Source organism: Mammaliicoccus sp. P-M58, from assembly GCF_022386165.1.
In the GTDB taxonomy this organism is placed as follows: Bacteria; Bacillota; Bacilli; order Staphylococcales; family Staphylococcaceae; genus Mammaliicoccus; species Mammaliicoccus sciuri.
The window spans coordinates 173015-230685 of sequence record NZ_JAJNJI010000005.1 but is presented as its reverse complement, the minus strand read 5'-3'; the positions used below and the strand labels follow the sequence as shown (position 1 = coordinate 230685).

The window sequence follows — 57671 nt, the reverse complement described above, 5'->3', positions numbered from 1 at the left end:
TATATAATTTGATGGGTTTCTCATATTCATCAAATTGTTTAAAAAATACAGATTTCATTTTTTTAAACTTGCTCATTAAACCTCTTCCTTTCTAAATTATTTAGTTATAAATATTTGATTCAATACTATATTTTTCTACCATAGGCAGAAATGTTTTCCACTCATATATACTTAAATAATCCTTATACATTAAACCTAATAATTCATTATTATCAGTAACAAATACATTTACTCCATTAGATTGCAAGAAGTCTATTTTATCCATAGAATTTTTGAAATCTTCTAAAACGAACATATAGTTAGAATGTTTAGCAAACGTTAAATAGTCAAGATTGTTTTTCATTAAAGGGATTATATTTACATCCATATATATTAATTCATTAAACTCATTTATATCCTTTAATTCTAATCCATAAATTACGATTTTATAATCATCAAATAATCTTTGATTTTTAACAATGTTATAAAAACTATTTACTTCATTTTTATCAACTTGCTCAACATCAATAAAAATATATTTTTCTGTAAAATTAAAATCTTTTATAAAGATATATTTTTCTTTTAGATTATCAGATTTAATTTCTAGCATTATGTCTTTATCATTAATTTTTTTGATACTTTTGTTGTTGTTTTTATCAAATTTTATTAAATTCAGATTTATATACTCAATCAAATAATCTTTTTCATACTTTTTAGCCTCTATGTCAAATGAAATATATTGTTCAAATTTATTTATGAAAGAATTATGGTAATATCTTTTGTCTTTTTGAATTTTAGTAATTATCTTTTGATCGAACAATTGATATTTAGATCCAGTAGTTTCTGAATAGAAACCTAAAATGATTTGCCAAAATTTATTATTACTCAAGTTAAATATATTATGAATCTCTAGAGAACCTAATAGTCTCCTTAATTCATTTCTTGATAAAATATTTAATGCTTGCTCATTATTATTCACATATCCTATATCCATTGCAATCATATATTCTATCCAACTTTTTTCGCTTGTATTTAAATTACCAAATCTAAAAAAGATTTTTACATCAACTAACTTTTTAATTTGTAACTCTTCTTCAAAAGTTAAATTACTTTTAACTAATATTAGTATGTTATATTTTTGTCTATCAAAATACTCATTAATATATGCTGCTTTTTTATCAAAATTGTTATCAGTTAAATTATCGATATAAAACAATACATTTTTCTTCTCATTATTAACTTTTTTTACTTTTTCATTTTTATTATTTTTAAATACAATATCTATAACTGTCTTACTTACATTACCATTTTGCAGTGAAATGAAAGATTCATTTTTACAACCTTTTAATATATCCACATTCGCTATTAATTCTTTTAATTCTGTTTCATTTTCAGCAACATAAGTATTTAGTTCATCAAAATCTAAATAAGTTCCTCTATCTGATAAATACTCTGCTTTGTCATAAGTATATAAGATTATTGGTTTATTTTTTATATAAAAATCAAAAAACACACTTGAGTAATCAGTTATCAATAAATCTACTATACTTAGTGTCTCACTTATGTCTATAGAATCAGGTATAAATATTTTTGAAAGATCTTTATCATTCTTAAAATATTTATATAAGAGTGGATGAACTTTTAATAATAATTGATAATTAGAATCCAAATTATTTTTAATACTAACAATTATATCCTTTACTTCTTTTTTTATATCTACCTCTTTACCTACATTACCTCTCCACGTAGGTGCATATAAAGCAACTTTTTTATTTGTATCTATTTCAATATATTGTCTTAATTTATCTAAAATATCTTTAGAATTTGTTTTTGTTATTAAATCTATTCTAGGATATCCCACTTCTAAAATTTCGCCAGTATATATACCATCAAGATTATGAGAATAAACAAGTTTTTCAGTTGTAAACTCATTTGGTGACAATAAGTAATCAGTCTGAAGAAAATTTCTTTGTATATTTTTTAATTGGTCAATAGGGCCATTCATATCTATACCAAGGGTTTTTAATGGAGTTCCATGCCATGTATTCAAATATACTTGGTTTTTTCTTTTACAAAAGTAAGGTGGGAAAGAGGTATTATTAATTAAATATTTTGCCTTTGCTAAATAATATAGATACTCATCAGAATTAACTTTAACAAAAATGACGTTTTCATTATTCTTATACTTTTCAGTTTCTGAGGTAAGAGTGTTTATAACCCATATATGTCTATAATTTTTATATTCAGGATCTAAAATCAAACTTTCAAACAATGCATATGGGTTATCTGTCATACTTTTTCCGTGAAAAGTTTCATAAAGAATACAATTTTCTTTTATATCACCATTACAATACTGGTTATACTTTTCAATTATTCTTTGATTATTATTATTTTTTAAAGTAGATTCATACTTTTTTTTATAGTAGTCATATTTTTCATTTTTTGCATTACTTAATATTTCTATATTTTTCATTTTCTCCTCCTATAATTATACTGTCTTAGGATTCATATTCATTTAGACAATGATTTTAATAATTCCACCCATAATTTATCAATACTTTCTTCTGAAAACCTATTTGATACATCTAAACAGTTTTTTTGCATCATATTATATTCATTTTTATCCATATTGAGAATTTTTAATATTTTTTCCGAGGCTTCATCTTCATTTTCAACAATATAACCATCAATACCATTCCTAATAATTTCAGATGGCCCATACTTTGTATTCCATGATACAACAGGTGTTGAACAGGCTAAAGATTCGGTTATTGCTAAACCAAATCCTTCATAATTTGAGGTCATAATACTTAGCTTAGCTTCTTTTAATTTTTCATGTGGATCATTAATATGCCCTTTTAAAAAAACATTTTTTTCTAATTCTAAATCTTTTATTAATTGAGTCAATAAGCTTTTTTGAGGACCATATCCATATATGTTATAAATTATATCTGGTATTACTTTCTTAACTCTAAATATTATTTCAATAGCTCTTTTTAAATTTTTCGCGTTATGATATCTAGCAAGAGTCACAATTAATTTAGGATTCTTTTCATTTTCCTCAATATTAATTACTGGTTGGTAGTGAGGAATAACCTCCACCTTCTTATCTATGCTAAATTGACTTAAAATATCTTTTTTTTGACTATTTGTTAAAACTATTAATCTATCAGTATTCTCGCTGTTTAAAGATTTAAATAGTTCGTTAACTGAGGGTGAAATTTCTCTCTCATTTGTGTAAGGATAATCAAGATGATTACTATGTAAAATAAATACTTTCTTAATATTATTCATTTTAAAATCATCAAAATATTTAATATATTCTCGTTTATCTATGAATAGTATTGGATTTTCAATGGTTTCAATAAAGTCTTTAAAGTTATCCATAGCCATTTCCAGTTCGGTAGTATATTGATTTTGATTTGCAAAATAAAAATAATTTTTTGGCATACTATTATTATCTAGCACAGAAGAAACTACAGGTTGTGATTTATTATTAAAAGTTACAGTATATGAAGGCTTATTGTTATCATCCATAAAAACCCTTCTTCTCAAAATTCCTCTCTCATCAAAAATCTCTTTCATATATCTTTTCCAAGGTGTAGTAAAATAGTCTTTAAAATCAGGTGTCCCATTTTCCCTTAGTTTTAAATAATATTTATATTCTCCTTTTTCATCAAAAGCCCTAAAAGAATATGGATTATCTAAAACAGGAAAGTAAAAATATTCATTATTTTTCTTATATTTGCTAGGACTATATTCAATTTCACTATTTTCATCATGATAAAGATTTATAATTTCAACTCTACTATCAATGTTACCTACATTTTTATGATACTGACACAGATACTCGAAATCTTTATCAAAACTGTAAGTATAAATTACAACCCTGTTATATATCTTAGACAAGACATTCATTCTATGATAAATCGCTTTGTGTAACCCACCATTTTCTTTTTTTATATTATGAACAAATGCTATAGGAACTAATTGAGCCATTTTGTTCTTCCTCCTTCAAAATTCAGACTAGAAAAATCAAATTTTCTATATATTAAAGAACTTAATTTCGATGTTATAATTTCATAAAAATAGTATGAGGTAGCCTTAATTTTAATACCCTATAAGAATTGTTATTATTTCCATAAATACTTTTTACAGAAACTTTCTATATTTTTTTCAAAAGAAGCTTGTTCAAGAGAGAAATAAAGTTTCATTTTCGGTTCTGTTCCTGATGGTCGGACTGCTATAAATCCTTCTTCAAATATGAACTTAATGAGATCTGTTTGTGGTAAATGAATGGTTTGTGTCTTACCTGATTTAACATTAAATGATTCTTTCGTAATATAGTTTTCTATAAGTAATGGTGTTAAGTTCTCTATATCTATTGTTTCTAACTGTTTAAGGTTATTCATAATTTGTTTTATTTTATGACGTCCTTCTGCACCTTCAAATGTTGGTGAGAGGGTCTTGTCTTTATAATGACCGAGTTCTTGATATATATTATCTAATACGTCTTTGAATGTCTTATTTTCTTGTGTCAGTTGTTCTTTATATTTAATCAATAGTGCTGCTGTTTGTATGGCATCTTTATCTCTTGAGAAGTCGTCTACTAAATAGCCATGGCTTTCTTCATATGCTAATACTAGTTGCGATGCGTTATCTTCTAAATTCTTTAATTGCTCCGAGATATACTTAAAGCCTGTCAGTACATTAATCACTCTGATATCCAATGATTGTGCTAATTTTTTACTTAAAGCACCTGTTACAACTGATTTAATCATGTACATATGTGCATCATTTTCTAATTGTGAATGCCTCAGTTTAATAAGTAACAACCCTATTTCATTTCCATTGAAATATCTTGTTGATCCATCTTTATAACGTTCAACAATTCCGAGTCTGTCGGCATCTGGATCGGTTGCGATAATAAGTTGTGCTTGTTCTTGCTCAGCTAATTGTTTACTTAAATCAAACGTATCTGCTTCTTCCGGATTGGCTATACGTACTGTTGGAAAATCACCGTTAGGTGTAGATTGCTTTTCTTCAACAACATAGTTTGTATATGATAAATCTTCAAGCACATCAGACAATAAAGGCAAACTTGTCCCATGTAAACTTGTTAAAATTGATTTTGTTTGAGATGATTCAAATGAACCGACAAGATTTTTTACCGCTGCTTTATATGCTTTCGTTGTTTCTTCTTTAAATGGTAAGATCAATTCACGTTCTTGTAATACTTCAAAGTCGTCTGTTTGTATATTTAATGGGTATTCTACTATATCAATACAACGGCTTAATTCTAATGAAGGCTCTGTTAGTAACTGGCCACCATCTGAACCATATACTTTGATTCCGTTATAATTCTTAGGGTTATGACTTGCCGTAATCATAATACCCGCTGTTGTTTTCAAGTGTCGTACTGCGAATGACAGTTCTGGTGTGGATTTGTAGGTTTCTGGCAAGATTACTTCAATACCATTGGTACCTAATACTTTCGCGATTTCTTTCGCAAATTCTTGAGATAAATGACGAGTATCAAAATGAATAACGATTTTAGGCATATTTGTAATATGAGTTAAATATTTAGCTAAACCTAGTGCAAACTTTTGAATCGTGAATTTATTCAATCTACCTGGTCCTATACCGAAGGTACTTCTAATACCAGCCGTTCCAAATGATAAGACATCTGTAAATCCCGCTTCAATTTCTTCTTCTGTTTGAACATTATGAAACTGTTCAACTAAGCTTTCAGATATTCTTTCTTCCCATTGTGCTCTCAAAGTTCTACCCCCTTTACTTAAATATCTAATGTTTGAATATATCGTTTAATTTCATCACGCATTTCTTCATCTTTCAATGCATATTCTATCGTCGTCTTCACAAATCCAATTTTTTCTCCGACATCATAACGTTGTCCTTCAAAATCATACGCGTAAACTTTATCATCTTTATTTAAACGTTCTATCGCATCTGTTAATTGAATTTCTCCACCACTACCTTCGGTTTGATTCTCAAGATAATCAAAAATTTGAGGTGATAAAACATATCTACCCATAATCGCTAGATTTGATGGTGCAGTTCCTTGTTTAGGTTTCTCCACAAAACGACTTACCTCATATAAACGATCATCTTGTGAATTCGGATCAATGATACCATAACGATGTGTTTCTGATTCAGGTACCGTTTGTACCCCAATAACTGATTTACCTGTTGCATCATATTGTTCCATTAATTGTTTAATAGCTGGATTACCTGATTCAACAATGTCATCACCTAACAGTACTGCGAAAGGTTCATTTCCTATAAATTGCTTCGCAGTATAAATCGCATGTCCTAATCCTTTTTGTTCTTTTTGTCTGACATAGAAAATATTCGCTAATTCTGTTGAATACTGAACTTTATCCAGTAATTCAAGTTTGCCATTTTCATATAAAGTTGTTTCAAGTTCTTTTTGAATATCAAAATGGTCTTCGATTGCGCGTTTATGTTTACCAGTAACGATTAGAATATCTTCAATTCCAGCACGTGAGGCTTCTTCTACGATATATTGAATTGTTGGTTTATCTAATATTGGTAACATTTCTTTAGGCATTGCCTTTGTAGCAGGTAAAAATCTTGTTCCTAAACCAGCAGCAGGTATAATTGCTTTTTTTACCTTAATTTCATTTTTACTTTTAATAACTTTAATATCTTTCACTTTCATTTTCCTTTCCCGTATACAAATCAATTGTTTAATTAACTATATTTTCCATTTTGAACACAAAATATTAATCCAAAGTTCTTATTAAAATAATTACTTTGGATTAATACTTTCATTCTTAGATAACCACACGGACTCTTCATATGCATAAACAGCTTCTTGATAATTATGACTTCGTGGTAATATCCCTTTTTTGATTGCTTCATTATATGCGTTCATCTTTGTTTGCTCATCTTGTTTGCTATATATAATTTCAGCCAAATCTTCTTGAGTCTTTATATTGAACTCTTTTTCTTGTTTCTTTTGAGTTTTTTCTTTTTTCTTAGCTGCTTGTTCTGTTTTTTCCTGTTTTGTAGCTTTACTATCCTCCGAATCATTGTCAGTTGTCATCATATAAATTGCAGACAGTACTGTTAGGCAAAAAATAATCACTACAAGAATTATATTTTTCAATCTGCTACCTCTCCCCTGTATAACATCAATATTATTATTAAACTACAAATTATTACATTTGTAAATTTGATTTTTACATTTTTAATTTTAATTTTACATTTCAACATCAATATATCAATTACACTATAAATTTTAACTATATTACCAGTATATTTATTACCAATCTACTTTTACCAAATTTAATCGTACACAAAAAAGCAACCTTTCGTTTTCTTGAAAGGTTGCTTTTTTCTATACTTCTCATTTCAAATTAAACTTTCCTTCAAACTCCTCAATTACACCGTCTAAATTCTCAACGTCTAATGAGAAGTACAGTTTCATTTTAGGTTCTGTGCCTGATGGTCTGACTGCTATAAATCCTTCTTCAAATATGAACTTAATGAGATCTGTTTGTGGTAAGTGAATGGTTTGAGTCTTACCTGTTTTAACATTAAGTGATTCTTTCGTAATATAGTTTTCTATAAACAACGGTGTTAAGTTCTCTATATCGATTGTTTCTAACTGTTTAAAGTCATTCATAATTTGTTTAATTTTCTCTCGTCCTTCTGCACCGTTAAATGTTGGTGAGAGGGTCTTATCTTTATAATGACCGTATTCTTGATAAATATTATTTAATACGTCTTTGAATGTCTTGTTTTCTTGTGCCAGTTGTTCTTTATATTTAATCAATAATACTGCTGTTTGTATGGCGTCTTTATCTCTTGAGAAATCGTCTACTAAATAGCCATGGCTTTCTTCATATGCTAAGACTAGTTGCGATGCGTTATCTTCTAAATTCTTTAATTGCTCTGATATATATTTGAAACCTGTCAACACGTTAATGACGCCAATATCTAATGATTGAGCTAGTTTCTCACTTAGTGCACTTGTTACAACGGATTTAATGATGTATTTATGTTGATCATCTGACATTTGTTGATTTCTCAGTTTCATCAACAATAACCCAATTTCATTACCATTGAAATATCTTGTTGATCCGTCTTGATATCTTTCAACGACGCCTATTCTATCTGCATCTGGATCTGTCGCTAATATTAGTTGTGCTTGTTCTTTTTCAGCTAATTGTTTACCTAAGTCAAATGTATCTTCCGCTTCTGGATTCGCAATATTAACTGTTGGAAAGTCTCCATTCGGCTTTGATTGTGCTTCTTCAATTACATAGTTTGTATACGACAAATCTTCGAGTATATCTGACAATAGAGGCAAACTTGTTCCGTGTAAGCTTGTTAACACTGTTTTTGTTTGCGATGTTTCAAATGAACCAACAAGATTTTTAACCGCTGCTTTATAAGCTTCAGTCGTCTCTTCTTTAAATGGCAGAATCAATCTACGTTCCTGCAATGTTTCCAAGTCATCAGTTTGTATATTTAATGGATCTTCCACCGTATCAATATAACGACTTAATTCTAATGAAGGCTCTGTTAATAACTGTCCTCCGTCTGGACCGTATACTTTAATACCATTATAGTTCTTAGGATTATGACTTGCTGTAATCATAATACCTGCTGTTGTTTTTAAGTATCTCACTGCGAATGACAGTTCTGGTGTCGATTTAAATGTTTTTGGCAAGATAACTTCAATACCATTTGTACCGAGTACTTTTGCGATTTCATTCGCAAATTCTTGAGATAAGTGTCTTGTATCATAATGAATAACCACTTTAGGGTCATTCGTTATGTTTCTTAAATATTTAGTTAGTCCTAAAGCAAACTTTTGAATCGTGAATTTATTTAATCGACCTGGACCGATTCCGAACGTACTTCTTATACCTGCTGTTCCAAATGATAATACATCCGTAAATCCCGCTTCAATCTCTTTTTCTGTTTGAACATTATGAAACTGTTCAACTAAGCTTTCAGATATTCTTTGTTCCCATTGTGCTCTCAAAGTTCTAGCTCCTTTACCTAAATATCTAATGATTGTAGATAACGTATAATTTCATCACGCATTTCTTGGTCTTTCAATGCATATTCTATCGTCGTCTTCACAAATCCTATTTTCTCTCCGACGTCATAACGTTGACCTTCAAAGTCATATGCGTACACTTTATCATCTTTATTTAAACGTTCAATGGCATCTGTTAATTGAATCTCTCCACCGCTTCCTTCTGTTTGTGTTTCTAAATAATCAAAGATTCTTGGAGATAATACGTATCTACCCATAATTGCTAGGTTTGATGGTGCAGTACCTTGTTCTGGTTTCTCAACAAATCGATTCACTTCATATAAACGTTCATCTTGTGATTTCGGTTCGATAATACCATAGCGATGTGTTTCTGTTTCAGGCACTGTTTGAACGCCGATAACTGATTTGCCTGTTGATTCATATTGTTCCATTAATTGTTTAATAGCTGGATTATCTGATTCAACAATGTCATCACCTAAAAGTACGGCAAATGGTTCGTTTCCGATAAATTGTTTCGCTGTGTAAATCGCATGTCCTAATCCTTTTTGTTCTTTCTGTCTTACATAGAAGATATTCGCTAATTCTGTTGAATATTGAACTCTATCGAGCAATTCTAGTTTGCCTTTTTCATATAATGTTGTTTCAAGTTCTTTTTGAATATCGAAATGATCTTCAATCGCACGTTTATGTTTTCCCGTCACAATAATAATATCTTCTATGCCAGCACGTGCTGCTTCTTCCACGATATATTGAATCGTCGGTTTATCTAATATTGGTAACATTTCTTTAGGCATTGCTTTAGTAGCAGGTAAAAATCTTGTTCCTAATCCTGCTGCAGGTATAATTGCTTTTTTTATTTTATAGTTATCCATTTTAAGTTCCCTCACTAACAAGCTTTTTAAACTATCTATATTAATCGTCACTTTTTATTACATCATTACACATTATAAATTACATTTTCATAATTCGCGAGTAATGACATAAATAATAATGCTTTTAAATTCCATATTATTCAATATTATGATTAATCACTTATTCTCCTGTATCATCTTATTATGCGTCACGCGGTTATCGAAATTTTTAGCGATATTGATTTTAAAATCAGTATGTTTGTCATAATCTGTTCCATACACGCAAGCATACAAGATATCCATTAAGAAACTGATTGAATCTCGTGTTGTGAAGTTGCTGATTTTGGAATACAACTTTTCCCTTGTTGATATACGTAATGTGCTGTCGGCATATTTGGTTACTGTATTTTCACCAATACTTGTGAGTCCGATAATTGGAATATGCTTTTTCTTTAACATCGGTAATAATTTCAAGATGCTTTGATTTTCACCACTATATGAAATAAAGATCGCACATGTATGTTTCGATGACTTTTCTATTTCAAAATGGGGTTCGAGTGCACAGAGTTTAACGGTCTTGCCAATTTGATTCATTCTCATTTCAAAGTCTTCGCATATCATTAAATTATGATACAGTCCAAAGATTTTGATGGTTTCGGCTTCGTTTAAATATGCGACTGCTTTATCCAATTCTTGATGATCTATTAAATGCACGGTGTCGTCTATCGTTGTTTGATTGAGTCGTGCTAATTTATGGCTAATGGACATGTTATTATCCGTTGCATCAAATGGGAAGTTTGCGTCTATTGATTCATAATGTCGGTTTAAGTATTCTACTTCTTCTAAATAATGTTCCTTTAATTCTAACCAACCGTCGTATCCTAACTTTTTAGCTATGCGAATACCAGTTGAAGGATGCGTATATGTTTCTTTAGAAATTTGATTTAACGTCTTAGACTTAATCTTCTCTCTTTCTTCGAACAAATATTGAATAATACTTTGTTCTGCTTGTGAAAATATATCTTCTTTCATTCTTTCTGTTAAAAGCATATTGATATCTCCTTTTGTAAAAAGTCATTACAAAAATCCAGTTTATTTTTAAGAAATTTGTAAATGTCATTTGATAATGCCCGATTTGCCTTTTTAATGATTACTTCTATTTTATACTTAACGTGTATAAGAAAGAAAATATTAGGAGGTCATTATAATGGAAAAAGGGATAAAAATTGTAACTATCGGTGGCGGCAGCAGTTATACGCCTGAATTGATGGAAGGTTTTATTAAACGTTATGAATCTTTACCTTTAAGTGAAATTTGGTTGGTAGACATTCCTGAAGGTAAAGAGAAATTAGAAACTGTCGGCAAAATGGCGCAAAGAATGTGGGATGCTTCTCCATATGATGTCACAGTACATTTATCATTAGATAGACGTGAAGCTTTAAAAGATGCTGATTTCGTTACGACACAATTTAGAGTTGGTTTATTAGATGCTAGAATTAAAGATGAACGCATTCCTTTATCGCATGGCTTCTTAGGTCAAGAAACGAATGGTCCAGGTGGTATTTTCAAAGCGTTAAGAACAATTCCTGTCTTATTAGATATTGTCGAAGATATGAAAGAACTTTGTCCAAATGCATGGTTAATTAATTTTACAAACCCAAGTGGTATGGTTACAGATGCTATCGTACGATACGGCAAATGGGAAAAAGTACTTGGTCTATGTAATGTACCTGTGAATAGTTTAATTAATGAGCCGGAAATGCTGAATGTTGGTGATGGAGAACTTACACATCACTTTGCAGGGTTAAACCATTTTCACTGGCATCGAGTTAAAGACGCAAATGGTCATGACGTGACTGATCAATTAAATAAACAATTAGTTGAAGATGCATCATCCTTACCTTCTAATATCTTTGATGTACCATTTTTCGAAGAGCAATTACAACAAATGCAGCTCATTCCATGTGGTTACCATAGATATTACTACCGTGCAGAAGAAATGCTTGAACATGCACTTAAAGAATACAATGATCCAGAAATCGGTACGCGTGCTGAACAAGTTAGACAAACGGAAAAAGAATTATTTGAACTCTATAAAGATGAACATCTCGATCATAAACCAGAGCAACTAAGTCAACGTGGTGGAACACATTATTCAGATGTCGCATGTGAGACAATTGCATCTATCGCTTCAAATAAAAATACACATGTAGTTGTATCTACTGTTAATAAAGGGGCAGTACCAGATTTAGCACCTGATGATGTTGTAGAAGTGTCAGCATATATCAACTCGACAGGTGCTCAACCAATCGCATTCGGTTCCCTACATCCAGCAGAACGCGGATGGTTACAAGTAATGAAGAATATGGAATTATGTGTAGAAGAAGCAGCCGTTACAGGAGATTACGGATTACTATTACAAGCATTTATTATCAACCCATTAATTCAAAGTGGTGAATCTGCGAAACAAGTAATGAATGAATTACTCATTGCTCATAAAGCATACTTACCACAATTTGCAGAAACAATCGCTCAATTAGAAGCACAAGGTGTCACAATTAAAGATGACAAAGCAAGAGCATTGAGTGCAGAAGCATCATTGAAAGAAGTGTAAGTAAGAATATAGAAGTCGTTTACGAAGCGTGAGACAGAATGATGTCTCACGTTTTTTTGTGTATGTGTGTGAGTGTTGTGCGGTCTGCTAACGATCTTGTTTCTGTTTCTTGGACGTTAGAATTTCTAACGATCTTGTTTTGCACTCTTGATCGTTAGCGCATCCTTTTCGCTTATTTTTTAAAATTTATTACCCGCTAACGATCTTGTTTTGTAGTCTTGATTGTTAGCTCCCCCATTTTAATACAAAAAACCGATTGTGCGTGTGCACAATCGGTTTAATATGTTTCTATATAATAATATTATCTATTAATCTTGCTTGGCTAAATTTAACGGCTAGTGAAATAAATATTTGTCCTTCTATTGTATGTTGTTCTTCTAATTCTGGATAACTGTAAATTGCGACTTCTACGATATCTCCACTTACATTACTTTCTAAATAATGCGTAATGGCTTGTATTAAGACATCACTATTTCTTTCACCTTCGTCATATTTCTTCTTAGCTAATGCTAAACTTTTAGATAAATGTACGGCTTCTTTTCTTTCTTCTTCTGTTAAATAGATATTCCTTGAACTTTTTGCTAATCCGTCTGCTTCTCGCACGATATCTATTGGTACGATTTGAACTGAGTGGTTAAAGTTTTCTACCATTTTTTCTATTATAGCGAGTTGTTGTGCGTCTTTTTTACCGAAGTATGCGCGTGTTGGTTGAATAATATTAAACAGCTTGTTAACAACTGTTACAACGCCATCAAAGTGACCTGGTCTTTTCTTACCTTCCAGCACTTGTGCTAAACGACCTACTGTAATCGTCATCTCCAGTTCTCCTGGATACATTTCTTCAACTGTTGGATGAAATACATATTCTACACCAATTTGTTTAAGCTTCTCTAAATCAGATTCAAAAGGTCTTGGATAATCATCAAAGTCTTCATTAGGTCCAAATTGTAATGGATTTACAAAAATACTCACTGCAGTTACATCATTTTCTTCTATTGATTGTTTCATCATTTTTAAATGACCATCATGTAATGCACCCATCGTTGGTACGAGTCCTATTGTTTTACCTTGAGATTTAAATTGAGATACGATTGAATTCATATCTTTAATATGTTCTACTACTTGCGTCACTACTCTGTCTCCCCCATCACTTTCTTCTTATATGTGTGTGCTTCTGAAGGGAATGCACCACTTTTAACTTCTTCATGATATGCTTTTAGTGCGTCTATACCATTTGAAAAATCACCGTATTGTTTCACAAACTTAGCAATATGTTCCGAACCATAATTTAATAAATCATGATATACGAGTACTTGACCATCTGTACCTTTTCCTGCGCCTATACCGATAACTGGAATTGTCAGTTGTTCCGTAATCACTTCTGCTAAATCACTTGGAATCGCTTCTAATACGAGCATCACTGCACCTGCTTGTTCAACTGCTTTCGCATCTTCTATCAATTGTTCGGCTTCTCTTTTTGAACTTGCTTGTAATTTATAACCTGTAATGCCTACGCTTTGAGGTGTTAACCCTAAATGAGATACGACTGGCACACCAATTTGAGTACAACCTTGAATCAAGGTCGTATGCACACCTTCGATTTTTACAGCGTTTGCTTTAGTATCTTTATACAATTGAATCGCATTTTTCATATCCGTTGTATGATCAATACCGACTGCTCCAAAAGGTACATCTACAATTACATAACTTTCTGGCGCACCTCTTCTAACTGCTTTCGCATGATGTGTCATATCTTCCATTGTCACTTCGACTGTACTATCGTAGCCCAACACAACCATTCCTAAAGAATCGCCTACTAAAATAGTGTCTATACCTGCTTCTTCTGCTTGTTTAGCACTTGGATAATCATATGCTGTAATCATGGATATTTTTTCTTTTTGTTCTTTCATGGTCAACAATTGTTTAATGGTTTTCATCCCGTACCACCTTCTTATATTTGTTATTATGTATATATTAACATTGAAAGGAAAATAATAAATGAAAAAGTTTGGAATAATCGGTCCTGGTGCTGTGGGTACAGCCATTACATTTGCTTTAACGCAATCAAACCTTGATGTTACGCTGTTCGGAAGATCAAACGCTACAGTCTATTTCCAAGAATATAATCAAGATGTGCAACATTCATTTCCCGTTCAATCTTTAGAAGATGCACATGAAAAAGTAGACATTTTATTTATTGCTGTTAAAGCAACGCAACTCGATGCAATCATCCCGTACCTTCATCATATCCTACATGCTAATAGCGTTATTATTTTAACTCAAAATGGCTATGGACAGTTAGAAAAAATTGATCACCCGCACAAATTTCATGCAGTCGTTTATATAAGTGGTCAAAAAGAAGATAACGTCGTAACGCATTTTAGAGATTGGACTTTAAGATTACCTGTTCATGCACTAACATTAGACATTAAAAGTTTAACAGAAGATAGTTTACTTAATATTGAATGTCTCGAAGATTATGATCAACATGTTTGGTATAAATTAATCGTCAATTTAGGCATTAATACGGTAACTGCTCTAACGAGACAACCAGCTCGTGTACTTAAACACGATCAAATACATGCACTTTGTTACAATTTATTAGTTGAAGGTAATCGTGTTGCTAAAGCTGAAGGTATAGATTTTGGTGATGATTTCGAAGAGAGCATTATGAAAATTTATGAAGGCTATCCTGATGACATGGGTACAAGTATGTATTACGACATAATAAGTGAAAAACCTTTAGAAACGGCGTTTATACAAGGTTATATCTACAAAATTAGCCAAAAACATCATTTAGCAACACCTTATATAGATAGTACTTATGCAATTTTAAGTACATTTTAATGCATAAATTTGCAACTCCATTCGTTTCATTCTACTATTTTGGGGTAATTATATATTCAAACGTATTTTTTATAAAGAAGGGGAACTTTATAAAGAATACGTTTATTTTTTCAATTTGAATATCCATATGTATCTCCATCGCTCGATTACCCTTGTAACCCTATACATGACAGTATTTGTATAACTTAATATTATATTTAAAAAAGATTTAAGAAAAAAATTTAAAAAAACTTTTTTTCTGTAATTCTTGAAAATTTATAGCGCTAGTTTATAGCGCTAGTTTAAATATGAAGATTCTCGACATTTTTTATTTGAGTAAGCGCTTTCTTTGTATTCATTATAGGAACAATTGTTACTATTTATTTTTTAAAATTAAATGTAAAAACGTAAATTTTAATCATAAGAATTATACTCTTCACGTTAAAATATTGTGCGATATCAATTTGACTATTAAAATTTCGTATGATAGCGTTATAGAAGTCAATAAATCGATAAGGACTGGTTATTTTGAGTAATATACAAATCAAAGACGTTACTAAAGTATTCGGCAATTACAATGACCAGGTTAAGTCACTTTTACAGGATGATAAAACGAAAGAAGAAATCCTTAAAGAAACTGGTTCGACAGTAGCTGTCAAAAATGCAAATTTCACAATTGAAGATGGAGAAATATTTGTTGTAATGGGTCTTTCCGGGAGCGGTAAATCAACATTGATTCGTTTGATTAATCGTTTAATCGACCCAACTGATGGAGATATCTTAATTAATGATAAGAATATTTCTTCGTTAAATAAAGAAGACTTACGTAACTTTAGACGTGAGAATCTAAGTATGGTATTCCAAAGTTTCGCTTTATTCCCCTTCAAAACTGTTGTTGAGAATGTGGCATTTGGCTTAGAAATTAAAAACGTTTCTAAGAAAGAACGTTTGAAAAAAGCAGAAGATGCTTTAAATCTAGTTGGTCTAGCGGGATATAAAGATCAATTACCAAAACAATTATCTGGTGGTATGCAGCAACGTGTTGGTTTAGCGAGAGCACTTGCTAATGACACAGATATATTATTAATGGATGAAGCCTTCTCAGCATTAGATCCACTGATTCGTAAAGAAATGCAGAATGAACTTTTACAACTGCAACAAAACATGCAAAAAACAATCATATTTATTACGCATGATTTAGATGAAGCCCTTCATATTGGCGATAGAATCGCTTTAATGAAAGATGGCGAAATCGCTCAAGTTGGTACACCGGAAGAGATTGTTATTAATCCTGGTGACGACTACGTTAAAGACTTTGTTAAAGATATTGATCGTTCTAAAGTATTAAAAGTTAAACATATTATGGAGAAAGTTGAGAATGATGAATTAGTAGATGGCATGTCATTTATAGATGCCGAGTCGCTACTTTATCAAACATTCCCTCACTTCAAATCTGGCACACACGAACTTTGGATTAAGAAAGACAATAAAATTGTCGGGAAACTTAATTTCCAAGATGTATTCGATGTATTAGCACAGGGAAATGAGGTGATGAATCATGCTTAATATGTTGCCTATTTTACCTGTATCAGATTGGGCTAACGCATTTGTAGAATGGTTAACAGAAACTTTTAGTTTTATTTTTGAACCGATTAAGACGTATCTTGGCGACTTTATGCAACTTATCATTTCATTACTAGAGTTGTTACATCCGTTTGTCTTTATCATTATCATCATGGTTCTTGCTTACTTTGTTATGAATAAGAAAATTGTTGCCCCTATTTTAGTAGGTATTGGTTTATTCTTCATTTATAACCAAGATTTATGGGATCAATTACTGAACACGATGACACTTGTTATTATCAGTAGTTTGCTATCTGTTATTATCGGTGTTCCGCTCGGTATTTTAATGTCTAGAAGCGATCGTTTCCAAGCAGTTATGAAACCTATTTTAGACTTTATGCAAACAATGCCAGCATTCGTATATTTAATTCCAGCAGTCGCATTCTTCGGAATTGGTATGGTTCCAGGTGTATTCGCATCTATTATATTTGCAACTCCACCAACAATACGTTTAACAAACTTAGGTATTAGACAAATATCTGCTGAATTAATAGAAGCAAGTGATTCATTTGGTACAACATCCATGCAAAAATTAATTAAAGTACAACTCCCTCTTGCTAAAGCTTCTATCATGGCAGGTGTAAACCAAACTGTAATGTTAGCTTTATCAATGGTTGTAATAGCATCAATGATTGGTGCACCGGGATTAGGTAGAGATGTGTTAAGTTCTCTACAACGTGCAGAAGTCGGTTCAGGTTTCGTAGCAGGTTTAAGTATCGTTATCCTTGCTATTATCATCGACCGCTTTACACAATCATCTAAAAACAAATAATCTAGGAGGAATTACTTATGAAGAACAAATGGCGTGTACTCGTACTTATGCTTTCTTTAGCACTAGTGTTAGCAGCATGTGGCAATGGTGGCTCAAGTGAAGATGGAGACTTAGGTAAAAAAGATATTAACTTATCTTACGTTGAATGGGATTCAGAAATTGCTTCAACACATGTTATGCAAAAAGTTTTAGAAGATGAAGGTTACAATGTTGAAATCACACCTTTAGATAATGCCGTAATGTGGGAATCAGTTGCTTCTGGTGAAACAGATGCAATGGTTAGTGCTTGGTTACCAGGTACACACGGAGATTTATACAAAAAACATAAGAAAAATCTTGATGACTTAGGTCCAAACCTTAAAGGGGCTAAAATCGGACTTGTAGTAAATAAAGATTTCGATGGCGATTCAATTTCTGACTTAAAAGACCAAGCTAGTAAGAAAATCGTTGGTATCGAACCAGGTGCTGGTGTTGTAAAAGCATCTGAAAAAGCAGTTAAAGATTATAACTTAGATGGATGGAAAGTTGAAACTTCTTCATCAGGTGCAATGGCTACAACATTAGGTCAAGCTATGAAAAAAGGTGACGACATCGTTGTAACTGGTTGGTCACCACACTGGAAATTCCAAAAATATGACTTGAAATACTTGAAAGACCCTAAAGGCTCATTTGGTAAAGCTGAGCACATTAATACAATGGCTCGTAAAGACTTGAAAAAAGACAGCCCTAAAGCATATGAAACTTTAGATAACTTCAATTGGACTACTAAAGACATGGAATCTGTTATGTTAGATATCCAAGAAGGTACATCTCCTAAGAAAGCTGCAGAAAAATGGGTAGATGATAACCAAGATAAAGTAAAAGAATGGACGAAAGATTCTAAGAAAGATAAATAATCCATCTCTTATAAAATGCCCCTATACCACGGGAATAATGGTATAGGGGCATTTTTTTATACGTTTAACTTCCTATTTAATATATCTTCTATCATCAACCAACCTTTTTGATCCGAGTTGTCTGGGTCATATGGTTCGAAACCATAATTTAAATACATATTAATTGCTGGATAACTGGTTGTTTGTGTCGTTAAATACACTTCTTTATGACCAATCTCAATTATTTTGTTAAGTGCTGCACTTAATAATGGCTTTGATAATTTCTTACCTTGATATTCCGGTTTAATGGCTACGAAATGTATTCTACCTAAATGTGAGTCTGTTAAAGGTAATTGACCGAACCATGCTGTCGTCGTTCCTATTACATCACCTGAATTATTCTCAATAAATAAACATCTATATTTCATTTCTTCTATATGAGAACCAAATTCTTTATGAAACCTTTGTAATGCTTGATCTATATTTGAAAATTCCCCTGCAGCAGTTTCAACTTCTGCCCAAAGACGTTCGTCCCCTTCTTCAAACATTCTAATTGAGTATCCGTCTGGTAATTCATATTTAGGTATGTTGTCTAAATGATTTTTAATCATCTTAAGCTTAATTCTTTCCATAATAATACACCTCTATTTCTATAAAGTTACTGTAAACGTTTCAAATTACAACTTGTCATATACCTATTATCTTTTTAATCTGACTGTCATAAAAGAAATTTTATTTTTATTCTCCTGTAACCTATGATATCAAAAATGATGTTAGAGTGTATGAAGTAATAAAGATACAAAATATATAAACGCTTTAAATAGCTCATGGAGGAAATTTATTTATGAAGAAATTATTATTTGCAACAACAGCTGCAGCAGGGATTATTGCTTCAGGATTTGGCGCTCAAGCAGATGCAAGTGAATATACAAACTACTCTAATCAAAATACAAACTATAACTATACAACTACACAAGTCGCTCAACCGACTCAAGCAACTCAAACTACAGAATCAACTGATTCATCTAATACAAGTGAAGTATATAAAGAGTTTATCGCTGCTGGCGGTACAAAAGCATTATGGGATAACATCGTAATGCCTGAATCTAGCGGTAACCCAAATGCAGTAAATGAACTTGGCTACAGAGGTCTTGGTCAAACTAAAGAATCTTGGGGTACAGGTAGTGTCGCTGAACAAACTAAAGGCATGATCAACTATGCTAAAGAACGTTACGGTTCAATCGAAGCTGCAATTGCTTTCCGTCAAGCTAACAACTGGTGGTAAGATATAAATAAACAAACATCTGCTATGTGGAAATCCACATAGCAGTTTTTTTATACACAAAACCTTTGACAAAGTGAGATATACATATTATACTCAACTTGTATCTAAATTAAATACAAGAAAGAGGTTATGTAAAATGAAAATAGGTGTTATAGCAGCAAACGGTAAAGCAGGTAAATTAATTACAGAAGAAGCAATTAACAGAGGATTAGATGTAACAGCCATCGTTCGTAACGAAAATAAAACAGTGGCAACACAATCTATTATTAAAGATATATTTGATTTAACAACTGAAGACTTAACACAATTCGATGTTGTAGTAGATGCTTTCGGTGAAATTAGAGAAGACAAACTTCATTTACACCAAGACTCTATTCAACATTTAAGTAATATTTTATCAAACACAAACACACGATTAATCATTATCGGAGGCGCTGGTAGTTTATATGTTGATGATCAATTAGAAAATCAATTATTCGATACACCTGATTTTCCAGAATCATTCAAACCACTTGCAAAAGCTCAAGGTAAAGCACTTGTAGACCTTCGTAAAAGAGATGACGTACGCTGGACATTTATAAGTCCTGCAGCAGAATTCATAGCTGATGGAGAAAGAACTGGAGAATACATTTTAGCTGGGGAGGTCTTCACTTTAAACGATAAAGGTGAAAGTAAAATAAGCTATGCTGATTACGCCATTGCATTAGTAGATGAAGCAACTGAAGGTAACCATATCCAAGAAAGAATTTCAGTATTATCAAAATAATACGCATTTACTATCGCAATTCTCATCTCTCAAAGTTATAATAAATAAGGAATCTAAGAGGTGAAAAGCGTGAATACACAAATATCAGTAGCAATTCATATATTATCATTACTATCTGTGAATAAAGAACCTATATCCAGTAAATTTATAGCAGGTAGCATTAATAGTAACCCTACACTTGTAAGAAAAATATGTAAATATTTAAGAAATGGTAACTTAATCGAAAGTCAACAAGGTAAATCAGGCTATCGACTTGCTCAATCAGCAGACCAAATCTTATTAGGCGACGTTTATAAACTTATTCAAGATGAAGAGCATTTCGCTAAAATTCATCAAGACACAAATCCAGATTGTATCATCGGACAAAATATACAGTCTGCATTAGATGATGTTTACACACAAGTGGATCAACAAATTATTGATACACTCAATCAAACATCCATATTAGATTTAACATCTAAAATGACCGAAACCGTACAGTAAAATAAATTATAGAAAAAGCTGGAGACATCCTTAACAACAGATGTCCCCAGCTTTATTTTTGTAGAAATGATGAGCGCACGATATCTCTGAGTCTTCGTGCGATACACCTCTATTTTGTACCTTTGCGCACGATATCTCCGAGTCTTCGTGCGATACACCCTTATTTTATACCTTTGCGCACGATATCTCGCAGTCTTCGTGCGATACACCCCTATTTTGTGCCCTAGCGCACGATATCTAATTAAAAAACACCAAATATATAAGAATATGAGCTAAATTATTTAATCCATGCGCTACTATGGCAGCTTCTAATCGATTAGTCTTTAAATAAAGTGCTCCAAATAATACTCCTATTCCAAAGTAAATTATAAACTCACCTATACTTGATGGCCCATGTGACAATCCAAATAGTACGCTAGATACGATATATCCTATTAATAGATGTCCTTTAAACACCCCTTTTAGAATGAAACCTCGAAATATAAGTTCTTCGAAAAATGGTCCTAGTATCACAAATATAATAATAGAGATGTATAGAGGTAATGTGTTTAAATCTTTATATACTTCCATTTGATTTTGTGGTTGTCCTATTATTGCTGATACAGACCAATACATGATAAGTGCGATACCTAATGTACTAATGGTATAAATGATGTCTGTTTTCTTTAAAGGTTCCAATTTAATGAATTGTAATTGGAATCTATGTATTAAATAAAATAACAGGCTAAATAATAAACATCCTATTAATACAATCAACCAATTGCTAGCTAACGCAATCGATGTATATGTACCCATACATATTATAATGAGCAAACATGACTTCAAGGTCACATACTTCTCTTGATTTTGAAAAACCGGCTCATTATCTTCGAATATTTGTTTCATACTCATTTATTTATCCTCATTTCAATAAATTAACAGATTATTTTTATAAATAAATGTATTTCATTTATTATAACAAAAATTTTGAAGTAATAGCGATTTATAGCTTCTTTTAAAATGAACTATTTGTATTTTTTTAACAAACTATACTAACATTACCAAGGAAAATGACGTATATTATATGTATATAAAATTTTATTTTGCAGGTGATTTCAAAGTGAACTATTTTATTGTAAATAATATCAATCATAAAATAACAGGTATTGAAAAGTCTGTCATGAACAGGCTAAAATTATTTAATGATTTCAACTTGGAAGCTAAAATTATCACTTTAGCTTGGAATTCAAGTTTACATAAAAATGCCCATACATTCGGCGTAAGTAAACAAGTCTTTTCAATGTATGATTTCTTCCAAGAATCCATAAACATTCATATTAATACCGTTAGAGACTGGATAACATTTTGGGAAGATGAGCTTAATTATGAGATTAAATATGTACCTAATTCAAATGATTTAAGGGTCTATCAAAATGGTGTAAGAATCATATATGCAAGTTTCCGTGATTCGGACTATAAATTATTAGACTATGTTAACTACTTTGATACAAGAAATGTAAAAATGAAACGAGAATATTACGATTCTAGAGGCTTCTTAAGTCGTGTTAGATATATGCGTACTAAAGAAATGCCTGTATGTGATAAATATTTAACACCGAGCGGTAAAGTAAAACTCGAAATTTACTTCGATCCATACCAAGAAAAAGAAGTTGTCACTCGAATAATGCTCTTTGATTATAACGCTAAAGATTATACATTTGATAATACAAATGAACTGATCGCATTTTTCTATGAACAGTTATACAAAGACGGTGACTTGTTCTTTAGTGATAAGACTGCCATCACTTCTCCACCTTTCTTAATCACAGACAAAAAAATACCGGTTATTTCTGTATTACATAGTACACATGTGAAGAATAACAATGATATAGATGGTTCAGATATTAAAAATATTTATAACTGTGTCTTTAATAACTTAGACCGTTTTTCTGGTATTTTAGTATCAACTGTTCAACAAAAGAAAGATGTAGAGAAACGTATTCAATCGAAAATACCTGTCTTTAATATTCCAGTTGGGTATGCGCAACAAAGAGAGCCAAATTATACACCTGTTGTGCCTAATGGTCCTCTAAAATTAATGTCCATTGCACGATATGCACCTGAGAAACAACTTGATCATCAAATTCGACTCATCAATAAACTGAAAGACGATTTCGACGAAATTGAACTGCATTTATTTGGATTTGGTGGCGAATTGAAAAAGCTAAAAGAATTAACTACTTCATTAAATTTAGAAAATCATATTAAATTCCGTGGGTTTATCCCTAACATTACTAATGAAATGCATCATTTTCATGCGAGTATGATTACAAGTAATATGGAAGGATTTTCTTTAGCATTACTGGAATCATTATCAAATGGGTTACCTGCAATCAGTTATGACATCCCTTATGGACCAAGTGAATTGATTGTTAACGGTAAAAATGGTTATCTTGTGCCTAGAAATGATGAAGACAAGCTTTATGAAACCGTTAAGTCTTATTTAAGTAATCCTGACCTTCAAAAAACATTCCGAGACAACTGTATGACAGAATCACAAAAATATGCACAAAGTGAAATTATCAAAAAATGGCTTCATTTATTAGGTGAAGTGACATCATAAATTTAAACAAGAACCCCCAATTCAGAATGATGAATTGGGGGTTCTTGTTTAAATTATTTCATAGGTACTGTTAAATAAAATGTTGTACCGACATCCTCTTTACTTTCTACCTTTAGCTGACCATCCATTTGTTCGGCCAGATTCTTAGCAATATATAAACCTAAACCTGATCCACCTGTATCTTTGTTTCTAGAAGCTTCGACGCGATAAGTACGATCAAATATACGATGTAAATGTTGCTCAGCGATGCCTGGACCATCATCAGAAACGGCAATGCATATATTGCTGTCTTCTTTCGTAACTTTAATTTCAATCCTCGAGCCAAGTTGTGTATATTTAAATGCATTATCTAAAATATTCATGAGTATACGTTCTAAGGGTACTTTATATTGTTTGAAGTAAGTAATATCTTCACATAAATTAACATCTATCGTGCGATTCTCACTCGTGATTTGTTGTTCATAAGATTGTAAAAGTGTCACAAATAGTTTATCTAAATAAATCGTTTCTAATGGATAATTATGTTTGTGATTATGACTAATTTCCATCACACTAGTCAGCTCATCAAACATCATAGAAATTCTTTGAGATTGTTTAATTAAGACACTGTATGCTTTTTGTTGTTCAACTGATTGACTGATAATACCTTCTTTTAAACCTTCTGCATAGGAGGTAATACTTGATAATGGTGTCTTTAAATCATGTGTTAAATTTTGTACCATTTCACTTTTTTCTTGTTGTTCATGTTGAACTTGTTGTATTTGTGCTTCAATATTACGAGCCATAGTATTAAAGGCTTCACTTAATTCTTTCATTTCTTTCGGACTATCTATTTTTATGGCTGTTTCACTATATTGTCCATTTGCTATTAATTTTGTTTGTTTATTCAACAATCTAATACGTTTAACTAATGGATTAATAAATAACATACAAATGAATGTCGTTAAACAACTTGAAATAATCGCACTAATCGTCAAAAGTAATGTTGTATGTGCATCAAACCACATCCATTTATATGCAATTGCTAGAATAATTGTCGTTAATACAATGCTACTGATAAATGCAGTGATAATTTGTGTTCGAATTGTTAGCATTTATTTCGCCCTTTCAAATTTATAACCTAATCCCCAAACAGTTTTAATAACATATTCATCATATTGATGTTGTTCTAACTTTTCTCTTATACGACGTATATGTACATTTACAGTGTTGGCATCTTCGTAATAGTCGTATCCCCATACTTTTTCGAGCAGTTCTGATTTAGAAATAACCATTTTCTCGTGATCTGCTAAATACCAAAGTAAATCAAATTCTTTTACTCTCAATGATACTTCTTGATCATTTACTTTAATGATTTTTTCTTGTTTACATAATTGTAATGATCCAAATGTTAAGTAATCTTGTTTATGATACTTTTGTGTACGATTTAACAAGTTATGGGCTCTTAACACGAGTTCACGAGGGCTGAATGGTTTCTTTATATAATCGTCTGCACCTAACGTCAATGCATAAATCGTATCGTGTTCTTGTGTTTTAGCAGTTAAATAGATAAACGGAATGTCTAGTTCCTGTGCTTTCATTTCTTTAACGATATCATAACCGTTTTTTTCAGGCATCATAATATCTAATATCATTAAATCAATTGCATTATTCAACTGATGAATGGCTTGTTGTCCATCAGAAGCTGTTACAACTTGATGCCCTTCATATTCAAAGTAAGTCTTACAAATATCTAGAATATCTTGTTCGTCATCTACAATTAAAATATGCGCCATAATCTCTATCCCGCTTCCTTCTTCATAAACTTCTTAACAATAGCAGCTGCTGATAATTTACGTAAACTTTTGATATTTAACACAATCAATATAAAGCCAACAAGCTGCAGTGGATACGTAAAAATCATATCTGCTAAAATGTAATTTATCATTATAAATATACCAAAAAGTGCTGCGTAATACTCTAGAAATCCAATAATTAAAGCTAATCCTAAAAATATTTCACCTAAAGGAATAACCCATTCCCATAAAGTCGTATAAGGTGCAATAATATGCTCAAAGAACCACTTATACCACATTGGAGAATCTTGATTCTGAGCGATTACTTGCGTTAATCCTTGTAGACTGAAACCACCAGTTAATTTTTCATAACCTTGCATATAAATTAAATAGCCACTATAAACGCGTATGATTACACATATGAATGTATATATCTTTGTCATGACATGCTTTCTCCTTCTATAAAGTTTAAGGGAAATTCAGGATTACTGAATTCCCCCTTAGTGAGACGTATTTATTTTAATTTAGCACTACCAAATTCAACATGTGCTTTATCACAATAAATTGTCACTTCATTATATTTAGATGTGTCCATGTCTTTTAAATCAAATGTTTGTTCCATCTTATCGTAGTCTACTTTATCAATTTTCATACCGTTTTTAACATCGCCATCTTTAGTTAAATAAACATGTAAGTCAGGTCCTTTTGATGATTTGAAATCTGATAACATTAATTTACCATCTTTAATCATTGCCTTACCTTCTACTTTTTCACCATTCATAGATTCAAACATACCAGACATCTCCATGTCTTTCATGTCACTGTCTTTCATGTTTTCTTTACTCATGTCTTTATCTTTCATTTCAGTTTTCGTATCCATCTTATCATCTTTATGCATATCATTATTACCACATGCACCCAATAATAAAGTTGTTGTTAATGCAAATGCTCCAAATGTTGTTTTAGTTAAGTTCATTTAACACATCTCCTCTTTAGTTGATATGTTAAGTTTATGCGCTACGCCCTCATTAAACCATTAACTGTTTATTAACTACTATGAACTCATTATTAATTCTCGATTATATCGACACTTTGTGTTTCTGAACGACTCATGAATACTTTTTTCGTCATATTGATAAATAATCCGGTCTCTACAACGCCGATGATAGATATTAAATCTTGATTTAATTGTTCTGGATGATGAATCACTCCAAACTGACAATCTAATATGTAATGATCGTTGTCTGTCATATATACATTCGAATCTTTCGTTCGTAATGTCGCTTGACAACCTAAACTTTCTATTGCTCGTGCTGTGATTTCCCATCCAAAAGGCACAACTTCTACTGGCAACTTAAACTTACCTAACTTTTTAACGTATTTCGTTTCATCTATAATCACAATAAAATTATCCGTTGCATTCGCAACAATTTTTTCACGTAATAGCGCACCACCGCCTCCTTTAATCAATTGAAGATTTTCGTCCACTTCATCAGCACCATCTATAACTAAATCTAAATAGGTCACTTCTGAAAAATCAGTAAGCGGAATATGATGAATACGTGCTAATTCAGCAGTATCTTCAGATGTTGGTACACCTTTAATTTGAAGACCATTTTTAACACGCTCACCTAACTTCTCAATTGCATAACGCATAGTTGAACCTGTACCAATTCCTATCGTCATACCATCTTGAATATCATTAACTGCTTCATAAGCGACTTGTCTCTTTAGCTCATCTTGATTCACGTTGTACACCTCATTCGATTTTTTCAATTATTGTTTCAAGTTTAACACACCAAAAATATATGTTCAGAGTACAAAAAAGCTGAGGCAAACAAATGCCTCAGCAACAAAACTATATATATAAAATTATGGATTATTTAGTTTGAGAAGTTTCTTGATCAGTTCTTGGTAATGGGTAGAAACCTGCTACAAACTGTTTCCATAATGGGTCTGGTAAATCATGTTTATCTGCTCTTTCAGGATCGAATACAGAAACGATTTCGTCTTCTTTTCCTTGTTCGATTTTTGATACGAATTGGTAATCAAGTAACAATTCTCTACCAAGTGCAATAAGTGGAGCACCCGTTTCAAATGCTGATAATGCATCATCAGCAGTAAAGATTGAACCAATTCCTATTAATGGCACGCGACCATTTATCCATTCTAATAATAATTTAATACGTTCTTCACCTTTATATTGACCTTCTCTTGTTGTTGAATGAACATCCATTAATGATACATGTAAGTAATCAAGTGTTTTTTCAGATAAAGTTTTAACAAGTTGTTCTGTTAATTCCATAGAAATACCTGGAGATTCTACTTCTTCAGGAGAGAAGCGATAGCCTACGATAAAGTCAGGTGTTGCATGTTCACGTACAACTTTAAGCACAGCATCAATAACTGCTAAAGGATATTTCAGATGTTCGCCCCATTCATCATCTCTTCTGTTGTAATAAGGTGAGAAGAATTGATGAATTAAATAATGGTTCGCACCATGAATTTCAACACCGTCAAAACCAGCATCGATTGCTAATTTAGTAGCGTTAGCGAAAGACTCAATAGTATGTTCAATTTCTTCTACAGTTAATGCTCTCGCAACATGTGTTTCTTGTTGTCCGAAGCCTTTCACTTCAACTTCACTAGGAGCAGCCGCTTCACCAGTAGGCGTTAATCCAGGTAATGACATCGCACCACCATGATGGATTTGAATTAAAGCTTTCGCACCATTTTTCTTCATAACTTCAGCTTGTTTCTTCAGCCCAGCAAGATCCGCTTCTTTAGATACAGAAGGCTGTCCAGGAAAAGCTTGGCCAAGCGGTTCAACATAACTCGCAGCAGTAATAGAAATACCAACATCTTGAGAACGTTTTTCTATATATGGAATTTCAATATCAGAAATCGTACCATCTTCATTTGATGAAATATGTGTTAATGGCGCAAGCACAAATCTATTCTTAACTTCCACACCATTTGGTAATTTTAAAGATTTAAATAAAGGTTCATATTTTTTGTTCATTTTCAATAACTCCTCCTTATGAAATAACACTATACCACCATCAGAAAATAACATGCCAATTTAATGCTTATAGAAATGGTATGAAATAGAAAGGATTGAAATATTATTTTAACAATTGTTGATAACACAATTATATTTCTAGAACTTTTTCTAAAATTTAACATTTATAAATGATTGATTTCGTTCATATTTATTAATTATTTGAACAATATTCGTTCTAAATGACATAAACCGTTCAAAGTATTGAACAGTTTGAATACAATTGCTATGCTTGAATACAATAAGTAAGCGCTTACTTATAAAGAGGAGGTGTTATTTTGAATATTACAGACCTTATTGATGAAAACACATTTATTTTTGATAAAAATATTAAAACTAAAGATGAACTCTTTACCTCACTTTCAGAGAGCTTATATCAAAATGGTTATTTAAAGAATAAAAACAAATTTCTAAAAGACTTGTACAAAAGAGAGGAACTAATTTCAACGGGAATTGAGGATGGTTTCGGGATACCTCACACAAAGTCAAAATATATAAAAAAACCTTTAATTACTTTTGCAAAAACGTCTGAATTGCAAGATTACACTGCACTAGACAACTCAAAAATTAACATAGTATTTCTTATTGCATTACCTAAAAATGCACAAGATTCTCATTTATATTTATTAAGTGAATTAGCGAAGTTATTAATGGATTCTGATTTCAGAGAAAATATTAGGAGAGTTAATAATCCAGATGAAATATTAAATATTTTATCTTTATAGGAGGGATATTATGAATATCGTTGGTATTACTGCATGTCCTACAGGTATTGCTCATACGTATATGGCAGCTGAAAAACTTAACAAGTCTGCTAAAGAAATGGGTCATAACATAAAAATAGAAACTCAAGGTTCAAAGACAGATAATATTTTAACTAATGAAGATATTGAGGATGCCGATTTAATTATTATTGCTGTCGATAAAGAAATCGACTTACACAGATTTAATGGTAGAAAAATCAAAAAAGTATCTACTGCACAAGTAATAAAAGACCCTAACAGTATTATTAATGAAGCCAAAAATAATATTGGATTAATAAGTGTTGAAACCAAAAATGAGAATAATTCCGGAAGTAACAAGTCTGGTATATACAACCATTTCATGAATGGTGTAAATTACATGCTCCCTTTCGTAATAGCTGGAGGAATTTTAATAGCTATTAGTTTTGCTTTTGGTATAAATGCTGCTGATCCAGAATCAGATTCATATAATAAGTTTGCTGCTGCTCTTTCAAAAATTGGAGGAGATACAGCTTTTCAATTGATGGTTCCAGCCTTGTCTGCTGGTATAGCATCTTCAATTGCCGGTAGAGCAGGATTTGCACCAGGGTTAGTTGCAGGTACATTAGCAACAGTCGATGGTTCTGGTTTTTTAGGTGGGATGATTAGTGGTTTAATGGCTGGGTATGTTACAAACGCATTAGCTAATAAAATTAAAATTCCAGCTTCTATTTCTGCACTTTACCAATTAATTATTGTCCCTTTAGTATCAATTTTAATAGTTGGATTAGCCATGATTTTTCTTATAAATACACCAATATCTTGGTTACTTGAGGTATTAACAAATTGGTTAAATAATCTAGGTAAATCTTCAGGTATTTTATTTGGACTTTTAATCGGAGCAATGATGGCAGCAGATATGGGGGGGCCAATAAATAAATCTATTTCTACATTTTCAATAGGCTTGATGTCTGCAGGTGTTAATGCCCCTATAGCGGCATGTATGGTTGCAGGTATGACTCCTCCATTAGGTTTAGCCTTAGCTACTTTGCTATTTAAAAATAAGTTTACTGAAGAAGAAAAAACATCTGGAAAATCTTGCTGGGTATTAGGTGCATCATATATTACAGAAGGTGCTATTCCATTTGCAGTAGCTGATCCACTTAGAGTAATACCTAGCCTAATAATCGGGTCTGCTACTGCAGCTGCTATATCTATGGGTGCGGGTGTTACGTCTCTAGCTCCACACGGTGGAATTTGGATATTATTTATTCCAAATGTCATAAATCATTTAGTTATTTATATAATTGCAATCATTAGCGGAACTATTGTAACAGCATTATCTGTTGGATTCTTAAAGAAAAGAGTCTCACTAGAACAAGAAATGAAATCTAAAGAAATTATTAAAAATAAGGTGGAGATATAATGTTATATAATATGAAAAACTTACTAAAAGTCGCAAATGAACACCATTTTGCAGTTCCAGCATTTAATATTTGTAGTTTTGATATGCTTAAATCAATTATGGAAAAAGCAGAGGAGTTAAATTCACCAGTTATTTTGGAAATTCATCCAGATGAAATTCAATATTTAGGTGATAATTTTGTATCTGTAGTCAGAGCATATGCACTAAATAGTAAAATTCCTGTTGTCATTCATTTAGATCACGGTGGCTCATTATATGATGTTACTAGAGCTATAAAAAATGGATATACCTCTGTTATGATTGATGCATCAACAAAACCTTTTGAGGAAAATATTGAATTAACAAAAAAAATTGTAGAACTAGCACATAATATTGATGTTTCAGTAGAAGCAGAGTTAGGTACAATAGGTAATAACGGATCATCTGAAGGTGGTACTGATAAAATAATATACACTGACCCAGATCAAGCTGAATACTTTGTTAATGAAACTAATATAGACACTTTAGCTGTAGCAATAGGAACTTCTCATGGTCTGTACCCTAAAGGAAAAAAACCTAAATTAAATATAGAGTTATTAAAAGAAATCAATAACAGATTGTCTATTCCAATAGTATTACATGGAGGTTCTGGCAATCCTGATGAAGAAGTAAAAGAATCTATACTGTATGGTGTCGGTAAAGTTAATTTAAGCTCTGATTTAAAAAGCGCCTTTTTTAATGAAGTAAGAAATACACTAAGTAATAATAAAGATTTATATGAACCTAATGAAATTTACCCTATAGCTAATAAAAAATTAAAAGAAGTAGTAGAGTATAAATTAAATCTGTTAAATACTACTGGAAAAGCAAAATTATATAAATAACCACAAAAAAAGGTGGGCATTTCATGTTAAAAATTATTGAAGAACGTCAGCAAATTATAATAAATCATTTAAAAATTGTTCAGTTTGCAAGAATTCAAGAATTAATTGAATTAGTTAAATATAGTGAGGCTACTGTTAAGAGAGACTTAATTGATTTAGAAAAAAAAGGTCTCGTAAGAAGAACACGTGGTGGCGCAATGATCATAGATAATCAAAAAATAGATTTACCTTATTTAATGAAAATTATTAATTTTAATGAACAGGATAATAAACATAAACTTGCCGAATCCGCTAAATCTCTTATTAAAGATGATATGCTAATATTTTTAGATTCAAGTACAACTACTTTACATCTTGTAAAAATGTTATCTAAATTTGAAGGATTACAAATTATTACTAATGGTGTACTTACAGCATCCTTATTATCGGAATTCACAGATGCACAAATAAATATAATAGGTGGAACAGTTGTAAAAAAAAGGAACACTATTAATGGTGCCAAAGCATTTAATGATGCTTTAAATTATAATGCTGATATTTCATTTGTTTCATGCAGAGGATTCGATTTCAACAAAGGTGCTAGCGAAACTACCGAAGGAGAAGCACTTATTAAACAAGCTTTCAGAAAAAATTCTAAGCATTTAGTTTTATTAGTAACTGAAGATAAATATAATAATAAATACCTGCATAAAAGCTTATCATTACATGATATTGACACTATTGTCACTGATTATAATCTATCAAATGAAGACAAAAAATTATTTGAAAGAAACAATATTAGGATTATAAACTAAATAAAATATAAAGAGACCAAAACTAGGTCTCTTTTTGATTGTCTTTGAATATTGATGATAGATAGACTTTATATTGAGATATCTTGTGGGTTTATTACCTTTTTATCTCACATGTTTGGCTATCTCGTGAGTTTACTCCGCCTTTAACTCACTTCTTTCCTAATGTCGTGAGTTTATTACCTCTTTAACTCACATCTTTTACAATCTTGTGAGTTTATTACCTCTTTAACTCACATGTTCAGTGATCTCGTGAGTTTATTCCGACTTTAACTCACATCTTTCGCAATCTCGTGGGTTTATTCCGACTTTAACTCACATCTTTGGCCATCTCGTGAGTTTATTCCGACTTTAACTCACATCTTTGGCCATCTCGTGGGTTTATTCCGACTTTAACTCGCATCTTCGGCAATCTCGTGGGTTTATTTCGTCTTTAACTCACATCTTCGACCATCTCGTGTGTTTATTAACTCTTTAACTCACATCTTCAGCCATATCATATAACTACTACCTCTTTAACTCCCCGTACACGAAAAAAAATGAACTTAAATTAATAAGTTCAGTTTGTTCTATTATATCCTATGCCTTTTTTTACTTTTCTTCGGATAGTTTTTTATTTGAACGTTGTTGTAATAACATGGCTACTGCTCCAATGATAACAATGATTGCAATAACGCCTACGATTCCTAAGAATTTCGCGATATAACCGACTACAATTCCGACTGCTAAGAAGTCTGTGTCTGAGAATGTTGTTGATGCTGCTCCTAAATCACCCATGAATGGTAATAGTAATAATGGTAAGAATGTTACTAAGATACCATTTAATGCTGAACCTGCGATTGCACCTTTAATACCGCCTCTTGCATTACCGAACACACCTGCTGTTGCACCTAAGAAGAAGTGTGGGACAACGCCTGGTAATATAACGACACCACCAATTAAGAACATAATAAACATACCAATGACACCTGTAATGAAACTTACAAAGAATCCAATTAATACTGCATTTTGTGCATAAGGAAATACGATAGGACAGTCTAATGCTGGTTTCGTATTTGGTACAAGCTTTTCAGATATACCTTTAAATGCTGGTACAATTTCAGCTAAGATCAGTCTAACACCTGTTAAAATGATAAACACACCTGCAGCAAATGTCACACCTTGAATAACAGAGAAGACAATAAAGTTAGTGCCATCGCTTAATTCAGAATGAACGAAACTTGGACCTGCAAATAAGGCTGCTATAATATATAGAACAATCATTGTTAGTGAGATACTGATTGTACTTTCTCTTAAGAAACTGAGTCCTTTAGGGAAGTTAATATCTTCTGTTGATTTTGATTTCCCAGAAAATAATTTACCTACTTCTCCTGCTGCCCAATAACTGACCGTTCCAAAGTGACCAATTGCGACTTGATTAGAACCTGTAATTTTCTTCATTGTAGATTGACCAAGTGCTGGTAATACAGCCATAATTAATCCTAAAATAATGGATCCCATAACAACTGTCATCGTACCTGTAATGTTACCAACAGTTAGAAGAATCGCTAGAAACGCTGCCATATAAAATGTATGATGCCCAGTTAAGAAAATGTACTTCAAGTTCGTAAATCTTGCGATAAATATGTTCACAAGCATACCGAACATCATAATTAATGCTGCTGTTGTACCATAATCTTTCAGCGCAATAGATATAATAGCTTCGTTATTTGGCACGACCCCTTGAACACCAAATGCTTCTTGAAACATTTTCCCAAATGGTTCTAGTGAATTTGTTACAACGCCCGCCCCAGCACTTAAGACTAGGAAGCCGAGTATCGTTTTAATTGTGCCTGACGTAATGTCTGCTGCTGATTTCTTCTGTACAATTAAACCGATTAACGCGATAAGCGCTACGAGTATAGCTGGTTGACTAAATACATCTACAAAAAATCCTAAAATTGAATTCATGTTGGTGTCTCCCCTTTGCTTATAATATGTTCAATCCTTTTAATTTTTCTTCTAGTTTGCTTTGTAATTCTTCTTTGTCTAAAATGTTATCTAACACAACTACTTCACCTAAACGTTGCGCATTCTCTTCTAAGTCTCTTCCACAAATAAATATATCTGCCATATCTGGACTAGCTGTCATAATATCACTGTGTTCTACTTCAATATCAGATGGTGCTTGTAAGTTTTTCAAAGCTTCTTGTGCATTCATTTCTACCATGAAACTACTTCCTAAACCGTGTCCACATACTACTAAAATTTTCATATTAATCAGTCTCCTTAAATATATTGATAATTTCTGATTTACTGTTTGCGTCAATCAATGATTGAACTGTTTCTTTGTCGCTTAAAATAGTTGCTAATTTCCTTAAAATTTCAAGATGTGCTTCGTTATCAATTGCGCTTAAGACAAATATTAACGATGCATAATGGCTATTATCCGAGAAATTAATATGTTCATTTAATTTAAGTAAGCTTAACCCTACTTTATGAACATCATCATTCGGTCTTGCATGTGCAATCGCAATCTCTGGTGCAATAACAATGTATGGTCCCATATCATGCACACTTTGAATCATTGAATTGATATAAGCTTGATTAAAATAACCCACTTCCAATAACGGCTGAGCTGCAATTTGAATACTCTCTTCCCAATTGGATACTTTTTCTTTAATTTGAATGTGTTCTTCTTTTATAATCAAGGTCAAATTTAGACACTCTCCTCACTTTGGCTTGCTTTTTTTATGAGTTGTCGTATTACTGCTTTGTCGCCTTTCATTAATTCTGCCCTTGCGTCTTCATCCATAATGATTTGACTCAACTGACCAAGTGCATTCAAATGTATTTGTGGTTGGCTCGTCGCAAGTGTAATCACAACTTTTACAGGATCAAATCGATCATGACCGAAGTCTATGCCATCTTCGAAATGTGTAATAGACATGCTGACCGGTACATTTACATTTTCAAAATTCGAATGCAGTAAAGCAATATTCGGACCAATGACCATATACGGTCCAAATTTATCTAAATGCTTCATAATATCGGTACCATATTGAGCATTTACATGGTTTAAATTCACCAACATTTCAACACTCTTTTGGATAGCTTCATTTCTACTTCCAACTTTCACATGTGTTTCGATATGTTCTTCTGGAATGACGTCTTCTAAACTCGGACCGACCGTTTTGAAACTGGATATATATCGTTCTCTATAATCATTAATCATTTCATTGATCTTGTTTCTATCATCTTTATTCAAGAATGGTGATACTTCTATCGTAGGCACTGAAAAACCTTCTACTGGAACGGTCGACAGTATATAATCTACACCGTGAGATTTCAAAAAGCTTTCTGAAATGTCATATATTGAAAAGGCATCTAATATTTCTAACTCTGGGTAAATATTTTTTATTCGGCTTTTCAACAATTGTGATGTCCCAACGCCGGAACCACATAATAAGATGACTTTATTATGTGTCGTTTCCTCGTTAGACATTCGTTCTATTGAAGATGCAATATGAAGTGCTAAATATGCAATTTCATCTTCGTTAAATTTAACGTGATAGGCTTCTTCAAATATCCAAACTTGTTGTTTTATCGCTAAAACGACTTCATAATACTCTCGTAATATCTCTTGCTTTAGAGGATTCTCATGTTGCATATTGAATGACATGCGATGAATTGCCGGTTGTAAATGTGTGACAAGTCCTGTTATCAATTTATGATCATGCATAAGCGGAACACCTATTTGAGCGCTGATTTTTTGAATAAATAATTTAGATAGTTCCGTAATATTCTGTTGTGATTGTTCTTGATGATACTTGTTTACACGTGCACCTAATAAATGCAAAGTTATAAATGCCGCTTCACTTTTAGGAAATACGATATCAAATAACTTTTCTAACTCGGCAGTTATTTGAATGGCAATTTGAAATGCCTCTGTCTTTCGTAGCCGCTCATACTCTTCATCAGGGATTTCAAATACAAATTCTGCTTTGGCACGATGAATCGCAATAATAATGTGATATATTAAGCCATCAATACCAACTTGAACTAATTGAAAATCTTGATTATTAATGGTCGTAATCACAGCTCGTCGTATTTTCTCAAGCTCTTCTTTCGAGAATACTTCAATACCAATTTGTGCAGTAGATTTCTTAAAGTATTCATTCACCACATGCGCATACGCTTCTCTGAGTTGCTTTTCATTACCTTCAATTACAAAACCTTTATTCTTTTTATATTCAAGCATAAGGGCATACGTTTCTAACCAAGCTTGAACACTTTTCAAATCATCTACAACCGTTCGGCGTGATACATTTAACAAATCTGCTAAACTTTGAGAACTGATTGGATGTGTTGATTCAAATAATCTTAGAATAATCTGTTCTTTTCTTTCATTCTTGGAATAATGAATATCTAACTCAACATCGTTTGATGCCATGTAGCTTTCTTTATGTGATAATTTGACGCCTAAACTTTTATTTCTTTCAACATCAATATTCAATTTGTCTTTAAACGATTCGATATATTCTAAATCATATTGAATCGTACGTTCACTCACTTGAAATAAAGATGCTAATTCAGAAATCGTGACGAAGTTGTTCTCAGATGATAAATAAGACAATATATTTCTCTGTCGTTTACTCAGCAATCAAATAACCTCCCTGTATTTATTGTAAGCGTTTACTGATTGTTATAGATGTGTAATCTACTTCGTTATATAATCCGAAACATTTCACATCAATGCAACTGATTGCATTATTGCATAAAAAAACCACATAATCTGATTGTGGTCAGATTATGCGGATATTCATCAAATCAACTATTAAGTTTTACATACAATGCTATAATTGCGCACCATTTGTTGTAATAACATCTTTGTACCAGTCGAAAGAATCTTTTTTAGACCTATTACCTGTACCGTTACCATCGTCATCTTTATCTACATATATAAATCCGTAACGTTTACTCATTTCACTTGTAGACATAGATACTAAATCGATTGGGCCCCATGCTAAGTAACCCATTAAATCTACACCGTCTTGTACGGCTTTTTTCATTTCTTGTATATGTTTTTGTAAATAATCTATTCTATAAGTATCATGAATACTTCCATCTTCTTCGACAATATCTTTCGCACCTAATCCATTTTCTACGATGAATAATGGTTTATGATATCTATCCCAGAATTCATTTAGCACGATACGGAGTCCTATTGGATCTATTTGCCAACCCCAATCTGATGCTTCCAAGTATGGATTTTTCAAACTATTCATCAAGTTGCCTTCTGTTACTTCTCCTTCTTCACTGTTTGCGGATAGTAACGACATATAATAACTAAATGAAATGTAATCAATTGTATATGTTTTAAGTGTTTCTAAGTCACCATCTTCAATCTTTAATGAAAAATCATTTTCTTTTAAAAATTGTTTATAGTAGTTTGGATATTCTCCTAACGCGTGAACATCTGTATAAAGTAGATTCATTTGATCTTCTTGCATAGCTTTTAGTACATCTTCTGGATTACATGTATATGGATAATGTTTCATTCTCGCTAACATACAACCAATTTGAGCATCTGCATCAATTTCTCTAAGTGCTTTTGTTGCTAAACTAGATGCTAATAATTGATGATGTAACGCTTGATATGATGCTTCTGTCGGATTCTCTAATTTATCTGAAATGATACCGCCACCTGTGAATGGTGAAATATTAATAATATTGATTTCGTTAAATGTCATCCAATATTTAACTAAACCTTTATATCGATTAAACACCGTCTTAGCATAATGCTCGAAGTGTCCAACAACTGCGCGATCTACCCATCCATTATATCGCTCTGTTAAACCATATGGCGTTTCATAATGACTCAAAGTGACAACAGGTTCGATATTATATGATTTTAATGTTTTGAACACACTCTCATAAAATGCTAATCCTGCTTCATTTGGTTCTGCTTCATATCCTTTAGGAAAAATTCTAGACCAATGAATAGATAATCTAAATGCTTTAAATCCCATTTCAGCTAATAATTTAATATCTTCTTCATAACGGTGATAAAAATCAATGCCTTCTCTTTTAGGGAATCGACCGGTATGTTCACCACTCAACACTTTCTGAATATGTTCAGTTGTCACTTCCATATGATTATCTTTCGTTCTTTGATCTTTCGGAATATATTCTACAAAATCAGCACTTGATAAACCTTTACCATCTTCGTCAAATGCACCTTCAATTTGATTGGCTGCAGTTGCGCCACCCCATAAAAAGCCATCTTTAAATCCAGTGTTCGTCTCCATATTCATTACTCCTTTAATAGTTAATATTTAATAACTTAAGTCTTCACCATTTGTTTGAATCACTTTTTGATACCAATAGAATGAATCTTTACGTGTACGGTCTAAAGTACCATTACCTCGATTATCACGATCAACATAGATAAAGCCATAACGTTTTTTCATTTCTCCGCTTCCTGCTGAAACAAGGTCAATACAACCCCAAGATGTATAGCCTAATAATTCAACACCGTCTTTAACGGCTTCAATCATTTGATCTAAATGTTCACTTAAATATTTAATTCGATACTCATCATGAATCTTACCGTCTTCTGTCACTTCATCTTTCGCACCAAGTCCATTTTCTACGATAAATAATGGTTTTTGGTAGCGATCATAAATTTGATTCATTGTAACGCGTAAACCTACTGGGTCAATTTGCCAACCCCAATCAGAAGCTTCTAAGTAAGGATTTTTTAATGATGCAAATGCGTTGCCGGCACCTTTTTGTTTATTAACTTCTTCATCTCCACTTTCTAATCTGCTTGAATAGTATGAGAATGAAATAAAATCGACAGTATGTGCTTTTAATATATCTGCATCGCCTTGTTCTTGCTGAATGTCCACTCCTAATTCTTCAAACATACGCTTACTATAACTTGGATATTCACCTCTTGATTGCACGTCAATAAAGATATATTGTTCTCTATTTTTCTGAACTGCTGCTAACATATCTTGTGGATGACAAGTATTAGGATAAACCTCTCCAGCAGCTAACATACAACCAATTTGGAAATTTGGATTAATTTCTTTACCGACTTTAGTAGCGAGACTTGAACCAACTAATAAATGATGCGCAGCTTGATATTTAATTTGTTCAGCATTAGCTTCATCTTCAATAATGAGCCCACCACCAATATAAGGTATGTGTAAAATCATGTTGATCTCGTTATGTGTTAACCAATATTTCACTTTATCTTTGTAACGTTCAAATACAACTCGACTGTAGTTCACGAAGAAATCAATCGTTTTTCTGTTATACCATCCGCCGTATTCTTGAGCTAAATAAAGTGGTGTATCAAAATGATTTAATGTTACTAATGGTTCAATGTCGTACGCTTTTAAAGTGTCGAACACTTTATCATAAAAAGCTAAGCCTTGTTCATTCGGTTCAGCTTCGTCACCTTTAGGGAAAATTCTTGGCCAAGAAATAGACATTCTCAACACTTTATAACCCATTTCTGCAAATAATTTAATATCTTCTTCATAACGGTGATAAAAATCAATCGATTCATGACTTGGATAGTAATCAAATTCTTCTTTTAAACCTTTAGCTGGATTGAATAATGGAATTTGTCTTTCTTCTCCTGCTGGTAGAACATCCACTAAACTTAATCCTTTACCATCTACATCATAGGCACCTTCACATTGATTGGCTGCTACTGCGCCACCCCATAAGAAATCTTTACTTAAACTCATTTCAAATCCTCCTCTATAAAATAACCGTTAATATATGTTTACCTGTTTCAATCGTTTTGTGATCTTCAAGAACGACATCTTTTGCTAAATTAGAATTTGTAACAACAACTGGAATAACTGTATCGTATCCTTCTTGTTCAATTGCTTCTCTATCGAATTCAATTAAAGGTTGTCCGATTTCAACTGTTTCTCCTTGTGACACAAGCGCTTTAAAATATTTGCCTTCTAATTTAACTGTATCAATACCAATATGAATCAATACTTCTGCACCGTTGTCTGATTTTAATCCAATTGCATGACCAGTTGGGAATAAACTTTCGACAACACCGTTAAATGGTGCCACAACGACACTACTATCAGGTTCAATCGCAATACCTTTACCCATTGCTAAAGATGAAAAGACTGGATCTTGAATCGTTGTTAAATCTACAACATTACCTGATACTGGTGATTCTACTAATACATCATTTACGACTGCTTCTTGTGCTGTTTCTCCAGCGTCAGCACCTTTTTCGATTTTTGCTTCTTTCTTATCACTGTGTGTTAAATAACCGACAATTAAACCAATTAACAATGCTACACCTGTTGCGATGAGTGACATCCAGAATGCCATATCTAAACCTGCTTCACCAATAAATGTTGTATATCCGAAGATACCAAGTCCACCCATAAAGAACATTTTTGTGCCTGCCCAACCGACCATCGCACCAGTTATACCCGCCACAATACAACTATAAATAAATGGTTTCTTTCTAGGTAAAGTAATACCGTAAATAGCTGGCTCTGTTACGCCAAAGATTCCTGACACAAATGCTGGAATACTTAAAGATTTAAGTTGTTTATTCTTTGTTCTAAAGAATATACCTAACACAATACCTGTTTGTGCAAATGATGCTGCAAACGTTAAAGGTATAATAATATCGAAACCTGATGTTGAAATATTATTAATGGCAATCGCTACAAGTCCCCAATGTAAACCGAAGATAACAAGGACTTGCCAGAATGCGCCAACTAATAATCCGGCAAACAATGGACTAAAGTTATATAAACCTAATGCACCTGCACCTATTAAATTGGCTGCCCATGTAGAAATAGGTCCAATAATTAAGAATGTTAAAGGTACAATAATAATTAATGTAAAGAATGGTACTAAGAATGTCTTCACGACATCTGGAATAACTTTCTTCAAGAACTTCTCTAATATAGATGCAAAGAATACTGAGAACACAATTGGAATAACACTTTGTGTATAAGTCATTGATATGACTGGTATGCCTAAAAATGTTAAAGCACTTTCTGATTCAAAGAATGTGCCACTAAAGAGCATCGTAGCATTTTCATTACCTAACGCCATCGCACTTACAAGCGTTGGATAAACGAGTGCTGCACCTAATGCCATACCAATAAACTGATTAGACCCAAATTTCTTCGCTGCTGTTAAACCTAAGAATATTGGGAAGAAGTAGAATAATGCATCACCAATTGCATGCATGATTTGATATGTTCCCGACTTTTCAGTAAGCCAACCAACTGCTAAAAATAGTGCTGCGAAACCTTTAATCATCCCCGCTGCAGCTAGCACGCCTAAAATTGGTTGGAATATTCCTGAAATCAAATCAATAAAGCGATTAAATAATGATCCGTTACTTGATGAACTACTACTAGAAGTACCATCACTAATATTTGCTTCTTTGCGAACTGCATCATATACATCTGGAACATGATTACCAATTACAACTTGGTATTGGCCGCCCGACTCCATAACTGTCACAATACCTTCTTTATTCTTTAAATATTCTGTATCAGCTTTTCCCGTATCTTTCAGCTGAAATCTTAATCTCGTAATACAATGTGTTAAAGAATTAATATTTTCTTTGCCACCGACTTTCTCTACGATATCTTTTGCTAAAGCTTCATACTTCATTTAAATCCCTCCATTTCCATAGAAAAAACCCAGAATAATACATACGAATCCCAATGTTCGTTATGCATTACTCTGGGTTTTGCCTACTTAAAGTTACAATCCCAAACAGCAAATTCACTTGCCGTTTAAAGTAATTGTTTATTAATTTAAATTTATTATAACGCTTACATTTTATTTGTCAACGCTTTCATGAAGATTTTAATAATCTTGCGATATGTAAAATAAGATAAACACGTTCGTCATTAGATAAATCATGATTATAATTTCTTTTTAAAAAATCACCAATTTTATCGACACAACGGTTGGATTCACTGTATTTTTTCTGTAAAGATGCCAATAAAGATATATCCATCACTTCTTCTAAACTTTCAGAATTAATTAATCGTTGACTGAAGAATTTTAAATGTGTAATAAAACGTGCGTAACTTAATTCTTCTTCAGAAACATCTAAATTAAAGTGATATCTAACTAGATTCACAATACTCTGGGTGATTTTTGTAATTTCATAAACGTTTGAGATAGACTCGTTCATATTCGCATTGACGATATGCATCGCGATAAAACCAGATTCGTCTTTAGGCATATCAAGATTAAAATGTTTAGCTATCCTATCAATACCGAACAAACCAATTTTATATTCATCTGGATATAATCGCTTAATTTCATAAAGCAAAGGATTATTAATAACAGTACCTTCTTTATGACGTTTGATTGCATAATTAATATGATCCGTTAACGATATATAAATAGATTCAGACAATGGTTCTTTATAAAGTTTATTCGCTTCAACAATAATTTCCTGAGAAATTAGTAATACATCATCATCTAATTCTTTAATTAAAGTAAGCATTCTTTCTTGTTCATCACTCGTCATTCTAAAAATCTTATCAATTTTATCTTTCTCAATAGCCTGGCCATTCTTCTTCCCAAAAGCAATACCAGCCCCCATAACAATACGCTCTTCCCCATTAATCTTAGAAATCACAACATTGTTATTTAAGATTTTCGTAATCTTCACGACATTCACCCTTCCAATAAATGTACTGACTTTTCAATTAATTATCATTATAGCAAGAATTAAAAATAATGAAATAATTTATATAGTTATTTTAATTCATTTCTTATATTTTTTGAGAGTGGGAGGTTTGTGGCAGGTGGAGTTGTAGGGCTTTGGGGATATTATTGGGGGCGTTGTGAACACTTTCGCCCAAACTTGTTCGTAACGAGGGTGTTGTGAACACTTCTCACCAAACTTGTTCATAACGGGGGCGTTAGTTACAAAACTCGGTCGAAGTGTTACTGTGGACCGCTTTAATTACAAAACTCGGCCGAAGTGTTACTATGGCCGCTATAATTACAAAAGTCGCCTGAAGTGTTACTATGGGCAGCCTTAATTACAAAACTACTGAGAATTGTAATTACTGGGATCAGTATTTGCACTTCTTATCAAACTTGCTAATAACGGCACCAGTATTTGCACTTCTTATCAAAACTGCTAATAAAAAACGGGACATGCTCAATGTCCCGTTTCAAATCATTACTTTTACGCATGTGACCTCTTAAATCTTAAAGTATATTCTTTAAAAGTAATGAAGCATTTATTCTTCTCGTCATATAATTTATATTTCAGTGATTCTAAACTCTCTTTAATTGTTATGGTTGTTGCGTGATGTAAAGGTGGTGTCTTTTCGTGTGCTTGTTCTAATTGATAGTTTGGAATTCTTGGACTTAAATGATGAACATGATGGTATCCGATGTTCCCTGTCATCCATTGAAATACTTTCGGTAATTTATAATATGAACTGCCTTCTATAGCGGCTTTTACATAATCCCATTCTGATGATTCTTCGAAATATGAATCTTCAAATGTATGTTGAATATAAAATAACCAAATACCTAACATACCAGCAATGAACAACATTGGTAGAAATACAAGTACAAATGGAACTGCACCTACAATAAAGAAAATACCGACATAAAGAACTAGCAAGATTATATTATGCAACCATGTGTTACGTTTTTCTTTAGCTTTCGCATCTTTAGCATTCATTCTGTTTGAAATAAACATAAGGAATATTGGTCCTAAAATAAACATCACAAACGGATGTCTATACATTCTATATTTAAATTGAGTGAATTTTGAAGCTTCATGATATTCTTCAATAGTCATGACCCAAATATCACCAATACCACGCTTTTCTAAATTTCCGCTACTCGTATGATGGATAATATGCTCTCTTCTCCACTTTTCATATGGGAAGAATGTTAATAGACCAGTTATATTTCCTAACAAATCATTGTTCTTTTTCTTACTCAAAAATGATCCGTGGCAACAATCGTGAAAAATAATAAATGTTCTAATAATGAAACCGGATGCCAATACACCACATAGGATCGATAATGACCAATGTAATTGATAACTTACTAATCCACCAACAATAAGCGCAATTAATGGAATGATTGTGTTTATAATTTGAATTGTACTTTTCTTCAAGCTGTTATTTTCAAATGGTTTAACCATTTTTCGAAGTAACTTTTTCTTTTCTTTTTCGATGATTTACACTTCCTTTTTATTCAATAAATATAAAAAAAGAAGCACTTGAATGAATCAAGTACTTCCATCTCTATTAACCATGATAAAGCATATTTATAAGCTTTACAAACAAAAAACAAACCCAATAAAACGATTACTATACTACTAAAATTTATTTTATTATCATAATAAATTATAACTTGGTCATAACAGTTGATAACAATGACTTTTTTTTAAAAATTCATTTCTACTTTTTTGAAAGAAATATTATTTTGATGGTCATAATCCAATTGATAAATGTCAGGCATTTTCATGTTTTTCCAATCTTCATATGTAAATGATCCAGTTAATTCATTAAATAATACTGCTAAAGCTGTACCATGACCTGTTATGATCAAGTTACCTTCATATTGACTCAACACTTTTTGATAAGAAGGTACTATACGGTTTCTAACATCTTCAAGACTTTCTCCGTTTGGCAACTTATAATCTGTTTGACTCCATTGTCTTAAAGAAAATTCATCAAAATTTTCTACCCATTCACCTATTATTCGTTCTTTAAATGGTTCGATTTCTTTAATTTTAAGATTCAATTGCTCAGCAGTAGGTTTAATTGTATCAATTGTTCGTTTATAAGGACTTGATAATATATGATGAATATTTTTATATTGAAAGAATTCCGACATCTGCATTGCATACTGTTTACCTAATTCAGTAAGAGGTGCTGATTCATCCTCTTTTATACGAGTATCCCTTATAGAATGCCTCACAAAATAAATTGTTCTATTCAAAATTTCACCTCATTCTTTCCGTATACAAAAGACAAACCAAATTGTTATTCAATTTGATTTGTCTCTTGTTTAAGATATATCTTTTTAATCATTTTTCGATTTTTTACCACATAATATTTTTAACTGTTTCATCGTTTAATGCTTTTACGATTTCAGCTACTAATTTTACTGCGTTTAAGTAGTCTTCTTTATGAAGGATTGATACGTTTGAGTGCATATAACGTAATGGAACGCCGATTGAGATTGTTGGTGTACCTTCGTTTGCTACGTGAATACTACCTGCATCTGTTCCGCCACCTGTTATATTATCCCATTGAACATCAATGCCTTTTTCTTTTGCTACGTTTTTGATGAATTTTCTAAATCCAACGTGACCGATATTCGTACCGTCCATTAACAATACAAGTGGTCCGTTACCTAATTTCGTTTCGTGATCTTGACCTTTCATACCTGGTGTATCATAAGCAATACCTACGTCCACTGCGATAGATAAATCTGGCTTAATTTTGTTAGCAGCAACTTTCGCACCACGTAAACCAACTTCTTCTTGTACAGTTGCACCTGAAACTAAGTTAATACCAAGCTCATCGTTTTTAAGTTCGTTTAATACATCAACACTTAACGCACAACCGAATCTGTTGTCGAATGCTTTTGCTGTTAAGTAGTTACCGTCACCTAAAGTTTCGAACTCAGAATAAGGTGTTACCATATTGCCGATTTCAATGCCTAGACCTTCAACCGCTTCTTTATTATCAACACCTATATCAATAAACATCTCTTTAACGTCGACAGGTTTTTTACGTTCTTCTGGACTTAACACGTGTGGAGGTTTAGAACCAATAATACCTCTGATTTCTTTACCTTCATCTGTTGTAATCGTTACTTTTTGTGAAAGCATAACTTGGTTCCACCATCCACCGATTGTTGTGAATTTAATGTAACCATCATCATCGATACGCGTAACCATAAATCCTATTTCATCTAAGTGGCCCGCTATTAAAATTGTTTTAGAACCATTTTTAGCGTTCTTTTTACCGAAAATACCACCTAGATTATCTTCAATAATTTCATCACTTACAGGTTCTAAGTATTCTTTCATTTTAGCTTTAACATTATACTCAAATCCCGAAATACCATTAATATCTGTAAGTGTTTTTAATAATTTTACTGAATCTGCCACAAAAAATCCCCCTTAAAATTAATTAACACTTTTACTATATCATTCTATTTCCAAAATGTATCAAACAAAGGTTTAATTTAATTGATTTTTCAGTATTTTAAACAAATCATTTGAATGATCAATGACAATATCAAAATTTTCAAGAAGAGGATGCATAAATAATTCAAATTGAATACGTCTTTCATCTTGAGATGCCTTTAAAAATTCTATATCTATTCCTCTTACATGAACATCACGGTCAAATCTTCTTTTCAGCTCAGTTTCATTATCCGTATAAATGTAGATAGATAAATCAACCCATTTGGAATCTATAAATGTAGTAGTCATACCTTCTAAGATTGTTACTTTCTTTGTCGCATCTAAACGTTCAGATTGTTGCCATGGTGTTTCAATCGTCATGATATCTATACCATTATGTAAAGCACGTATATCGCGTTCTAGAATACCAACATTATGCGCTTCAGGCATACAAGCAGTTACTTTCGCTTCATGCTCTACACCGTTATACATATATTTCGCCTTTGTATGTTTTCTTAAATTCGAATTTACTATATAAGTATCTGTGCTAATCAAGTTGTAGTCTTTAGGGTCTAGACATTGTATTAATTCCTGACAAAATGTACTTTTTCCTGAACCACCATGTCCACCAATTCTAATCATGATTTGATGGTTAGAACGCTTAATAAATTCCACGATTTCTTCAATCACAGCATTCATATTTTCATTACCTTTACTCATCATTTAACCCTTTGCCGTCCAATATATGATCAATATATTTTTCTACTCGACTAACGCGTGTTTCCGGACGCTTTGCTTGACTAATATAGTAAATATATTGGCGTTGTCTTCCTGGCGTCAAATTATAAAAAGCTTCTTTTAAGTTACTATTATGATCTAGTTGTTCTTGTAGTTCAACTGGCATTTCATATTCTTCTGTTTTCTTTAATTCTACTTTAGCACATGACTTTTCAAGCTCGATTGCTTCTTCAACATATGCTTTAACAATATCTCGTTGTTCTTTTATTTGATCTACATTGGTGAATCTCAATTGTCTTGCTGCTTGAACATTTTTCGTTTGTTGAATGAGTAATTTTTCAGGATCTTTAAGTAATGAACCTTTATGAAATAAAAGTGCACAATATTCTTTAAATCCATGTATCAATACAACATTTTTACCTTTCAATGTATAACATGGGTGCATCCATTTATAATCTTCTTCTAAATCACATTCATGTATAATTTCTCTTAATAGTTCAAATTCATCTTTCCACTTTTTTTCACGTTGCATAAAAGCTTCAACTTTAAGGTTTTTCTCCATTTTTTCACTCCTCAATATTATTACCTGAATGATTTTAATTTATTATATACTAAATGATTAAAAAAGAGCAGATATCCTTAAATCTAAGAAATTTCTGCTCTACTTTGTGCCTAATGTATTAATTTTCGTCTACTTTTATCATACTTTTGTTCGTATCATGATAAATTTCATCATTCATTTCTTGCATTTTACGTTCTACATTTGTTATTTCTATTGAACATTCTTTTAACTTTTCTTCATATTGTTCTGTAGATACATGGGAATTCTTATATCTTAATTTATGTTCTAAACTCGCCCACATATCCATTCCAATTGTTCGAATTTGAATTTCAACAGGTATTACTTGAACACTTTCTGCTAAAAATACTGGAATAGATACAACTAAATGTAAACTTTTATATCCATTCATTTTAGGATTTTCTATATAGTCTTTTCTTTTTAATAATTTTACGTCAGCTTGTCTAAGTAATAATTTTTCAATTGTATAGACATCTTCTAGATAATTACAAATAACTCTTATTCCCGCGATATCTTGAATATTCTCTTTTGCTGAGTTCGCATTTAAAGGAAATCCTTTTCGTCTTAATTTCTTAATGAGACTTGGAAATTCTTTAACACGCTTTTCCATATGATGAATTGGATTATGTTTATAAGCAACTTGGAATTCATCGTCCAATATTTTCAACTTTGTCCCGATTTCTTCTAATGCTGCAGCATATTGATGTTGTAGTTCTACAAAATTAAACAACTCTTCTAGCGCTTGTTCAGAAGACTGCGCATATTCAATTTCACCTAAATTACTCGTAAATTCCTTCTTTAATTCTGCTAAATTGATTGTTGGTTTTCTTTCTATATACATAGATATGCTCCCTTATATTTTTAAATAAAAAATATATATCATTTCAGCTAATTATATCATTTAAAAGTTTGCGATTAAAGAAAGTCGATATACGATATATTGTTCTTAAACAGATATAAGACAAAGAAAAACGTGCAAGGCTCGTAAGCCTTGCACGCTTATAAATAGTAATTCAATTATCATTCTACTTCAATTCTGGCCAGTATTCTTTATTTGCTTCAATGAGGTCATCTAATATATTTTTAGCTACTGATGCACTCGGAACTGTGCGAGATAACGTTAGTGCTTGCCATAGTTTTTGATAAGATTGTTCTTCATAAGCTTCAACTGTTAATTTCTCAACACCCACTTGTTGTTCCATTAAACTTTTTTGGAATCTTGGTATTTCACCAACTGATAAAGGTTCTGGTCCTTCGCTACCAACTAAACATGGAATTTCAACCATCGCTGTTGGTTCAAAGTTTGAAATGGCACCTTTATTCTCAACAATCATTAACATTCTTTCTTTCGTATTAAAAGCAATGGCTCTTGCTAAGTCTACGATATAAGATGCATGTTCATCTATTGTTAATTCCGTTCCTTCAGCAGTACCTTGATCAATGATTTTTTGACATTCACCGAACACAAATTTTTCTCGTCCTGCCATCACTTCATTCGCTCTTGTATAGTCCTTATTTGAATGTTCCACAACATAATCAGGGAAGAAGTAATATTTTAAATATGTGTTAGGTAACGTATCTTTATCAATCGCTTGTACATCACGCGCTTTCTTGAACGTATCATTCCAACTAGCTTCTTGTTCAATATCACTGCCCGTGTCAGTCGAATACCCAAATTGTTCAACATGTTTAATGATACTTGGCATTAAATCGTTACCTGACTTATCTCTAATATCTGTCCACCAACCGAAGTGATTCAAACCATAATATTTAACAACCATTTCTTTTCTAGATTTTAGCCCAATATTTGTTGCCATTAGTTCTTCAATACCAATAGGCATATCGCAAATATTTAAAATTTTAGAATGAGGTCTTAATTTTCGAGTTGCTTCAGCTACAATTGCAGCAGGATTTGAATAATTTAGCATCCAAGCATCTGGTGAATATTGTTCCATGTAATCTACAATTTCTAGTACGCCTGTAATAGAACGCATACCATATGATATACCACCAGGTCCACATGTTTCTTGCCCAACGACACCGTGTTTCAATGGAATTTTCTCATCTTGTTCTCTCATCGCATATTTACCAACACGTATGTGTGCCATAACGAAATCTACATTTTCAAAAGCTGTTTTAGGGTCCGTACTCGCCTGTAACTTAACACCAGGCGCTCTTTCATGAAGTAATATTTCACAAGCATCCGCAATGGTTTGTTGTCTATCACCATCATTGTCGTATAGTTTAATCGTATCAATCGGAAAATCTTCTAAATGATCCAGTAACATTAATATAATGCCTGGCGTAAATGTACTTCCGCCACCTGCTATTGTTATGTTAAATTTCTTCATTATTTATGACCTCCATATTTTTATATCATCGTTTCAAATGAATCTCTTACTTGAGGTACACTAAGTCCCACAATTACTTGAACATTTGTACCACTTTTCGCTACACCATGTGCCATTTGATTATGTGTGAAATAGTCGTTATCTTTCACTAAACTTGGATCTTTAACCGTTACTCTTAATCGTGTCGCACAATTTGTAACGTCTTTAATATTGTCTTTACCACCTAATCCTTCTAAGAAATAAATAGCTTTCGTATCATATTCTGATGCATTGTCATCCATTTGTGTATCAGCACTTGCTTTCTTAGACTTATAATCTTGTTTCGTATAAAGCTTAGCATCGCCATCATCAGGTACACGTCCAGGTAATGGTACATTAAACTTCTCAATAATAAACTTAAATACAAAGAAGTAAATCACAACAAAGATGATACCAATGATAAATTGTGCAACGTAAGTCATACCGTGGTTAGAGAATAATGGAATCCAGTTTATTGCCGCGATTTCTATCGCGCCACCACCTTGAATACCTACTACTCCAAATAGGTACATAATTGTAACCATTGTTGCACCTAATAATGCATGAATTAAGAATAAGTAAGGTGCGATAAATAAGAATGTAAATTCTAATGGTTCTGTAATACCTGCGAAAATTGCTGTTAATCCAGCTGGCAATACTAATGCCAATACTTTTTTCTTGTTCTCTTTTGGTGTTGAAGCGTACATTGCTAACGCAATACCTAAACAACCAAATATTTTAATGTTACCTTGTAACAAGAATCCATATGGATAAAGTTCTTTAAGAGATTTAGCAGAATTAGAGAATTCTGTTAAGTGTTGAATCCAATAAGGTTTCAGTCCACCATTGACCGCTGCAGGTCCATATTCAAATGGTGTGTATATGAAATGATGTAATCCTGTAGGAATCAATATTCTTTCTAAGAAGTGGAATAGCCAAACTCCTACAAATCCTGATTTCAACATGACACCTTGTAATGAACCGATACCTGCTTGAACTGTTGGCCATACCGCACATACGATAAAAGCGATTGGGATCATAACAAAGAATCCAATGATAACAACGTATGGTAGACCTTGAAAAATTCCGACCATTTCAGGTAATTTCTTATCATAGAAACGATTATGTATCCAAATAACGATTGCTGATATGAAGATTGCACCAATGATACTTGTGTCTAATGTTGGAATACCAGCTATTTCTTTTACGCCCGTTAAATTTTCAACACCCTTTGATAAATCTACTCCGAACGTCTTTGGCCAAAGGGTTAAAATTGCATTAATAAAATTGTTAAATACTAAATAAATCATTAAAGCTGCTAGTGTTGCTCTACCTTGAGCTTTTTTAGCAAGTGAGATTGGAAGTCCAATCACAAACGCTAGTTCCATATGGTTGAATATTGTCCAACCACCCGCTTCAATTAAACTCCAAATTTTAAACCACATTGTGCCATCTTCAGCTATTGAACCCATAATATTTGGATTTTTAAATAATGTTGCAAATCCTACAACAATACCGAAAAATGCAAATAGTAATACCGGAACAATCATAGCACTACCAAATCGTTTAATTGCATTCATATTTTAACCCCTTTTCCTCATCAATTTATCTCCACAATATAGGAAGCGCTTACATTTGCCAATAGGTTTGACGTAAATAGAAATCACATAGTAAACTTAGATTATATTTTCATAACATGAAAATTTTTTCACTTCGAATGGAGGATTATAATGGTTTTGGATAAACTGATTAATGAACATTATCAACAACTTAATGACAACGATATACATATCATACAAATGATTAATCAAAATATTCACTTGATTCATCGATTAAAAATACAAGAAATAGCCGATATATCACACACTTCAATTTCTTCTATTCACCGACTCGCTCGTAAACTTGGCTTTGATGGTTATAGTGATTTTAAAGCATACATTAAATTAAATAGACAAACATCTAACCCATCGACAGATATCATTGAAAGTTTAGAGCAAGATTTACAACAAACTATGAAACATTTAAAAATGATCGACTATGACTATATAAGTGAACAAATCAATCAAGCGCCTTACATCTACATATATGGTACAGGTGTCGCTCAACTAAACGTCGCACGTGATGCTCAACGACACTTTCTTTCTATCAATAAAAGAGTAATGGTTATTAATGACGAGAATGAACTTAAAATCGCTATGAATCAAATGAATAAAGACGATTTAATTTTCATCATTTCATTATCAGGCGAAACATCACACTTAAGAGAGAACGTCGAAATTATGCATACACGAAATATTAGTTATATTTCTATTACAACATTGAAAGATAACTATTTAGCTCAGAATGCGAGCTACAATATATACGTTAATAGTTCACCGATAGAATTATTTAACCAAACTTCTTATTCCAGCTTCTTACCGTATCACATTGCTTTTGAAGTCATCGTACGTAAATTCAGTGAATGGAAACTTGCGCATTAGGGTATAATTATCATATAAACGATGAAAAGTTCTATAGGAGGTTACATCATGAATAAAGTATTCATAACTGGAGAAATTCCAACAGAAGGATTAGAAATGTTACAAGAACATTTTGAAGTAGAAGTCTTTGAAGGGGATCAATTAATTACGAAAGATACTTTACTTCAAAAAGTAACAGATGTAGAGGCGATTATTAGTCCACTATCTACAAATATCGATAAAGAAATTATTGATCAAGCACCAAACTTAAAAATCATTGCAAATTATGGTGCTGGTTTCAATAACATTGACGTTAAATATGCGAGAGAAAAAGGGATTGATGTTACAAATACACCGAAAGCTTCAACAAATGCTACAGCAGATTTAACGATTGGTATATTACTTGCCGTATCTAGAAGAATTGCTGAAGGCGACCAGCTTTGTAGAACAACAGGATTCAACGGTTGGGCACCATTATTCTTTAGAGGTAGGGAAGTCTCCGGTAAGACTATCGGCATAGTTGGGCTTGGTGAAATAGGTTCTGCTGTTGCTAGACGTGCCAAAGGTTTCGACATGAACATCCTATATACCGGACCACATAGAAAGCCAGAACAAGAAGCTTCATTAGGGGCTACTTATGTCAGTCTTGATGAGATGTTAGAACAAGCAGATTTCATTACAATTAATGCTGCCTATTCTGATGATTTACATCATTTATTCAATAAAGAAACATTTGAAAAAATGAAAGATACAGCATATATTATTAACGCATCTCGTGGACCTATTGTAGATGAACAAGCTTTAGTTGAAGCTCTACAATCTAAAACAATCGAAGGTGCTGCATTAGATGTATTTGAATTCGAACCAGAAATTACAGATGCACTTAAAACAATGGACAATGTCGTGATAACACCACACATCGGAAATGCTACATTTGAAGCACGTGATGAAATGGCAAGAATCGTCGCTAATAATACAATTAAGAAACTACAAGGTGATACACCGGACTATATTGTGAACAAATAATAAAATCAATCCTCGTACTCATTTTAAGAGTCCGAGGATTTTCTTTTATTTAACAAGTTTTCTTTATCGATGATCGTTCTTAATTTATAAATACTTTCTTTAATATCATGTTCATCAATATATGAATAAGAAAATCTTAAACTATGCTTTTCTTTTTCTGAATATATCTCCCCTGGATGAATGAGCAATCCTTCCTCTAAAGCCAGTTTAAATAACCTTTTTAAATCAATACTTTCATTAAATCTGAACCAAATATAGAAAGATCCTTCTACTTTAGACCACCTACCAATATCTGAGAAAGATTCTGTTAAAGCATCTTCCATCATATCTTTGCGTCTTTTTAAATTGCGTTTAATTTCTTCAATATGCGCTTCATGGTAATGTGCCAACCATTTAGTAGCAATAAATTGAGAAATCGAACTTGCACCATAGTCATTTTGCATTTTTAAGTCTGCTAAATGATTAATGACCCGTTCGTTACCAATTAACCATCCAATTCTAAGACCTGGACTAACTGTTTTAGATAGACTTCCTAAATACAGCACATTATGACTTGTATCAAGCTCTTTCATAGATTTAGGAATCGAACCTTCAAACCACAGCTCACTATAAATATCATCTTCCACAACAGGTATACCCTTTGCTTTACACTGTTCAAGAATTTGTTCCTTTTCTTTCAATGTATATGTGTGTGATGTAGGATTATGCAAAATAGGATTACAATAAAATATACTATTACTGTAATCTTCATCTTCTTTAAAAATCGCATGAATATTATTCCTTATATAATCAATTGATAAAGGTATCATTTTGGAATGGATTTTGTGCCAAGTTCTAATTGAATTAATATAAGAAGGTGTTTCAACGATAATTTTTGATTTGGGGATTAATAATCCATCAGCTATCAATTTCAGACCTTGTAACGCTCCAGAAGTAATACAAATTTCTTCTACACTACACTCAATCCCTCTTTTTTTAACAAGTTCTTTAACTTGTTGTCTCAACTGAATATTTCCTTTAGGTGCTTCATAATTTGAAGTCAATTGACGACTTAAATCTTTAGAAATAATTTCATGAAATGCATCATTAGGTATTAATTTTGGCGAAAGTTCGCCCGTCCCTAATCTCACCATATCAGGTATAAATTCGCATCTATTAATTTCTCTAATATAATATTGGTTGTTCTGGTTAATACTATTCCCTATATAATCTTGCCAATTTAAATTATTACTCACATACTCATTCCATTTATTTTTCGAAACGTATATCCCTTTTCTTTCTTTACTTTCAAGCACGCCGTAACTTTTCAAAATATCAATAACATGTACAATTGTTGATCTATTTACACCATACTTTTGTGTTAAAGCTCTTTGCGAAGGTATTTTCATACCAACTTCTAATTGACCATTATTAATATCTCTTAACATATCATCTATAATTTTTTGGTAGATAGGTTTTTCCATCAATGTAACTCCAATCTGGTTGGGCATGAATTTAATACTGGATGATTTCATTGTAGCTTATTTCTTTTATACTATACAAAAAGGAGGTTCAATCAAATGTTTCAAGCAGTCATCCACGGTCTTTTATTAGCACTCGGTTTAATTTTACCATTAGGTGCTCAAAATATATTTGTTTTTAATCAAGGTGCAAATCATAAAAGCTTAAATAAAGCTTTACCCGTTGTTATTACAGCTGGTCTATGTGACACATTACTCATATTACTTGCAGTGTTTGGTGTATCACTCATCTTAAATCACTATCCATCACTGCAATTAATCATATATATCGTCGGATTAATTTTTCTATTGTATATGGCTTGGACGTTATGGAACGAAAAATCATCAAGCAATGGCTCAGACTTAGCAATATCAGCTAAAAAACAAATCAGCTTTGCACTATCAGTATCATTACTGAATCCACACGCCATTATGGATACAGTCGGTGTTATCGGTACAAGTGCATCACTATATTCAGGGTATGAAAAAGTCGGATTCACAGCTGCAACGATTTTTATCTCTTGGTTCTGGTTCTTCGGACTCGCTATAGGCGGTAAACAAGTTGGTATGTTTGATAAATCAGGTAAATTTATCATCATCTTGAATAGAGTATCAAGTATTATCATCTTATTCGTCGCAGCACTCATTATTAAAAATATAATCAATATGTAGAATGAGGTAAAAATGGTTTGATTGGGATTTAAGTTGGATTTTGGGGCGCTAACAATCTTGTTTTCGACTCTTGAGCGTTAGAAGCAAGTGCACATCTCTCATCTCAATATTTTAAATTACAAAAAGCTAGGACGATTGATTATTCACGTCCTAGCTTCTTACTTATATTGTATTTTATTAACTATGCTTTGCCGTTGGATTGGCATTTATAAATAATTGATTCGACAGTTTGTTCGATTGCTTTTTTACTTGGGTTCAAGATTTGCTGTGGATTAAATAAACTCGTATCATTAGTTAATACTTCTCTAAGTTCATTACTCCACGCAATATTAATTTCGGTATTAAAATTAATTTTTGCGTGACCTAATTTTATGGCTTTTACTAAATCTTCGTCTGATATACCTGATGCACCATGTAATACTAAAGGTATATCAATCGTTTCTTGAATTTCTTTCATTTCTTCAAATCCTAAATTAGGTTCACCTTTATATTTACCGTGTACTGACCCGAGTGCTGGTGCCAATGTGTCTATATGTGCTTTTTGTGCTATGTTTATACAATCATCTAACTTCGCATATTGTACATTTCCTATGAAACCGTCTTCGTTTCCACCAATTGCTCCAACTTCACCTTCTACAATCACATTATTTTTATGTGCATAATCTACTACTTGTTTGGTAAGTTCTATATTTTCTTCAATTGGTAATTTAGACCCATCAAACATAACTGAATCATAACCAGCATCTACTGCTTTCTTACATCCTTCAACAGTTAAACCGTGATCTAGATGTATAATTACTGGTACTGTTATATTCATTGACTCTATTTTATTTCTGATTGTTTTACAGATAAAATCATACCCACCTAAAAAGTCTATAATTTTATCTGTCGTTCCTAAAATAATGGGGGAACGTGTTTTCTCAGCAATTTTTAAAATACATTCAATCCATATTAATCCGTTAACATTAATTTGTGGAATAGCATAATGTTCTGTCTTTGCTTTGTGTATAAATGTATTCATTCTATAACGTTCCACCTTCCTTTTTTAAAGTGTCTTTGATTGTTTATTTACTAATGACTTAGGTTCATTCGAAAGTAGCGACTCTTTACATTTCACAGCAATTTCTTGAGCTTTATAGCCGTCTTCTATTGAGCAAATTACATCAGTGTCATTTAAGATAGCTTCAATAAATCCATCCATTTCTACTTTATAAGCGTCACTATAACGTTCTAAGAAGAAATATGGCGGATTGTCTTTAGATATTCCTTCAGCTCGATGATAATTTAATGTTGTCGTTTGTTCATTACCTACATCAATTGCACCTTTATCACCTAATACTTCAACTCGTTGATCATATCCATATACACTTCTTCTACAGTTTTCAATCATGGCCATTGAGCCATTTTCAAATTTAAGGGTTACAAGTGCTGTATCGATATCATCATATTGAGCAATGTCTGGATTTACCAGCGCTCCACCAGTTGCATACACTTCTGTGATTTCAGATTGCATTAAATATCTTGCCATATCAAAGTCATGAATCATCATATCCATGAAAAGTCCACCTGAGCGTTTAATATATTCTACTGGTGGTGGCTCTGGATCTCTTGAAGTAATCCTTAATGTTTGAATATTACCAAGTTCACCTTTATTTAAAATATCTCTCAACTCTTTGAAGTTTTTATCAAAACGTCTATTAAAGCCCATTTGCAGTTTCACATTTGCTTCTTTTACCGCTTCTAATGCAATTTTCGCTTCATCAAT

At 32.2% G+C, this 57671-nt stretch carries 54 protein-coding genes (2 of these 54 running past the window's edge); 16 read left to right on the top strand and 38 right to left on the bottom strand.

Going from position 1 to position 57671, the window contains the following annotated elements:
* From LQ694_RS07645 to LQ694_RS07605, 9 genes are all read right to left on the bottom strand, one after another.
* Positions 1-76: the start of a CDP-glycerol glycerophosphotransferase family protein gene (locus LQ694_RS07645; protein WP_239771954.1), read on the bottom strand. Its footprint begins 1319 nt before the window's first position; 76 of the gene's 1395 nt are visible here — the first part of the coding sequence; the start codon lies at positions 74-76; its stop codon lies beyond the left edge, outside the window.
* A gap of 24 nt (positions 77-100) precedes the next feature.
* On the bottom strand, positions 101-2452 hold the full coding sequence (locus tag LQ694_RS07640; protein ID WP_196968007.1) for a CDP-glycerol glycerophosphotransferase family protein: 2352 nt from the start codon (positions 2450-2452) through the stop codon (positions 101-103).
* Between the two features lie 38 nt (positions 2453-2490).
* On the bottom strand, positions 2491-3978 hold the full coding sequence (locus LQ694_RS07635) for a glycosyltransferase (protein ID WP_135015478.1): 1488 nt from the start codon (positions 3976-3978) through the stop codon (positions 2491-2493).
* 134 nt (positions 3979-4112) lie between these two features.
* On the bottom strand, positions 4113-5759 hold the full coding sequence (locus LQ694_RS07630) for a phospho-sugar mutase (protein WP_239771950.1): 1647 nt from the start codon (positions 5757-5759) through the stop codon (positions 4113-4115).
* A 17-nt stretch (positions 5760-5776) separates the two neighbouring features.
* Positions 5777-6682 carry a UTP--glucose-1-phosphate uridylyltransferase GalU gene (gene galU, locus LQ694_RS07625; protein ID WP_135015474.1) on the bottom strand — a complete coding sequence of 302 codons (906 nt, stop codon included), beginning with the start codon at positions 6680-6682 and terminating at the stop codon, positions 5777-5779.
* A 90-nt stretch (positions 6683-6772) separates the two neighbouring features.
* Complete coding sequence (locus tag LQ694_RS07620; RefSeq protein WP_135015472.1) at positions 6773-7132, bottom strand: hypothetical protein; 360 nt, start codon at positions 7130-7132, stop codon at positions 6773-6775.
* Between the two features lie 240 nt (positions 7133-7372).
* Positions 7373-9019, bottom strand: a complete 1647-nt coding sequence (locus LQ694_RS07615; protein ID WP_196968006.1) for a phospho-sugar mutase — start codon at positions 9017-9019, stop codon at positions 7373-7375.
* A gap of 17 nt (positions 9020-9036) precedes the next feature.
* Positions 9037-9909: a UTP--glucose-1-phosphate uridylyltransferase GalU gene (gene galU / locus LQ694_RS07610; protein ID WP_096791040.1), complete on the bottom strand. Its 873-nt coding sequence runs from the start codon at positions 9907-9909 to the stop codon at positions 9037-9039.
* A 156-nt stretch (positions 9910-10065) separates the two neighbouring features.
* Complete coding sequence (locus LQ694_RS07605) at positions 10066-10938, bottom strand: MurR/RpiR family transcriptional regulator (protein WP_049319583.1); 873 nt, start codon at positions 10936-10938, stop codon at positions 10066-10068.
* A gap of 157 nt (positions 10939-11095) precedes the next feature.
* Between LQ694_RS07605 and LQ694_RS07600 the strand changes: the two genes are divergently transcribed.
* Positions 11096-12502 (top strand): 6-phospho-beta-glucosidase, encoded by a 1407-nt coding sequence (locus tag LQ694_RS07600; protein ID WP_196968003.1) that lies wholly within the window; start codon positions 11096-11098, stop codon positions 12500-12502.
* A 288-nt stretch (positions 12503-12790) separates the two neighbouring features.
* Here the strand turns inward: LQ694_RS07600 and panC are convergent, their stop codons facing one another.
* On the bottom strand, positions 12791-13633 hold the full coding sequence (gene panC / locus LQ694_RS07595; protein ID WP_218696924.1) for a pantoate--beta-alanine ligase: 843 nt from the start codon (positions 13631-13633) through the stop codon (positions 12791-12793).
* Positions 13633-14439: a 3-methyl-2-oxobutanoate hydroxymethyltransferase gene (panB, locus tag LQ694_RS07590; protein ID WP_070369078.1), complete on the bottom strand. Its 807-nt coding sequence runs from the start codon at positions 14437-14439 to the stop codon at positions 13633-13635. The genes panC and panB overlap by 1 nt, the downstream gene beginning before the upstream one ends.
* Before the next feature lie 61 nt (positions 14440-14500).
* Between panB and LQ694_RS07585 the strand changes: the two genes are divergently transcribed.
* The 4 genes from LQ694_RS07585 to LQ694_RS07570 all read left to right on the top strand — a co-directional run bounded on the left by LQ694_RS07585 (position 14501) and on the right by LQ694_RS07570 (position 18619).
* Positions 14501-15349 carry an oxidoreductase gene (locus LQ694_RS07585; protein WP_218696925.1) on the top strand — a complete coding sequence of 283 codons (849 nt, stop codon included), beginning with the start codon at positions 14501-14503 and terminating at the stop codon, positions 15347-15349.
* 507 nt (positions 15350-15856) lie between these two features.
* The gene (locus tag LQ694_RS07580; protein ID WP_096791034.1) at positions 15857-16894 is read left to right on the top strand and encodes a quaternary amine ABC transporter ATP-binding protein; all 1038 of its coding nucleotides are present in this window, start codon (positions 15857-15859) and stop codon (positions 16892-16894) included.
* Positions 16887-17723 carry an ABC transporter permease gene (locus LQ694_RS07575; protein WP_048541676.1) on the top strand — a complete coding sequence of 279 codons (837 nt, stop codon included), beginning with the start codon at positions 16887-16889 and terminating at the stop codon, positions 17721-17723. Before LQ694_RS07580 ends, LQ694_RS07575 begins: the two co-directional genes overlap by 8 nt.
* Before the next feature lie 17 nt (positions 17724-17740).
* Positions 17741-18619 carry a glycine betaine ABC transporter substrate-binding protein gene (locus LQ694_RS07570; protein WP_218696926.1) on the top strand — a complete coding sequence of 293 codons (879 nt, stop codon included), beginning with the start codon at positions 17741-17743 and terminating at the stop codon, positions 18617-18619.
* A 56-nt stretch (positions 18620-18675) separates the two neighbouring features.
* Here LQ694_RS07570 and LQ694_RS07565 read toward each other — a convergent pair whose 3' ends face one another.
* Positions 18676-19230, bottom strand: coding sequence for a GNAT family N-acetyltransferase (locus LQ694_RS07565; protein ID WP_196968000.1), 555 nt, complete (start codon positions 19228-19230; stop codon positions 18676-18678).
* Positions 19231-19442: 212 nt separating this feature from the next.
* On the opposite strand from LQ694_RS07565, the gene LQ694_RS07560 reads away from it, so the two are divergent.
* From LQ694_RS07560 to LQ694_RS07550, 3 genes are all read left to right on the top strand, one after another.
* The gene (locus tag LQ694_RS07560; RefSeq protein ID WP_048541671.1) at positions 19443-19883 is read left to right on the top strand and encodes an aggregation-promoting factor C-terminal-like domain-containing protein; all 441 of its coding nucleotides are present in this window, start codon (positions 19443-19445) and stop codon (positions 19881-19883) included.
* A gap of 136 nt (positions 19884-20019) precedes the next feature.
* Positions 20020-20649: an NAD(P)-dependent oxidoreductase gene (locus LQ694_RS07555; protein ID WP_218696928.1), complete on the top strand. Its 630-nt coding sequence runs from the start codon at positions 20020-20022 to the stop codon at positions 20647-20649.
* Positions 20650-20718: 69 nt separating this feature from the next.
* Positions 20719-21132, top strand: a complete 414-nt coding sequence (locus tag LQ694_RS07550; RefSeq protein ID WP_049319572.1) for an Rrf2 family transcriptional regulator — start codon at positions 20719-20721, stop codon at positions 21130-21132.
* A gap of 237 nt (positions 21133-21369) precedes the next feature.
* On the opposite strand, the gene LQ694_RS07545 is transcribed toward LQ694_RS07550, so the two are convergent.
* Positions 21370-22023: a CPBP family intramembrane glutamic endopeptidase gene (locus LQ694_RS07545; protein ID WP_218696930.1), complete on the bottom strand. Its 654-nt coding sequence runs from the start codon at positions 22021-22023 to the stop codon at positions 21370-21372.
* Between the two features lie 208 nt (positions 22024-22231).
* Here LQ694_RS07545 and LQ694_RS07540 point away from each other — a divergent pair, with 208 nt between their 5' ends.
* A complete protein-coding gene (locus LQ694_RS07540; protein ID WP_096791029.1) occupies positions 22232-23734 on the top strand; it encodes a glycosyltransferase in 1503 nt (500 codons plus the stop codon).
* Positions 23735-23787: 53 nt separating this feature from the next.
* Here the strand turns inward: LQ694_RS07540 and LQ694_RS07535 are convergent, their stop codons facing one another.
* The 6 genes from LQ694_RS07535 to LQ694_RS07510 all read right to left on the bottom strand — a co-directional run bounded on the left by LQ694_RS07535 (position 23788) and on the right by LQ694_RS07510 (position 28531).
* Positions 23788-24828, bottom strand: a complete 1041-nt coding sequence (locus tag LQ694_RS07535) for a sensor histidine kinase (protein ID WP_218696931.1) — start codon at positions 24826-24828, stop codon at positions 23788-23790.
* Entirely contained in the window at positions 24829-25509 is a 681-nt protein-coding gene (locus LQ694_RS07530; RefSeq protein ID WP_096791027.1) for a response regulator transcription factor, read from the bottom strand.
* Positions 25510-25514: 5 nt separating this feature from the next.
* On the bottom strand, positions 25515-25952 hold the full coding sequence (locus tag LQ694_RS07525; protein WP_096791026.1) for a DoxX family protein: 438 nt from the start codon (positions 25950-25952) through the stop codon (positions 25515-25517).
* Between the two features lie 71 nt (positions 25953-26023).
* Positions 26024-26485, bottom strand: coding sequence for a DM13 domain-containing protein (locus LQ694_RS07520; protein WP_096791025.1), 462 nt, complete (start codon positions 26483-26485; stop codon positions 26024-26026).
* 92 nt (positions 26486-26577) lie between these two features.
* Positions 26578-27258 (bottom strand): ribose-5-phosphate isomerase RpiA, encoded by a 681-nt coding sequence (rpiA, locus tag LQ694_RS07515; RefSeq protein ID WP_196967997.1) that lies wholly within the window; start codon positions 27256-27258, stop codon positions 26578-26580.
* A gap of 130 nt (positions 27259-27388) precedes the next feature.
* A complete protein-coding gene (locus LQ694_RS07510) occupies positions 27389-28531 on the bottom strand; it encodes an NADH-dependent flavin oxidoreductase (RefSeq protein WP_058611013.1) in 1143 nt (380 codons plus the stop codon).
* A gap of 317 nt (positions 28532-28848) precedes the next feature.
* Here LQ694_RS07510 and LQ694_RS07505 point away from each other — a divergent pair, with 317 nt between their 5' ends.
* The 4 genes from LQ694_RS07505 to LQ694_RS07490 are packed head-to-tail and all read left to right on the top strand — an operon-like array spanning position 28849 to position 32375.
* Positions 28849-29295 carry a PTS sugar transporter subunit IIA gene (locus LQ694_RS07505; protein ID WP_096791023.1) on the top strand — a complete coding sequence of 149 codons (447 nt, stop codon included), beginning with the start codon at positions 28849-28851 and terminating at the stop codon, positions 29293-29295.
* Between the two features lie 10 nt (positions 29296-29305).
* Positions 29306-30718 carry a PTS fructose transporter subunit IIC gene (locus LQ694_RS07500; protein WP_096791022.1) on the top strand — a complete coding sequence of 471 codons (1413 nt, stop codon included), beginning with the start codon at positions 29306-29308 and terminating at the stop codon, positions 30716-30718.
* Entirely contained in the window at positions 30718-31581 is an 864-nt protein-coding gene (locus LQ694_RS07495) for a ketose-bisphosphate aldolase (RefSeq protein ID WP_218696932.1), read from the top strand. The genes LQ694_RS07500 and LQ694_RS07495 overlap by 1 nt, the downstream gene beginning before the upstream one ends.
* A gap of 23 nt (positions 31582-31604) precedes the next feature.
* Positions 31605-32375 (top strand): DeoR/GlpR family DNA-binding transcription regulator, encoded by a 771-nt coding sequence (locus LQ694_RS07490; protein WP_096791020.1) that lies wholly within the window; start codon positions 31605-31607, stop codon positions 32373-32375.
* 588 nt (positions 32376-32963) lie between these two features.
* On the opposite strand, the gene LQ694_RS07485 is transcribed toward LQ694_RS07490, so the two are convergent.
* The 16 genes from LQ694_RS07485 to LQ694_RS07410 form a co-directional block, all read right to left on the bottom strand.
* Entirely contained in the window at positions 32964-34322 is a 1359-nt protein-coding gene (locus LQ694_RS07485; protein ID WP_218696933.1) for a PTS ascorbate transporter subunit IIC, read from the bottom strand.
* A gap of 19 nt (positions 34323-34341) precedes the next feature.
* The gene (locus LQ694_RS07480; protein WP_058611011.1) at positions 34342-34626 is read right to left on the bottom strand and encodes a PTS sugar transporter subunit IIB; all 285 of its coding nucleotides are present in this window, start codon (positions 34624-34626) and stop codon (positions 34342-34344) included.
* A 1-nt stretch (position 34627) separates the two neighbouring features.
* Positions 34628-35068, bottom strand: a complete 441-nt coding sequence (locus LQ694_RS07475; protein ID WP_058611010.1) for a PTS sugar transporter subunit IIA — start codon at positions 35066-35068, stop codon at positions 34628-34630.
* A gap of 2 nt (positions 35069-35070) precedes the next feature.
* On the bottom strand, positions 35071-37014 hold the full coding sequence (locus tag LQ694_RS07470) for a BglG family transcription antiterminator (protein ID WP_167811644.1): 1944 nt from the start codon (positions 37012-37014) through the stop codon (positions 35071-35073).
* Positions 37015-37207: 193 nt separating this feature from the next.
* Positions 37208-38662 (bottom strand): glycoside hydrolase family 1 protein, encoded by a 1455-nt coding sequence (locus LQ694_RS07465; RefSeq protein WP_218696934.1) that lies wholly within the window; start codon positions 38660-38662, stop codon positions 37208-37210.
* Between the two features lie 27 nt (positions 38663-38689).
* The gene (locus tag LQ694_RS07460; protein WP_218696935.1) at positions 38690-40117 is read right to left on the bottom strand and encodes a 6-phospho-beta-glucosidase; all 1428 of its coding nucleotides are present in this window, start codon (positions 40115-40117) and stop codon (positions 38690-38692) included.
* A gap of 13 nt (positions 40118-40130) precedes the next feature.
* The gene (locus LQ694_RS07455; RefSeq protein ID WP_239771946.1) at positions 40131-42041 is read right to left on the bottom strand and encodes a beta-glucoside-specific PTS transporter subunit IIABC; all 1911 of its coding nucleotides are present in this window, start codon (positions 42039-42041) and stop codon (positions 40131-40133) included.
* 187 nt (positions 42042-42228) lie between these two features.
* Positions 42229-43059: a BglG family transcription antiterminator LicT gene (gene licT, locus LQ694_RS15595; RefSeq protein ID WP_218696937.1), complete on the bottom strand. Its 831-nt coding sequence runs from the start codon at positions 43057-43059 to the stop codon at positions 42229-42231.
* Between the two features lie 525 nt (positions 43060-43584).
* Positions 43585-44562: a Delta(5) desaturase DesA gene (gene desA / locus LQ694_RS07445; RefSeq protein ID WP_176698799.1), complete on the bottom strand. Its 978-nt coding sequence runs from the start codon at positions 44560-44562 to the stop codon at positions 43585-43587.
* Positions 44563-44807: 245 nt separating this feature from the next.
* Positions 44808-45365, bottom strand: a complete 558-nt coding sequence (locus LQ694_RS07440; protein WP_096791015.1) for a histidine phosphatase family protein — start codon at positions 45363-45365, stop codon at positions 44808-44810.
* Positions 45366-45468: 103 nt separating this feature from the next.
* Positions 45469-46545, bottom strand: a complete 1077-nt coding sequence (locus tag LQ694_RS07435) for a M42 family metallopeptidase (RefSeq protein ID WP_058611002.1) — start codon at positions 46543-46545, stop codon at positions 45469-45471.
* A 72-nt stretch (positions 46546-46617) separates the two neighbouring features.
* Positions 46618-47283 carry a uridine kinase family protein gene (locus LQ694_RS07430; RefSeq protein ID WP_231401429.1) on the bottom strand — a complete coding sequence of 222 codons (666 nt, stop codon included), beginning with the start codon at positions 47281-47283 and terminating at the stop codon, positions 46618-46620.
* Positions 47276-47863: a YdeI/OmpD-associated family protein gene (locus tag LQ694_RS07425; protein WP_218696938.1), complete on the bottom strand. Its 588-nt coding sequence runs from the start codon at positions 47861-47863 to the stop codon at positions 47276-47278. Before LQ694_RS07425 ends, LQ694_RS07430 begins: the two co-directional genes overlap by 8 nt.
* 118 nt (positions 47864-47981) lie before the next feature.
* Positions 47982-48722 carry a GTP pyrophosphokinase gene (locus LQ694_RS07420; RefSeq protein WP_058591781.1) on the bottom strand — a complete coding sequence of 247 codons (741 nt, stop codon included), beginning with the start codon at positions 48720-48722 and terminating at the stop codon, positions 47982-47984.
* A gap of 184 nt (positions 48723-48906) precedes the next feature.
* Complete coding sequence (locus tag LQ694_RS07415) at positions 48907-50232, bottom strand: 6-phospho-alpha-glucosidase (protein WP_135015440.1); 1326 nt, start codon at positions 50230-50232, stop codon at positions 48907-48909.
* A gap of 20 nt (positions 50233-50252) precedes the next feature.
* Positions 50253-51830, bottom strand: coding sequence for an alpha-glucoside-specific PTS transporter subunit IIBC (locus LQ694_RS07410; RefSeq protein ID WP_025904420.1), 1578 nt, complete (start codon positions 51828-51830; stop codon positions 50253-50255).
* A gap of 150 nt (positions 51831-51980) precedes the next feature.
* Between LQ694_RS07410 and LQ694_RS07405 the strand changes: the two genes are divergently transcribed.
* Positions 51981-52730: a MurR/RpiR family transcriptional regulator gene (locus LQ694_RS07405; protein WP_058610999.1), complete on the top strand. Its 750-nt coding sequence runs from the start codon at positions 51981-51983 to the stop codon at positions 52728-52730.
* Positions 52731-52778: 48 nt separating this feature from the next.
* The gene (locus LQ694_RS07400; RefSeq protein ID WP_065380896.1) at positions 52779-53735 is read left to right on the top strand and encodes a 2-hydroxyacid dehydrogenase family protein; all 957 of its coding nucleotides are present in this window, start codon (positions 52779-52781) and stop codon (positions 53733-53735) included.
* 23 nt (positions 53736-53758) lie between these two features.
* Here LQ694_RS07400 and LQ694_RS07395 read toward each other — a convergent pair whose 3' ends face one another.
* Positions 53759-55198 (bottom strand): aminotransferase-like domain-containing protein, encoded by a 1440-nt coding sequence (locus LQ694_RS07395; protein WP_204190454.1) that lies wholly within the window; start codon positions 55196-55198, stop codon positions 53759-53761.
* A gap of 96 nt (positions 55199-55294) precedes the next feature.
* Between LQ694_RS07395 and LQ694_RS07390 the strand changes: the two genes are divergently transcribed.
* Positions 55295-55906 (top strand): LysE/ArgO family amino acid transporter, encoded by a 612-nt coding sequence (locus LQ694_RS07390; RefSeq protein WP_058610996.1) that lies wholly within the window; start codon positions 55295-55297, stop codon positions 55904-55906.
* Positions 55907-56087: 181 nt separating this feature from the next.
* On the opposite strand, the gene fba is transcribed toward LQ694_RS07390, so the two are convergent.
* The gene (fba, locus tag LQ694_RS07385) at positions 56088-56927 is read right to left on the bottom strand and encodes a class II fructose-1,6-bisphosphate aldolase (protein WP_058610995.1); all 840 of its coding nucleotides are present in this window, start codon (positions 56925-56927) and stop codon (positions 56088-56090) included.
* A gap of 24 nt (positions 56928-56951) precedes the next feature.
* Positions 56952-57671: the 3' portion of an inositol 2-dehydrogenase gene (gene iolG, locus LQ694_RS07380; RefSeq protein ID WP_058610994.1), read on the bottom strand. Its footprint extends 300 nt past the window's final position; only the last 720 of its 1020 coding nucleotides appear in the window; its start codon lies off the right edge, out of view; the stop codon is at positions 56952-56954.

Excerpts from the sequence above, each read along its gene's own strand:
- LQ694_RS07640 (WP_196968007.1), bottom strand. The coding sequence starts at position 2,452 with ATGAAAAATATAGAAATATTAAGTAATGCAAAAAATGAAAAATATGAC.
- LQ694_RS07635 (WP_135015478.1), bottom strand. The coding sequence starts at position 3,978 with ATGGCTCAATTAGTTCCTATAGCATTTGTTCATAATATAAAAAAAGAA.
- galU (WP_135015474.1), bottom strand. The coding sequence starts at position 6,682 with ATGAAAGTGAAAGATATTAAAGTTATTAAAAGTAAAAATGAAATTAAG.
- galU (WP_096791040.1), bottom strand. The coding sequence starts at position 9,909 with ATGGATAACTATAAAATAAAAAAAGCAATTATACCTGCAGCAGGATTA.
- LQ694_RS07605 (WP_049319583.1), bottom strand. The coding sequence starts at position 10,938 with ATGCTTTTAACAGAAAGAATGAAAGAAGATATATTTTCACAAGCAGAA.
- LQ694_RS07600 (WP_196968003.1), top strand. The coding sequence starts at position 11,096 with ATGGAAAAAGGGATAAAAATTGTAACTATCGGTGGCGGCAGCAGTTAT.
- panB (WP_070369078.1), bottom strand. The coding sequence starts at position 14,439 with ATGAAAACCATTAAACAATTGTTGACCATGAAAGAACAAAAAGAAAAA.
- LQ694_RS07585 (WP_218696925.1), top strand. The coding sequence starts at position 14,501 with ATGAAAAAGTTTGGAATAATCGGTCCTGGTGCTGTGGGTACAGCCATT.
- LQ694_RS07575 (WP_048541676.1), top strand. The coding sequence starts at position 16,887 with ATGCTTAATATGTTGCCTATTTTACCTGTATCAGATTGGGCTAACGCA.
- LQ694_RS07570 (WP_218696926.1), top strand. The coding sequence starts at position 17,741 with ATGAAGAACAAATGGCGTGTACTCGTACTTATGCTTTCTTTAGCACTA.
- LQ694_RS07565 (WP_196968000.1), bottom strand. The coding sequence starts at position 19,230 with ATGGAAAGAATTAAGCTTAAGATGATTAAAAATCATTTAGACAACATA.
- LQ694_RS07560 (WP_048541671.1), top strand. The coding sequence starts at position 19,443 with ATGAAGAAATTATTATTTGCAACAACAGCTGCAGCAGGGATTATTGCT.
- LQ694_RS07555 (WP_218696928.1), top strand. The coding sequence starts at position 20,020 with ATGAAAATAGGTGTTATAGCAGCAAACGGTAAAGCAGGTAAATTAATT.
- LQ694_RS07545 (WP_218696930.1), bottom strand. The coding sequence starts at position 22,023 with ATGAGTATGAAACAAATATTCGAAGATAATGAGCCGGTTTTTCAAAAT.
- LQ694_RS07535 (WP_218696931.1), bottom strand. The coding sequence starts at position 24,828 with ATGCTAACAATTCGAACACAAATTATCACTGCATTTATCAGTAGCATT.
- LQ694_RS07530 (WP_096791027.1), bottom strand. The coding sequence starts at position 25,509 with ATGGCGCATATTTTAATTGTAGATGACGAACAAGATATTCTAGATATT.
- LQ694_RS07525 (WP_096791026.1), bottom strand. The coding sequence starts at position 25,952 with ATGACAAAGATATATACATTCATATGTGTAATCATACGCGTTTATAGT.
- LQ694_RS07520 (WP_096791025.1), bottom strand. The coding sequence starts at position 26,485 with ATGAACTTAACTAAAACAACATTTGGAGCATTTGCATTAACAACAACT.
- LQ694_RS07510 (WP_058611013.1), bottom strand. The coding sequence starts at position 28,531 with ATGAACAAAAAATATGAACCTTTATTTAAATCTTTAAAATTACCAAAT.
- LQ694_RS07500 (WP_096791022.1), top strand. The coding sequence starts at position 29,306 with ATGAATATCGTTGGTATTACTGCATGTCCTACAGGTATTGCTCATACG.
- LQ694_RS07495 (WP_218696932.1), top strand. The coding sequence starts at position 30,718 with ATGTTATATAATATGAAAAACTTACTAAAAGTCGCAAATGAACACCAT.
- LQ694_RS07490 (WP_096791020.1), top strand. The coding sequence starts at position 31,605 with ATGTTAAAAATTATTGAAGAACGTCAGCAAATTATAATAAATCATTTA.
- LQ694_RS07485 (WP_218696933.1), bottom strand. The coding sequence starts at position 34,322 with ATGAATTCAATTTTAGGATTTTTTGTAGATGTATTTAGTCAACCAGCT.
- LQ694_RS07480 (WP_058611011.1), bottom strand. The coding sequence starts at position 34,626 with ATGAAAATTTTAGTAGTATGTGGACACGGTTTAGGAAGTAGTTTCATG.
- LQ694_RS07465 (WP_218696934.1), bottom strand. The coding sequence starts at position 38,662 with ATGGAGACGAACACTGGATTTAAAGATGGCTTTTTATGGGGTGGCGCA.
- LQ694_RS07460 (WP_218696935.1), bottom strand. The coding sequence starts at position 40,117 with ATGAGTTTAAGTAAAGATTTCTTATGGGGTGGCGCAGTAGCAGCCAAT.
- LQ694_RS07455 (WP_239771946.1), bottom strand. The coding sequence starts at position 42,041 with ATGAAGTATGAAGCTTTAGCAAAAGATATCGTAGAGAAAGTCGGTGGC.
- desA (WP_176698799.1), bottom strand. The coding sequence starts at position 44,562 with ATGGTTAAACCATTTGAAAATAACAGCTTGAAGAAAAGTACAATTCAA.
- LQ694_RS07430 (WP_231401429.1), bottom strand. The coding sequence starts at position 47,283 with ATGAGTAAAGGTAATGAAAATATGAATGCTGTGATTGAAGAAATCGTG.
- LQ694_RS07425 (WP_218696938.1), bottom strand. The coding sequence starts at position 47,863 with ATGGAGAAAAACCTTAAAGTTGAAGCTTTTATGCAACGTGAAAAAAAG.
- LQ694_RS07420 (WP_058591781.1), bottom strand. The coding sequence starts at position 48,722 with ATGTATATAGAAAGAAAACCAACAATCAATTTAGCAGAATTAAAGAAG.
- LQ694_RS07415 (WP_135015440.1), bottom strand. The coding sequence starts at position 50,232 with ATGAAGAAATTTAACATAACAATAGCAGGTGGCGGAAGTACATTTACG.
- LQ694_RS07410 (WP_025904420.1), bottom strand. The coding sequence starts at position 51,830 with ATGAATGCAATTAAACGATTTGGTAGTGCTATGATTGTTCCGGTATTA.
- LQ694_RS07405 (WP_058610999.1), top strand. The coding sequence starts at position 51,981 with ATGGTTTTGGATAAACTGATTAATGAACATTATCAACAACTTAATGAC.
- LQ694_RS07400 (WP_065380896.1), top strand. The coding sequence starts at position 52,779 with ATGAATAAAGTATTCATAACTGGAGAAATTCCAACAGAAGGATTAGAA.
- LQ694_RS07395 (WP_204190454.1), bottom strand. The coding sequence starts at position 55,198 with ATGGAAAAACCTATCTACCAAAAAATTATAGATGATATGTTAAGAGAT.
- LQ694_RS07390 (WP_058610996.1), top strand. The coding sequence starts at position 55,295 with ATGTTTCAAGCAGTCATCCACGGTCTTTTATTAGCACTCGGTTTAATT.
- fba (WP_058610995.1), bottom strand. The coding sequence starts at position 56,927 with ATGAATACATTTATACACAAAGCAAAGACAGAACATTATGCTATTCCA.